Below are 57,243 nucleotides of genomic sequence, written 5' to 3'. Positions count from 1 at the left end.
GCGGATAATCGACACATGTCCAACCTCGACACCTCCCTGCAAGACGCCGCCGCGCCCGATGGCGTGTGCTACGGCTGCGGCAGCAGCAACCCCCACGGGCTGCACATCAAGAGCTACTGGCATGAGGACGGCGTGCATGTCATGGCCGAGCACGTGCCCGATGCCAAATACTGCGGCTGGCCGGACCTGGTCTACGGCGGACTGATCGCCATGTTGGTCGACTGCCACTCCAACTGGGCGGTCATGGCTTATCACTACCGCGCGGAAAACCGCGAAGTGGCCAGCCTGCCGCGCATCAATTGCGTCACCGGCAACCTCGGCATCAAGTTCATCAAGCCGACGCCCATGGGCATCCCGCTCACTCTGCGGGCGCGGGTGGAAGGTGAAGTCGGACGCAAGACGCGGGTCATCTGCGAAGTCTTTGCCGGGGATGTGCTGACCGCGGTGGGCGACTCCATCTTCGTACGGGTCGATACCGCGCAACTGGCAGACACCGCGCACGGGCGGTAGGTGTTTATTGCCGCAGATCCCTGTGGAAGCCGCCAGCACTCGAAAAATGAGCGATACCCGCTAATCTCCATTTGCCGTTTTTCAACACAGGAGTTTGGCCATGAAGCTCAGACATTCACTGGCGGCGCTGTTGATTTGCGCCAGCCTGCTCGGCTGTGCCACCTCATCCAGGCAGAGTGTGTCGGTCACCCTGGATCCTACTCGGCAGAACACCGGTCAGATCGGCAATGTCACGTTGTCCGAGTGGGACCAACAAACTGGGCTGAGTTTCTTCATCAGTGGTGTACCAAGCGGTGCCGCCCTGCCCCTGCGTCTCTACAGCTTCATCAACAAGGGCAGCTGCCAGCAACCCGGCCCCGTCGCGTACGCCATGAATGACAAGGTCAACACCGAACGCCAGCCGATTCGCGGCTGGTCGTTTTCCAGAAGCGTCCCTGTGGCCCTGCCTGTCTTGCTGTCCGGTGACTATCACATCGTCGTGCGAACCGCAGCGACAGACGGCAACGTCGATATTTTCTGTGGGAACATCAAGCAACAAGGTCCGGCGAAGTAGGCGCTCGCACCTGCGGGCCTCACACCGGCGAAATCGTTGCGAGCACGCCGATCAGAATGGTCAACACCAGAAAACCACCGAGGAAAATCGCCATCTTGCCCATAGAGCCTCCAACATTTCGAAAGTGCGGTGCACCGCGGCTACCGCTGCGCAACTTGCCGTCATTGTGGGGCTCGAACTGATTGCATTACAGCGTCAGAAAGCGCTGAAAAATACGGATCAGATGATACAGATGGAACCAATGACCTGTAGGAGCGAGCACGCTCCGGGCGGCGTTCCGACGATGGTCGTCAACGATTACGCGGGAAGCCTGACACCCCGCGGCGATCTCAGGTTCATCGCGAGCATGCTCGCTCCTACAGTTACAGGGATTTATTGCAGGGGTTACAAAAAAGCCCACTGGCCATCCCTGGCTCAGTGGGCTTTTTGATCAAGCGCTCAGTTACAGCGCCATGTCCGCCGCAGCATTCTCTTTCGGTGCCTTGGCTTTTTCAGCCTCGACAGCCGGAGCCACAGCCTGGCCGATCGCAGGTGGTGGAGTCAGTTCCAGCACCTTGGCGGTGTAGGCCCATTCCTCGGCAACCTTTTCAGGGCTGGCGTTGAGCTGGGTGCCGTAGCTCGGCACGATTTGATGCAGTTTTTCCTGCCAGGCCGGGGTCGCGACCTTGTCCTTGAACACTTTCTGCAGCACGGTCAGCATGATCGGTGCGGCGGTCGAAGCGCCTGGGGACGCGCCCAGCAGGCCGGCGATGGTGCCGTCTTGCGAAGCGACGATTTCGGTGCCCAGTTTCAGTACGCCACCGGCAGCTTCATCACGCTTGATGATCTGCACGCGCTGGCCGGCTTGCCACAGGCGCCAGTCCTCGGCCTTGGCATTCGGGAAGTATTCCTTCAGGGCGTTGAGGCGGTCTTCGTCCGACAGCATCAGTTGACCGGCAAGGTACTCGACCAGCGGGTATTCCTTGATGCCGACCTTGGTCATTGGCCACACGTTATGCGTGGTGGTGGTGGTCAGCAGGTCCAGGTACGAACCCTCTTTCAGGAACTTGGTACTGAAGGTCGCGAATGGGCCAAACAGGATCACGCGCTTGCCATCCAGCACGCGGGTATCCAGGTGCGGAACCGACATCGGCGGTGCGCCAACCGAAGCCTTGCCGTAGGCCTTGGCCAGGTGTTGTTCGGCGATGGTCGGGTTCTCGGTCACCAGGAACGAGCCGCCCACCGGGAAGCCTGCGTATTCCTTGGCTTCAGGAATGCCGGACTTCTGCAGCAGGTGCAGGGCACCGCCGCCAGCGCCGATGAACACGAACTTGGCGTCGGTTTCGGATTTGCTGCCGTCTTTCAGGTTTTTGTAGCTGACGCGCCAGCTGCCGTCGGCGTTCTTGCTGATGTCCTGCACTTCACTGGACAGTTTCAGGTCGAATTTCGGCGTGGTCTGCAGGTGTGCAACGAACTGGCGGGTGATTTCGCCAAAGTTCACGTCGGTACCGATCGGAGACCAGGTGGCCGCGATTTTCTGGTTCGGGTCACGCCCTTCCATCATCAGCGGGACCCACTTCTTGATCACGGCCGGGTCTTCGGAGTACTGCATGCCGGCGAAGAGCGGGCTTGCCTGCAGGGCTTCGTAGCGCTTTTTCAGGAACTTGATGTTGTCATCGCCCCACACGAAGCTCATGTGCGGTGTGGAGTTGATGAACGAACGCGGGTTCTTCAGCACGCCTTGCTGGACCTGCCAGGCCCAGAACTGACGGGAGATCTGGAACGCTTCGTTGATTTCAACGGCCTTGGGAATCGAGACGTTGCCTTTCTCGTCTTCCGGGGTGTAGTTCAACTCGGCCAAGGCAGAGTGACCGGTACCGGCGTTGTTCCAGCCGTTGGAGCTTTCCTGGGCGACGCCGTCGAGGCGCTCGATCATTTCCATCGAGGTGCCGGGTTCCAGCTCATTGAGCCACACACCGAGGGTTGCGCTCATGATGCCGCCGCCGATCAACAGCACGTCGACTTTCTTGGCTTCTTCGGCCTGGGCTGTCGTCATCCCCAACGACAAGGCCAGCCCCAGCAGGGCCGTGTTCACTTTCTTAAACATCTGTAGCACCTATGATAAAACGCCATCCGCCCTTCCAACTGCGATCGCAGGCCGCTTGTCTCACGGCATTCAGGCAAGTCTGCCGCGGGTTCTCGTACATAACGGCTGCACATGACGGCTGGAAGGTGGGCACACAAGGCCGATTGACTGCATCGACCCCAGTTATATGTCCCTACTGAACTGACTTTTTATCTTTTTTGGCTTCAGCTACTTGAGCGACAGTGATTCTGCTCGCCCGCCTCAAGGGCAGGAAAACTGAATAGATCAAACCAAGTTGTTGCGAAGAATATCACGACAAGCCCAGCCCGCGCGTGATGGATGTAGGTGGCGACTATACTCACTGGTCATCAGTTGAGCATGTGGGAGCCGCCATGAGCGACAAAGACGATCTGCGCAAATATTCCTCCCAGGTAATCGACGGCGTGGAGGCTGCCCCCGCCCGTGCCATGCTGCGTGCCGTGGGCTTTACCGACGAAGACTTCAAGAAACCACAGATCGGCATCGCCTCCACCTGGGCGATGGTCACGCCGTGCAACATGCACATCGACAAACTCGCGATCGAAGCGGAAAAAGGCGCGAATGCCGCCGGCGCCAAGGGCGTCATTTTCAACACCATCACCATTTCCGACGGCATCGCCAATGGCACCGAAGGCATGAAATATTCACTGGTGTCCCGCGAGGTGATAGCCGACTCCATCGAGGTGGTGGTCGGTTGCGAAGGCTTCGACGGGCTGGTGACCGTGGGGGGTTGCGACAAGAACATGCCAGGCTGCCTGATCGGCATGGCGCGGCTCAACCGCCCTTCGATCTTCGTCTATGGCGGCACCATCCGCCCGGGCGCCGGCCACACCGACATCATTTCCGTGTTCGAAGCCGTGGGCCAGCACGCGCGCGGTGACATCAGCGAGATCCAGGTCAAGCAGATCGAGGAAGTGGCAATTCCCGGCCCCGGCTCCTGTGGCGGCATGTACACCGCCAACACCATGGCCTCGGCCATCGAGGCGCTGGGCATGAGCCTGCCCGGTTCGAGCTCCCAGGACGCCGTTGGCGGCGACAAGGCCTCGGACAGTTTCCGCGCCGGCCAGCAAGTGATGGAATTGCTCAAGCTGGACCTCAAGCCCCGGGACATCATGACCCGCAAGGCCTTCGAAAACGCCATTCGCGTGGTGATCGCCCTCGCCGGCTCGACCAACGCCGTGCTGCATCTGTTGGCCATGGCCAATGCCGTGGATGTCGAACTGACCCTGGATGACTTCGTCGAGCTGGGCAAGATTTCGCCGGTGGTGGCCGACCTGCGCCCCAGTGGCAAATACATGATGAGCGAGCTGGTGGCCATTGGCGGCATCCAGCCCTTGATGAAGCGCATGCTCGCCGCTGGCATGCTGCACGGCGATGTGATGACCGTGACCGGCAAGACCCTGGCGGAAAACCTCGAAAACGTGCCCGACTACCCCGCTGGCCAGGACGTGATCCTGCCTTTCGATCAGCCGATCAAGAAGGACTCGCACCTGGTGATCCTGCACGGCAACCTCGCGCCCACCGGTGCCGTGGCCAAGATCACCGGCAAGGAAGGCCTGCGCTTCGAAGGCACGGCCCGTGTGTACCACGGCGAGGAAGGCGCCCTGGCCGGCATCCTCAACGGCGAAGTGCAGGCGGGCGATGTGATCGTGATTCGCTACGAAGGGCCCAAGGGCGGGCCGGGCATGCGCGAAATGCTCTCGCCGACATCGGCGGTGATGGGCAAGGGTTTGGGCAAGGATGTGGCGCTGATCACCGACGGGCGTTTTTCCGGTGGCTCCCATGGTTTCGTGGTGGGGCATATCACACCCGAAGCGTTTGAAGGCGGCCCGATCGCGTTGATCGAAGATGGCGACCGGATCACCATCGATGCGCAAACCCGGCAGATCACCGTTGATGTGTCCGATACTCAACTGGCCGAGCGCAAGAGCCGTTGGGTACGGCCGGAATCGAAGTACAAGCGCGGGGTGCTGGCCAAGTATGCGAAGACCGTGTCGAGTGCTTCGGAGGGGGCGGTGACTGACAAGTACCTTTGAAACCTGGATTTGTGTTGTCTGATCTACCGCCTTCGCGAGCAGGCTCGCTCCCACATTTTCTAATGCATTCCATTGTGGGAGCGAGCCTGCTCGCGAAGGGGCCCTTAAAGGCAGTGCAAAATGAAAGGATGTATCAAAGGCGGAAGCGATCCACCGACTGCGACAGTTGCCCCGCCAGCGAAGACAACTCATCCGTCGTCAAAGCCGTCTGCCCGATCACCTTGCTGTTGCCTTCGGACATGCCGGCAATCATCTCCACCTGATGGGCGATTTCATTGCTGGCCAGGCTCTGCTCGCCGATGGTGCGGCTGATGTCGTTGACCAGTTGCGTAGTGCTAAGCGTGGCCTCGAGGATTTCGCGGATGGCACGCTCGACGTCGGCGGTCACGGCCATGCCCTTGTCGACCTGGGACACGCCCTCCTCCATGCTGATCACCGCTTCGCGGGTGCTTTGCTGGATGCGCGAGACCATGGCGGCGATTTCCTGGGTCGAAGCGCTGGTGCGGCCCGCCAGGCTGCGCACTTCATCGGCCACCACGGCAAAACCACGGCCCTGCTCCCCAGCGCGGGCGGCTTCGATGGCGGCGTTGAGCGCCAGCAGGTTGGTCTGGTCGGCGATGCCCTTGATCACCTGGATGATGCTGAAAATCCCTTCGGATTCCTTGTCCAGCGTGCGGATCACCTGTGCCGACTGCTGCGCCGAACGGGCGATGCCGTCCATGTCGCTGACCACCTGATGGATCACCCGCCCACCATCCTTGGCCAGCGCCTCGGCCTGGTTGGCCATGTCCAGCGCCCTTCCGGCATGCCGGGTGATTTCCTCGATGCTCGCGGTCATTTCGCTGGCAGCGGCGGCCATGGTGCTGGCGGCGGCGCTTTGTTGCTGGCTGCTGCCGGCCACTTCGTGGCAACCCTCGCTCAGGCGTGTGCTCATGCCGTTGACACCATGGGCGTTGCTGCGTACTGCTTCGATCATGTCGCGCAAATCACGCTGCATGGTCGCCAGGCTGCGAATCAGGGTGCTGGCTTCGTCCTTGCGCTCGGGTACTGCAATCGTTTCGCTCAGGTTGCCATGGGCGATGCGTTCGGCGATGCGACTGGCCGTTTGCAAGGGGTTCATGATGCTCAGGATCACCCAGCGTCCCTGGACGAGCAGCAACAACAGGCTGGCGAAAAGCACGGCGCCGAGGGCCAGGTTGGCGCTGCCGAGCGCTTGACGGGTCCCTGCACCGGTCTGTTGGGTGTTGTTTTCGATCAGCTCGCTGAGGGCCGCCATCTGGTCTTCCAGTTGGCTGAACACGCTGTTGAAGGCGCCCAGTTCTTTCTGCGCGGCCTCGGGGTTTTCCAGGGCGATGCCAACAATGCGCTCAGCCGCAGCGATGTAGGTGTCGAGGCTGGGCTTGATCTTGTTCAACGCGTCTTTGAGGGTGGCATTGACCGCCAGGTTCAGGTTGTCGCCGAGCACTTCGCGAAAGTGTGCCGCGTGCTCTTCGATGGACGTGCGCACTTCGGCCTTGCTGCTGGTACTTTTACCCAGCCCGACCAACATCGCGGACAACACGTCGGCACGTAGCGCGTCGTGCATCATGTCGGCTTCCATGTGGTTGCGCAGCACGGTCATGCCAACCTCGTTTTCCTGCACCGCATCCGCCATCCGGGCAGTCCCCAGGTAACCGACCAGGCCCATGATCAACGCGGTGAGCAACCCCGTCCCTATCAGCAGCAGCAAACGCAGTTTTATGGACACTCTGTGGTTCCTCTTTCTGGCACGTATGTCGATGGGCAAAACGGCCATCGCGAATGGCGTTTCAAGAGGTTATCGACGGGTCGCTGCGCGAATTGAAGGCTATCCCCACTGATTTCTGTTTTTGCGACATGCGGTAGGTAAAGCGGCTTTTTCTGCCGTATGTCGCAGTGAAACCAACAGCAGGCTCACCCATGCGCCAGCGACGGCGAGCGCCATGTCCTTTTGAGAATCCCAGGGGTCGTTTTGCGCGCCGACAAAGGCTTTTGCCGTGTCGTCGCCCAAGTAAGCCCCGCCAATCCATTCCACCAGTTCGTAGACGGCCGAGGTCGACAAAATGATGTTCAAGGCCATGAAGAACAGCCAGCGCCCGCGCAACGGTGTCAGCTGCAGCAGCACTTCGCGGATTGGCCAGGCCATCATTAGCCCGTAGCTCAAATGAACCAGCCGGTCGTAATGGTTACGCTGCAGGCCAAAGCTCTTGTCGAAGCTGACGCCGGTCAAGGCCGAACACCAACGATCGTAAGGCACCAGGGAATAGGTGTAATGGGCGCCTAGTTCATGAATGCACAAGAACACGAATACCAGCGTAAGGGAGGCCGCCGACAGGCGAAACTGGCGATAGAACACCACCAACGTCCCCACCAGCAGCAGCGCCAGCAGGTTTTCCAGCGCCCAATCCACCCGGCTACGTGGGGAATAGCCCAGCGCAATGACGACCAGCATGAACAGAATCAACAGCGTCAATTCGTATCGCGGATGTTCCCTGGGCTGCATCATGTGAGTTCCTCGACACCCGTGAATTCAAGATCCATAGGGACTTTTAACTTCGAGAGGAACCCTCGCCGCAGTTCGCTTTTTTCCTTTGACTCATGCTAGGTTGTACGATGACCGATGAGCAGCATTACCCGGTCGCTCCGATCACTCATAACAACAAGGAACCCTCATGAAAAAAGCAAAGGTGCTGATTGGTTTTCTGTGCCTGTTCTGCGGCTACGTCGCAGCCAGCCCGGCGGCCGCGGACAAGGACGTGGCAAAAGCCGTCGATCACTTGACCCAGGCAATGCTGCATAAGGACATTGCCGAGCTGAATGCGTTGACGGCCGAAAACCTCAGCTACGGCCATTCCAGCGGCAAAATCCAGGACAAGCAACAATTCATCGCCGATATCGAAACCGGCAAAAGCGCCTTCAAGACCCTTGAGATGCAGAACCAGACCATCACCGTCTCCGGCGATGTGGCGTTGGTTCGCCACCACTTTTCGGCCCAGGCTCTCAAGGGCTCCGAGGTGGTCCCGACGGAAATCGAGAACTTCCAGATCTGGCAGAAACAAAGCGGAAAATGGCTACTGGTAGGACGACAGGCGTTCAAGTTCTGATGTGGGGGTGACCCCGGAAAAAGGGGACGAATGGGCGTCTACCCGCCGATCCGTCCCCTTGGGTGTTGCGCTGGTGCCGACCCTGGTTTCAGTGCCCGCGAATGTAATGCTCGAACTGCCGAATCAGGTCGGCCTGCTCGATAATGGCTTGCTTGACCAGATCGCCGATCGACAGCAAACCGATCAGCTCGCCGTTTTCCACCACCGGCAGATGCCGCAAATGGCTGTCAGTCATGACCGCCATGCAATGCTCGATGCTCTGTTGGCTGTCGGCCGTGACCACCGGCGAGCTCATGATCGCCCGGACCGGCGTGCCCACTGACGAACGCCCCAGCAGCACCACCTTGCGCGCATAGTCACGCTCGCTGATCACCCCGACGACCTGGCCCTTTTCGATCACCGGCAACGCGCCCACGTTCTTTTCGGCCATTTTCTGCACGGCCTCCAACACCATGGCGTCGGGTGCGATGCTGTGCACCTGCTGATTTTCCACGACCTTGAGCTTGAGCAACTGTGCGGCTGTCTTCATGTTCGTCTCCTGATGTAAATGGCCTGCAACGTCAGGCCACTCCGACTTCCACCAACCCTTCGTTCAACCGCACTGGCCAGACCCGCAAGCGCTGTTGCGGGTACTCCAGGCAACTGCCATCCTCAAGACGAAAATGCTGCTTGTAGATCGGCGAGGCAACGACCAGGTCGCCCTTGATGCTGCCGACCAGTCCGCGGCCGATGACATTGGCCCCCGATTGCGGGTCGTGGTTGTCGATGGCATAGAGTTGTTTACCTTCCATGCCCGGCAGGTAGAACAGCGCCACCTGGGCACCGTCCAGCCACACCACCACACCGGAGTCATTGACCAGGTCCTGCTGGCTGCACACCGATTGCCAGACGACAGACGCAGGGGCTTCAACGCGTAGGGTATTGGACGGGTTCATCAGACACTCTCCTCGGTAACAGGGATCAGGTTGAGTTCAGCCGCCATGATCGGCCGGCGCTGGCCGCGCTCCTGGACAAAGTGGATGTCCGGATCCGGGCGTTTATCGTTGACGAAGGTCCGGAAGCGCTTGAGCTTTTCCGGGTCCTTGAGGGCATTGGCCCACTCGCATTCGTAGCGATTGACCACCAGTTGCATCTGCGACTCGAGCTCGGCGCCCAGGCCCAGGCTGTCGTGGATGATCACGTCCTTGAGGTAATCCAGGCCGCCTTCCAGGCTTTCGCGCCAGACCGAGGTGCGCTGCAGCTTGTCGGCGGTACGGATGTAGAACATCAGGAAGCGGTCGATGTAGCGGATCAGGGTCGCGTCATCGAGGTCGGTGGCGAACAGCTCGGCATGGCGCGGGCGCATGCCGCCGTTACCGGCGATGTAGAGGTTCCACCCCTTCTCGGTGGCGATCACGCCGACGTCCTTGCTTTGCGCCTCGGCGCACTCACGGGTGCAACCGGACACCGCGAACTTGAGCTTGTGCGGCGAACGCAGGCCCTTGTAGCGATCCTCAATGGTCAGTGCCATTTGCACGCTGTCCTGCACGCCATAGCGGCACCAGGTGCTGCCGACACAGGACTTCACCGTGCGAGTCGACTTGCCGTAGGCGTGACCGGTTTCGAAGCCCGCTTCAATCAGTTCGCCCCAGATGTCCGGCAACTGGTGCAACTGGGCGCCGAACAGGTCGATGCGCTGGCCGCCGGTAATCTTGGTGTAGAGGTCATACTTTTTCGCCACCACGCCGATGGCAATCAGCTTGTCGGCAGTAATCTCGCCACCGGGAATGCGTGGCACGACCGAATAGGTGCCGTTCTTCTGCATGTTGGCCATGAAGGTGTCGTTGGTGTCCTGCAGCGGCACCAGCGACGGGTCCATGATCGGCTGGTTCCAGCACGACGCCAGGATCGAGCCCACCGCCGGCTTGCACACGTCGCAACCGGTGTGGCCACGGCCATGCTTGGCCAGCAATTCTTCGAAGCTGATCACCCCTTCTACCCGTACCAGCGCATACAGCTCCTGGCGAGTGTAGGCGAAGTGTTCGCACAGGCTCTTGTCGACGCTGACCCCACGGGCAATCAGCTCATGTTCGAAGACTTGCTTGAGCAACCCGGCGCAACCGCCGCAGCCGGTGCAGGCCTTGGTCTGCGACTTGAGCAGGCCAAGGTCGGTGCAACCGCCGTCGATGGCCGAGCAGATGGCGCCCTTGGTCACGTTGTGGCACGAGCAAACCGTGGCCGTTTCCGGCAAGGCGCCAGGCCCCAGGGTTGGTGCACCTTCGGACGACGGCAGGATCAACGCGGCGGGTTCGGCCGGCAAGGCGATCGCGTTCTGCATGTATTGCAACAGCGTGTCGTAATAGCTGTTGTCGCCGATCAGCACTGCACCGAGCACGTGTTTGCCGCTGGCATCCACCACCAGGCGGCGATAGCTGGCCGTGGTTTCGTCGATGAACTGATAGCTGCGCGCGCCAGGCGTATTGGCGTGGGCGTCGCCGATGGAGCCAACGTCGACGCCCAGCAGCTTGAGCTTGGTCGACATGTCGGCACCCTGGAACGGCTCGGCGGCATCGTCACACAGGCGCGCGGCGACACTGCGGGCCATCTGGTAACCCGGCGCGACCAGGCCGAACAGGCTGCCGTTCCAGGACGCGCATTCACCGATGGCGTAGATGTTCGGGTCACAGCTCAGGCAGGTGTCATCGATCACCACGCCACCGCGCGGGCCGATCTCCAGCGCGCATTGCCGGGCCAGCGCATCCTGGGCGCGGATACCGGCGGAGAACACGATCAGGTCGGTTTCGAGGAATTCGTCGTTGGCGAAGTTCATCCGGTAGCGGTACTGCTCGCCAGCGCTGATCGATTGCGTGGCGCGGGACAGGTGCACGCCGACGCCAAGGCGCTCGATCTGCGCCTTGAGCGCCAGGCCACCCAGATCATCCAGTTGCACCGGCATCAGGCGCGGGGCAAATTCCACCACGTGCGCTTCGAGCCCCAGGCTTTTCAGGGCGTTGGCGGCTTCAAGGCCCAGCAAGCCACCGCCGACCACCACACCGCGCCGGGCATTGGCCGCCGCGGCACGAATGGCATCGAGGTCTTCCAGGGTGCGATAGACCAGGCGCGAATCGCCTTCGGCGCCTTCGATCGGCGGCACGAACGGATAGGAGCCGGTGGCCAGGACCAGCTTGTCGTAGGCCACGCAACCTTGAGCGGTGATCACCTGGCGCCGGGCGCGGTCGATTTCCAGCACCGGTATCCCCAGGTGCAACGTGACGCCTTGGGTCTCGTACAGCGCCGCGTCACTGAGTGCCAGCGACTCGGCGTCGCGACCGGAAAAGTACTCGGACAGATGCACGCGGTCGTAGGCACGCATTGGTTCTTCGCTGAAGACATGCAGCCGATAGCGGTCAAGGGCGCCACGTTCGATCAACTGCTCGACACAATGATGCCCGACCATGCCATTGCCGATCACGACCAGCGTTTGCTGTTTGTTCAAAGTGGCTACATTGGAATTCATAAACGACACCTGCCCTAAGCCCATCACGGTGAAAAAAAGCAAAAAAAAACGCCTGAAACCTTGCGGTTCCAGGCGTCTTTGCCTGTTCTTTTGCGGTGTTGAAAACCAGACGGCCATGCCTGATCCACCGATGTTGCCCACGACCTGTGCGGCCAGTCGATCGTCGTTGACCGAGAGGGCTGCCCATCTTTTTCAGAGGGGCTTGATGGGGTTTATGCAGGGTTTGTGCCAGCCGAACGCAAGAAGACATCATGGTGGTGCAGACGTGAGTGTTTAGTCCTTGCTGGCCGCCAGATTGGCAGGTTTTTGGCGAAATGAATGGTGCTGCCAGTGGTAAATGTCGCAGAGAAAAATGCATCGGCAACCCGCTTCGCACTGGTGCACGCTTTCGGTCACCGCGCTTTAAAAGTGCGCAAAACCTGTAGGAGCGAGCATGCTCGCGATGAACCTGAGAGCGCCGAGGGGTGTCAGGTGCCCAGCGGCCGCCTCGTCGTTGCGTTGGCTTTTGATTTTCTTACCCCCTCACGCCATGAGCCTGTCCGTCAACCTGTGACGATTGCCATCGGCGCTTCTACCAACGTTGATCCATGATGCGTCGAAGCCTGTGGGCGATGTTGTTGGAGTACATATCCATTGCTGCGGTAACGGCCGCTTATGGTTTCGCCCTTACGGCGACTCCCTTTTTCAAACGCCAAAAAGGAAGCAAAAGGCTTTGCCCCACCACTCGGTGCCTCGCTGGGGCTCGGCATGCCCTCTCTCCGGCATTGCTCCGTGGGTCGCCGCGATGGGCCATCCCTGGCCCAGCGCGGCTAAACCGGCGTCCTGCCGGTTTCCCCACTGCGCAATGCCTGCGTTCGGCCATCGTGGTTAACGGGGCACCCAGATCAAAAGCCAAAGCGAGGCGGCCTGACAGCCGACCTGATTTCAAGTGAGCACGTACCCCTGTAGGAGCGAGCCTGCTCGCGATGGACGTCAACGATAACCCGCCCTGTCTGGATGAACGCGCCGCCTGGAAGTCCATCGCCAGCAGGCTGGCTCCCACAATGGGATCGCGGACAGACCTGCAATCAGGTCGGCTGTCAGGCCGCCTCGCTTTTGCGTTTGATCTTGATCTGGCTTTTGATTTTCTTGCCCCCTCGAGAGGCCGAGTGGAGGTTCTGCGCAGTGGGTAAACCGGCATGGATGCCGGTTTAGCCGCGCTGGGCCAAGGATGGCCCATCGCGGCGACCCACGGAGCAGGACCGGAGCGAGGGTATGCCGAGCCCTAGCGAGGCACCGAACGCCAGGGGCAAGAGCCCTTGGTTACTTGGGGCCGGGCGGCGTTCCGTTCTTCCAAGTGACTCGCTGTAAGAGCGAAACCCTAGGTGGCCGTTACCGCAGGAATGGATATGTACTCCGTCAACAAACAATAGGTCGGCTGTCAGGACGCCTTCGCTGGCAAACCAGCTCCCACAGTGGGTCGGGCCCGTAAGCGGGGTAGTTTTCAGCGTCAGCAACACCGCGTATTACATTTCCCGCGCCCAAAACGGGCGTCCTGACGCTCACGGAAAAACGCCTCGTAGGTCATCACCGGCTCGCCCGGATGGCTGATCGCCCTCTGTGCGACATAGTTGTCGTAATCGGGAACGCCCACCATCAAACGCGCGCTCTGGCTAAGGAAACTGGCGGCTTGCTGCAATTTGCGGATCATGGCAGTGCTCTCGATGAGATTTGGACAGCCCGATATAACCCCACTGATGTATCTGCAATGTGTCCGCTTCCCGGCCAATTGTATTTTCATGTATTCAAGCCCCCGCGACCTTTTGGCGCATGACCGGCTGGCCATCGATTGACCGCCAACGGGCAACAGTTTGTTAACATCCCTGCGCTTTTTTTCGCCTGATCCGTCAGGCACTGTGTTTTCTCTGTTGCACACAGGAAGCTTTTTTCCATGAGTACGTTGTATTCCCGCCGCACAGTCCTGCAAGGCATGAGCCTGTTGAGCCTCGGCCTGCTCGCCGGCTGCGATGACAGCAGCAAGCTGTCGTTCAAATACGGCAAGGACCTGAGCGACAAGATCATGGGCCGCTCCTTCAAGCTCAAGGACACCGAGGGCGAAACCCGGATGCTCGGCAGCTACCAGGGCATGATGCCGATGATCTTCTTCGGCTTCACCCAATGCCCGGCGGTCTGCCCGACCACGCTGGCCCGCGCCGCCCAGGCGAAAAAACTGATGGGCCGCGATGGCGAGCGCCTGCAAGTGATCTTCATCACCCTGGACCCTGAGCGCGATACACCCGAGTTGCTCGACAAATACGTAAAGGCCTTCGACCCGAGTTTCGAGGCGCTGTACGGCACCCTGGAAGAAACCGCCGCCACCGCCAAGGAGTTCGGCGTATTCTTCGAGAAAGTCCCAAGCGGCGATACCTACACCCTGTCCCATACCGCGACCAGCTTCGTGTTCGACTCCCGTGGCAATTTGCGCCTCGGCCTGTCCGCGTCCCTTACCGCTCAAGAGTGCGCAGAAGACCTGCTCACCGTCATGGAGGTTTGCTGATGACTTCGTTTTGCGCACCACGTATCAAGCAGCTTGTACTGGGAATGGCCCTGATCGGCATGGCGTGGCAGGTGTCCGCGCAAACCCGGGTCAGCGATGCCTGGGTCAGGGCGACGGTGGCCGGTCAGCCTTCGAGCGGCGCCTTCATGACCTTGCAGGCCGACAGCGACAGCAAGCTGCTCAGCGTGCAATCGCCCGTGGCGAAGACGGTGCAGGTTCACCAGTCGAGCATGAAGGACGATGTGATGAGCATGCAGCAGGTCGAGTCCGTGGCATTGCCGGCCGGCAAGCCGGTGAGCTTCGATCCCCATGGCTACCACGTCATGCTCATGGACCTGACGGGCCAGATCAAGGAAGGCGATAGCGTGCCACTGACCCTGACCGTGGAAAACGCCAAGGGCGAGAAAGAAACGATCCAGGTGAACGCGCCGGCTAAGGCACTGAATACGATGGATCATGGCAATATGGATCACAGCAAGATGCATTGAGGGTCTGACGGCCTCCGCCATGGAGGCCGCTCTTTGATGGGAGGTGCGTACTGATGACGACGAACACCGAAACCGCCATCCTCGCTGGCGGCTGCTTCTGGGGCATGCAGGATTTGTTTCGACGCTACCCGGGGGTGATCTCCACGCGTGTCGGTTACTCGGGGGGCGATGTACCCAATGCCACCTATCGCAACCATGGCACCCACGCCGAAGCGATCGAAATCGTCTTCGACCCGGAGCAGATCAGCTATCGCCAGATCCTCGAGTTTTTCTTCCAGATCCATGACCCGAGCACCAGAAACCGCCAGGGCAATGACTTGGGGACGAGCTATCGTTCGGCACTATTTTACCTGGATGACGAGCAGAAACGCATCGCCGAAGACACCGTGGCCGACGTTGACGCCTCCGGCCTCTGGCCCGGCAAGGTGGTCACGGAAATAGCCCCCGCCGGGCCGTTCTGGGAAGCGGAGCCCGAGCATCAGGATTACCTCGAGCATTACCCCAACGGTTACACCTGCCACTTCATACGACCGAACTGGACACTGCCCAGACGTAAATAATGAATCAAGACAGATAACTGCGTTGTACGCAGACCCGTCGATCAATGGCCTGGCGCAACCGTTCACTGTGTTCATCCCACACTTGGGGATCGACTTTGGGTGAACGCATCAGCTCGAGCATGGCCGACAGTGCCGCCGTGTATTCGGCCTGGGCATCGTCGGCCATGATTTTCAAGCGCTCGTACTTGCTCATCTCCAGACGACGCAAGGCCAATACCGTTTCGTCAGTGATGACCGTGCTCAAGGTCAATTGTGCTCGATGGGGCGCGATGAACGGCTGGGTCTCCAGGAGAATCGCCCTGGCCCGCTGACCACCCCACTGCAGCGCCAGCGCAAACGGCTCGCGCAGGCTGCGGTCATGAAATTCTTCGCAAATCGATGAACCATTGGCGGCGTAGATCCCGATGAATACCTGGGTCATGCCCTGCAGGGTAATGCGCGCCTGGACCTCGATTTGCCTGCCGTCGCCCAGTACGTCTTCGTAGCTTTTGACGGGCAGGCGTTTATTGAGCCAAAGCCAGAATTGTGCGCCTCTATGTCGCATCCACTGCCCTCCCCGGACCGATTCCCGAGTAAGGCACAGGATGGTGCTGTTCGCCATGCCAGTGGTCGGCTGATGTGGCAAATAGCTATCAAGCCGACGTCGCCCTTGCCCGCCCCCTTTCAGCTGCCTTGTGGGAAGGAACTGAGCGGTGCCCGACAGCAATCGAAGACGCCTTGAAAGATTCCGCCTATCGGCTACAAATACTCCAGCTATTAGCCGTCTGCCCAAGGGCGGTCTAGCCTTATCTAACGCCGGTGCCGTCTGGCCGGTCGAGACCTGATAAGAAGATAAAGCGGGAGTCAGAAACCGACTAGGCATACCGTGGGTCTTCCCGTTGGCAATTCGCTTGCCAGTGCCGGAGATGCCCATTTGGCCACGATGATCAGTTGATCGACTTGCTGGGCCAACAGCCTGAGTCATTGATTTCACTCACCGCCATCGTGCCCGAAACGGAACGATGGCTGAATGAACACGACCAAAGGTAGCTCACAGATGGGAACTGAAACGAAATGCCCGTTCAATCATGCCGCTGGTGGTGGCACCACGAACCGCGATTGGTGGCCGAACCAGCTGAATCTGAAGATCCTGCACCAGCACTCGTCCCTGTCCTCCCCCGCGGACGAGGGCTTCAACTACGCCGAGGCGTTCAAGGCCCTGGATTTTGCCGCGCTCAAGCGTGACCTGACCGCGTTGATGACTGACTCTCAAGACTGGTGGCCTGCGGACTTCGGACATTACGGACCGCTGTTCGTGCGCATGTCCTGGCACGCCGCGGGCACCTACCGTACAGGCGATGGCCGAGGCGGCGCCGGCTCTGGCCAGCAACGCTTTGCGCCGCTCAACAGTTGGCCCGACAACGTCAGCCTGGACAAGGCCCGCCGCCTGCTGTGGCCGATCAAGCAAAAGTACGGCAACAACATTTCCTGGGCCGACCTGATCGTCCTGACCGGTAACGTCGCACTCGAAACCATGGGCTTCAAGACCTTCGGCTTTTCCGGTGGCCGGCCTGACGTCTGGGAACCGGACGAGGATGTCTACTGGGGCTCGGAAAACAAATGGCTGGGGGGCGACGTACGCTACGACAAGGCGCAAAAAGCCATGCAGGAGCCCGGCGAAGGCCCACTTGTCGCTGAGCCCGGGGAAAATGAGGAGAGCCGTACCGAGCAAGGACGCAATCTGGAGAACCCGCTGGCGGCCGTGCAAATGGGCCTGATCTATGTCAACCCGGAAGGTCCGGAAGGCAACCCGGACCCGGTAGCCGCCGGCAAGGATATCCGCGAGACGTTCGGCCGCATGGCCATGAATGACGAGGAAACCGTGGCGCTGATTGCCGGCGGTCACGCATTCGGCAAGACCCACGGCGCTGGCCCTGCCGACAATGTCGGTGCCGAACCCGAAGCCGCTGGCCTCGAAATGCAAGGGCTGGGCTGGAAGAACAGCTTTGGCACCGGCAAAGGCCCCGACACCATCACCAGTGGCCTGGAAGTGACCTGGACCACCACGCCGACAAAATGGAGCAACAACTTCCTGGAGAACGTATTCGGTTTCGAATGGGAACTGACCAAGAGCCCGGCAGGCGCCCATCAGTGGACGCCGAAGAACGGTGCTGGCGCCGGGATCATTCCTGACGCGCACGATCCAACCAAGCGTCGCAACCCGACCATGCTGACCACGGACCTGGCGCTGCGCTTCGACCCGATCTATGAGCCGATTGCACGGCGCTTTCTGCAGAACCCCGATCAACTGGCCGACGCGTTCGCCCGTGCCTGGTACAAGCTGCTGCACCGCGACATGGGCCCGCTCTCGCGCTACCTTGGCCCGGAAATGCCCAATGAAGAACTGCTGTGGCAGGACCCGATACCTGCAGTCGATCATCCGTTGGTAAACGACAGCGACGTCGCGGCCCTGAAAAGCGAACTGCTGGCCTCGGGTCTGTCGGTCTCGCAACTGGTCTCGACGGCCTGGGCCGCGGCGTCCAGCTTCCGCGGTTCGGACAAACGCGGCGGTGCCAATGGCGGGCGCTTGCGCCTGGCTCCACAAAAGTTCTGGCAGGCCAACCAGCCCGAGCAACTGGCGGGGATACTTTCAAAACTGGAGAGTATCCAGCAGGAATTCAACGCCGGTGGCAAGAAGATCTCCCTGGCCGACCTGATCGTGCTCGCCGGTTGTGCAGGCGTTGAACAGGCTGCTAAAAATGCCGGACACACGATCACGGTGCCTTTCTCGCCGGGGCGCACAGACGCTTCCCAGGAGCAGACCGATGTCGAATCCTTCGGTTTTCTCGAACCGATTGCCGATGGCTTCCGCAATTACCTCAAGGGGCGATACCGCGTATCGGCAGAGTCGCTGTTGATCGACAAGGCACAGTTGCTGACCCTCACAGCGCCGGAAATGACCGTGTTGATTGGCGGCATGCGCGTGCTCAACACCAACGTCGGGCAGACTTCCCACGGCGTCTTCACCACTCGGCCCGAGGCACTGACCACCGATTTCTTCACCAACCTGCTGGACATGGGCGTGGAGTGGAAACCGGTGTCGGACGCCCAGGAAGAGTTTGAAGCAAGCGATCGCAAGACCGGCCAGAAAAAGTGGACGGGGACGCGAGTCGACCTGGTCTTCGGCTCCAACTCGCAATTGCGCGCGCTGTCGGAGTTCTATGCCAGCAACGGCGAGGAAAAGTTCGTGAAGGACTTTGTGGCGGCCTGGACCAAGGTGATGAACCTGGACCGCTTCGACTTGAGGTGAGCAGCCCCGTAGGGTGAGTTGACGAGCGCGCAGCCTTGACTGCGCGCTCGACGGGCACTCAGTGGGGTGCGCGATGGATGGTCTTGAGCAGGTCTTCGGGGCTGATGTGCCCGACGACCTGCTGCACACTGCCCGGTTGCGGCAGATCGAGGATATGCCCCTTCATCTTGCCGATCACGTGCATCTCGCACGGCTTGCAGTCGAATTTCAACGTCAGCACTTCGTCGCCGTGGATCAACTGCATCGGGGCGACCTTGGTGCGCACGCCCGTCACGCCCTTGGCCTGCTTGGGGCACAGGTTGAAGGAGAACCGCAGGCAGTGCTTGGTGATCATCACCGGGACTTCGCCGGTTTCTTCATGGGCCTCGTAGGCCGCATCGATCAGCTTGACCCCGTGACGGTGATAGAAGTCGCGGGCCTTCTGGTTGTAGACGTTGGCCAGGAACGACAGGTGCGACTCCGGATACACCGGCGGCGGGCTGGTCTCGGCCTTGCGGCCACCCCGTGGATGGGCCTGGATGCGTGCATCGGTCAACACCTCGATCACTTCGCGACGCAAGGCCTTGAGCTGCGAGTTGGGAATGAAGTACGCCCGCGGTGCATCCAGCTTGATGTCGGTGGCGTGGTATTCGGTGGTGCCCAATTGACCCAGCAGGTCATGCAGTTGCTCAAGGGCCTGCTGCGGCTTGTTGGCCACACCGAATGGCCCGTCCAGGGCAACGCTGGCGCTGACGCCCTCTTCGCTGGTGGCGGTCAGTTCCAGGCGTTCCTCGCGCAAGCGGGCGACCCAGGACAGACCGATCCGGCGCTCGGCCGAGGTTTTTTGCAGCGCTTGGGCCCAGTTGTGATCCAGGTTGCGACTCAGCGGGTGATTCGGGCGCAACTGGTGCAAGCCCTTGGGCATCTCGTTGGGCTCGACGCGGTAGCGATAGCGCTTCTCGCCGTCTTCTTCGAACTCGCCTTTAGCTTCTGCGATGTTGGTCCGCCAACCCACCACTTCACGCTTGACCAGTACGTTGAGGCCGTCACCGTTGGACAGCGGCTCGTGGGTGACCACCAGCAGATCGCGCTTGCCGACTTTTTCCACCACGCCCACGGGCAGGCCGGTGAAGGTCGGCGAGTCGAACGCGCCGATGTCGATCTTGCGTTCGCTGACGAAGTAGTCGGTACTGCCTCGGTGGAAGGTCTTGTCCGGATCGGGCAGGAAGAAATGCGCGGTGCGGCCGCTGGACGCGCGGGCCAGGTCCGGACGGTCTTCGAGCACGGCGTCCAGGCGCTGGCGGTAGTAGGCGGTGATGTTCTTCACGTAGCCCATGTCCTTGTAACGCCCTTCGATCTTGAACGAGCGCACGCCAGCTTCCACCAGTGCACGAATGTTGGCGCTCTGGTTGTTGTCCTTCATGGACAGCAGGTGTTTCTCGTAGGCGATCACCCCGCCCTTCTCGTCCTTGAGGGTGTACGGCAGGCGGCAGGCCTGGGAGCAGTCACCGCGGTTGGCGCTGCGGCCGGTCTGCGCGTGGGAAATATTGCACTGGCCGGAAAACGCCACGCACAACGCACCGTGGATAAAGAACTCGATCGCCGCCTCTGTTTCATCGGCAATGGCGCGGATCTCTTGCAGGTTCAGCTCGCGGGCCAGTACCAGTTGCGAAAAGCCGGCCTGGTCGAGGAACTTCGCCCGCTCCAGGGTACGGATATCGGTCTGGGTGCTGGCGTGCAGCTCGATCGGCGGGATGTCCAGCTCCATCACACCCAGGTCCTGGACGATCAGCGCGTCGACACCGGCGTCGTACAGTTGATGGATCAACTGGCGGGCCGGCTCCAGCTCGTTGTCGTGCAGGATCGTATTGATCGTGGTGAACACCCGGGCGTGGTAGCGATGGGCGAACTCCACCAGCGCGGCGATATCGCTCACCTCGTTGCAGGCGTTGTGGCGCGCGCCGAAACTCGGGCCACCGAGGTAAACGGCGTCGGCGCCATGCAGGATCGCCTCACGGGCGATGGCCACGTCACGGGCGGGGCTGAGCAATTCCAGGTGATGTTTGGGCAGGGACATATATTTTTTAGTCAGGCTGTCACGGTCGAGGCGCGCATTGTAGCGGTGAAATGAGCGCGGGGCACCCGTGTACTGCCAGGTGGCTCTCGGATGTACTTGATCTACTATGCCCTATTCTTCCGGTGTACATATCCATTCCTGCGGTAACGGCCACTTATGGTTTCGCTTTTACAGCGAGTCACTTGGAAAAACGGAACGCCGCCCGGCCTGTAGGAGCGAGCATGCTCGCGATAGTCGTCAACGATGACGCGGGGAGCCTGACTCCCCGTGGTGCCCTCAGGCTTTTCGCGAGCATGCTCGCTCCTACAGGGCCCGCCGCGATGGGCAGAACCGGAACGAAGCCTCTCGACGGGGCAAGAAAATCAAAAGCCAAAGCAACAGCAACAGCAACAGCAACAGCAACAGCAACAGCAACAGCAACAGCAAGGCGGCCTTAAAGCCGACCTGATTCCAGGTCTGTCCGCGATGTGATCGTTCCCACGCTCTGCGTGGGAATGCCGCCAGGGACGCTCCGCGTTCCACTGACGACGCAAGGCTTGAGTCCTGCGCACATGTGACGCGGAGCGTCACGGGATGCATTCCCACGCAGAGCGTGGGAACGATCATTGGGGGTAACCGGAAAAATCAGGTCGGCTTTAAGGCCGCCTCGCTTTGGCTTTTGATCTGGGTACCCCGTTAACCACGATGGCCGAACGCAGGCATTGCGCAGTGGGGAAACCGGCAGGACGCCGGTTTAGCCGCGCTGGGCCAGGGACGGCCCATCGCGGCGACCCACGGAGCAATGCCGGAGTGAGGGCATGCCGAGCCTAAGCGAGGCACCGAGTGGTGGGGCAAGACCTTTTGGTTCCTTTTGGGGCGTTTGCCAAAAGGGACTCGCCGTAAGGGCGAAACCATAGGTGGCCGTTACCGCAGCAATGGATATGTACCCAATTAAACCGCGTCATCGTTCTTCGCCGGCAAGCCTGGCTCCTACAGAGCGCGCGGGGGATCAGATCAGGCCTTCGCAGCCATCGCCGTAACTTCCACCCGCATGCCCTCAACCGCCAACGACGCCACGCCCACAGCCGCGCGCACGGGCCACGGCTTGGCGAAGAAGCGCTTGTAGACCTCGTTGAAGGCGGCGCGGTCGGCCATGTCGGTGAGGTAGATAGTCAAGTGCAATACGCGGTCCATGGAACTGCCGGCGCGCTCCAGGGCCACTTTCAGCGCCTGCAGGGTGCACTCGCTTTGCAGGGTGATATCGCCCAGTTCAAGGCTGCCATCGGCACGGGTCGGAATCTGGGTGGAGACCAGCATGCCGGCGAATCCGGCGACGTCGGAGGAGATGGAGTCCGCATCGGGATCGGGAACGAAGGTCAGGTCTTGGTTAGCCATGGGGGTCTCTTGTTTGAGGTGGTAAGGCGGCGGCGCAAGCATGTCAGCCGCGGCATTCATGCGGCAACGCCTGTTGCGCCGCCAGTTTACGGAACCCTTACGCCACCCGCTCGACTTTATCCGCGCGACGTTTCTTGGCATCAAAGTTGCCACGCATCAATACCCAGCGCACGACCTTGTTCCAGGCATAAGCCACCACGACACCACCGACGACGGCGAAAACCACCCCGAGCAGCGGATAATCGCCGATGCGCCGGGCCACCGACAGGAACTGGAAGTGCGTCAGGTAGATATACAGTGTCGAGGAGGCAATCAATGCCATGCCCCTCGCCATCAGGCCGGGCACGGGAATGGAGCGGACCCAGATCACCAGGAGAGCGGCAGGCACGGCGATATCGATATGGCTCCAGACGTCGGCAGCGAGGGGTCCAAACCCCAGCATTGCCTGCATGTCCTGCCAACCTACCACCACGATGGCAACCAGCGTGACGATCCACTTCTGGGTAGTCGAATTGGCACTGTGAATGGCCATTCCGAGCACCATGATCGCCAGGTAATGCTGTGGCACCCGATTGAACAGCGCGCTTGCATCGAACACATAGCGACTGATCAGCACGTCAGCCACCGCCAACACGCAAGTCGCAATGACGAAACAGCGAAACGGGTCGGCACTGATGATGTTCCTGACGCGCTCGAACGACAGGACGAACCCGATGATCAGCAGCATCTGCACCAATACTTCGATGTACCAATAGACGAAGTTGCCGATCAGGTTCGGCGAATACCAATTGGAAATCAGCAGCAAGGATTGCCAATGCACCTTATCGAACAGCACCTGCACCAACACCGTGTACAGGATCGTGGGCACCGCGATACTGGCAACGGACTTGACCAGCGTGCGCACGCTGCCGGACTCCTTGATGGCCTTGAATTGAAACCTTGCCAGGCTGAGCCCGGAAACCAGGAACAAGGCCATTGTTTCGCCGAACATCGGCCAATGTTCAACGACCTGGAAATGCCCCATCACAATCAACACGATGGAAACCACGCGTAAAAACACCGGCACTTCCATTGCCCGTATCGAAAACCTCGAGGCCTTGGTGTCGCTGGCCAGTTCACACAACTCGAGTACCGGGATCATTTCCCATTGATCGGGCAGATGACCGATAAGCTCTTCCAGCACCATTGACGCCTGAACGAACGAGAGTGAGTCCCCGCCCAGCTCCACGAACGTCAACGCTGGATCGATGCGCGGCACTTCAAGAATTTCCGCCCATGCCTGGCTCAACTTGAGCGCCAGCGGCGACAGGTCTTGGCTGCTATTGACCGGTGCCGCCTGTTTATCGACAAGCGCTTGCAACGCCCGCTTGTCGATTTTGCCGTTCGGCGTCAGTGGAATCGCCTCCACGAACACGAACAAGGCCGGCACCATGTAGTCCGGCAACTGCTGCCCCACCTGTTCACGCAGCTCAGCCGATGCAACAGGCTTGGCGCAAACGCAACAGGCCACCAGTTTCACGTTCGAACGGTCGTTGTTGGCCAGCACCACGCACTGTTTGATCCGCGGATGCCTTGAGATCGACGCTTCGATTTCGGCCAGCTCGATGCGATGGCCGCGAATCTTCACCTGGCTATCGCCGCGCCCGCGGAACATGACACTGCCATCGGCCAGGTAAGTGCCCAGGTCGCCGGTCCGATAGCAGATATCACCCTCGGCATGGGTGAAGGGGTTGACCACGAATTTTTCCCGGGTGAGTGCTGCGTCGCCGTAGTACCCCAGGGACAGATACGGGCTGCGGATCAGGATTTCCCCGACCTGGCCTTCGCCGACCAATTGATTGGCTTCATTGACCAGCAACAGTTGCGCGCCCTCGATTCCTTTGCCCAGAGGGATTTTGGCATTGTCGAGCGCAGGATCGAGTTGATGGTAAGCCATCGCCTGCGGCGTTTCGGTCGTGCCGTAGAAGTTGACGCTGACGGCGTTGGGCGCGATGGCGCGTATTTGCTCGTAAAGGGTGCTGCTCAAGGCATCGCCACCCCAAAACAGATAGCGCAGCGCGTTGAACTGCAAGCCACTGATTTTCGCGCCGGTTTCAATGAGTTTGCCCAAGGGCGGCGTGAGGTGAATGACGGTGATCCCATGCTGGTGTATCCACCTCGCCAAGGCGGCTGGATCGATCACGGTCGACTGGGCCGGGATGATGACTTTTGCGCCAATGGAGAGCGGCGTGAACACATCCCTGTAGACCGGGTCGTGGCCCAGCCCCGACAGCAGGGAAAAACAACTGTCCCTGGTCAATGAGTGACGTTGGCTATGCCATTCGATGAAATGAACCAGGGGCGAGTGATGGGTGACGATGCCTTTCGGCTCACCGGTACTGCCCGAAGTGAAGGTGATATAGGCCGGGTCTCCAGGGTTTACCTCGGGCAAGGCCTTTGGCTCGACGGCGAACGCCTTGAGCGCGTCGGTGGGCATTTCCGGTATGTCGACCACGCGTACGACGGACCCGCGTTGGGGATCTGGCTCATAGGTGGCCTCGCCGCAGACCAGGACAAAGGTCGGCTTGAGCGCCTGGATGATCTGTTCGATGCGCGCACGGGGATAGGCCATATCGGCCACGGTGAACGTCAAGCCGGCCCGTGAGGCACCGAGCATGGCGTAGACCAGGCCGGCACAGCGACTGGAGACGATCACGACCCGATCGGATGCGCTCGCGCCCTGTTCCAGCAGAAAGCAGGCAAGGCGCTGGCTTATCGCTTCGAGTTCGCCGTAACTGAACGTGGTGTCATGCGAAACCACCGCCACGGCATCGGGCGTTCGTCCAGCGTGCTGCAGGAAGTCCGTGAATATCGGACGTTCGACACAATACTCCAGATCCAGCGTCGGGTTTGGGCGCGCATCCTGCATGTTATTGGTTGACTCCCCATGGTCTGTACGACGTAGACACGACGGGACGCTCGCAAACGAGAAATTCCCCTCAAGACGCTAGCACAGCAGCCGTGGCCCGCCAGTGAGTCGACCAACATGCGCCGAGCCCTGTGCCGTTATCCTCGCCATTGCCGGGGACTGACCCCGGTCTTGCGACGAAAAGCCCGGGCCAGTGCCGAAGGGCTTTCATACCCGACCTCTTCGGCGATCAAGGCAATGGGCTTGCCTTCACGCAGGCGCTTTTGCGCCAGGCTAATACGCCAGCTCACCAGATAATCCACTGGGGCCTGCCCGACCACCCGTTTGAAGTGCTCGGCGAAACTGGCCCGGGACATGTTGGCCGCCACCGACAGTTCGGCCACGCTCCAGGCCTTGCCGGGCGTCTCGTGCATGAGGTTCAAGGGCCGCGCCAGGCGAGGATCGGCAAGACCGGCCATCATGCCGGGCTGCTGATTGCGACTGCTCAGGATGTGCCGCAACAACAGGATCACCACCAGCTCGAACAGCCGATCCATCACCGCCTCGCGACCGCAGGTACCGTCGAAGGCTTCGTTGAACAACCATTGCAACGTGTTGGCCAGGGCCGGGATTTCATCCAGTTTCAGCACCAGGTAATCCGGCAGCGCCGTGGCGAGGGCGTTACCCGCGCCGCCGTCGAAGTCCAGGGTCGCGCATACCAGTTGCGTATCGCCGTCCTGTGGGGCAAGCAGGCGGTGGCGATACGGCCGGGGGAAAAACATCAGCGTCGGCTCGGTGATGTGCAGCTCACGGTCATCCGCGAGCCTGAGGGACAACTCGCCCGCCTGGAGCAAATGCAAATGACCGCAGGCCTGACGGCCATCGAACGCTGTCGTGCCGCAAAACGCACCGCTGTGAAAGGTCCCGGCATTGACACCGAAATGCGCAAGCAAGGTGGACAGGCGATCCATGAAGGCCCCCGGCAGCAGTTCTGGACGATCTGTCGCATATCGTCGACGATTTGCACCCAATAGGCCAGCCCGAATCATTAGCATCCACTCCGTACCCAGCGCTTGTCGCGCATCAACCACGGAGAATCACCATGCCACGCATCAACCCTGTCAGCCTCGAACACGCCGCCGAGAACTCCCGCCCATTGCTCGACGGCGTACAGAAGAAAATCGGCTTCCTGCCCAACGTGTTCCGGGTCCTGGCCCACGCCCCCGCGGTACTGGCCTCCTACCTGCAGAACTCGGCGGCATTGACGAAGACGTCCTTGAGCGCCAAACAGAAGGAAGCGATTTTCCTCGCCACCTCCCAGGTCAACGGCTGCGACTACTGCCTCGCGGCGCACACGCTGTTTGCCGGTAAGGCGGGGCTTTCCAGCGAGGAGATACTCAGTGCCCGTGAAGGCCAGTTCGATGCCTACGCGTTGCTCGCCCGGCAAATCACCGAAAGTCGTGGCCACTTGGGCAGCGAGCAAATTGCCGCGGCCCGCGCCGCTGGCATCGATGACGCGAAAATCGTCGAAGTGGTCGCCCATGTCGCTTCGCAGACGCTGACCAACTACCTGAACAACGTCGCCCTGACCGAGATCGACTTTCCGGCTATCGACGCCTGAACCACTCTGCTGCAGAGGAAAAATTTCATGAAGACGGTAACCCTGTACACCACCGACACCTGCCCGTACTGCCGCAGCGCCAAGGCGTTACTGGCCGGCAAAGGCGTGACACCGCAGGAGATCGACGTTCAGCGCACGCCCGGCAAACTCGAAGAAATGCTCAGTCGCAGCGGCCGGCGCAGCGTGCCGCAGATTTTCTTCGGCGACACGCACATCGGCGGCTTCGACGACCTGGCCAAACTGGACCGCCAGGGTGCCCTGATGTCCATGCTGGCCTGATCCCCTGTTTGTAGGGAGCGAGCATGCTCCGGGCGGCGTTCCGACGATGGTCGTCAACGATGACGCGGGAAGCCTGGCACCCCGTGGCGCTCTTGAGTTTTTCGCGAGCATGCTCGCTCCTACAGGGGACCGACATCTCAGTCATCCTCATGCAACTTGATACCACGTGCATGCAACAGCGGTGGCACCACCAGCACCAACAACGTCAGGGCCATGAACGCCGCCGAGATGGGCTGGGTCAGGAAAATCGTCCAGTCGCCCTCACTGATCGACAAGGCGTTGCGCAACTGTTTCTCGGCCATCGGGCCGAGCAGCATGCCGACAATCACCGGCGCCACCGGGAAGTCGAAGCGCCGCATCAGCACCCCAGCCCAACCGATGGCCAGCATCAGCAGCAGGTCGAAGGAAGAATGGCGCATGCCGTAGACGCCGATGGTGGCGAACACCAGGATCCCGGCGTTGAGGTAAGGCCGGGGGATCTGCAGCAGCTTGACCCACAGGCCCACCAACGGCAGGTTCAATATCAGCAAGATGACGTTGCCGATGTAGAGCGAAGCCACCAGGGTCCAGACCAGGTCGGCGGAGGTCTCGAAGAGCATCGGCCCAGGTTGCAGGTTGTAGTTCTGGAACGCCGCCAACAGGATCGCCGCCGTGGCGGACGTCGGGATGCCCAGGGTCAGCAATGGCACCAACGAGCCGGTGGCACTCGCATTGTTGGCGGCTTCCGGGCCGGCCACCCCCTCGATGGCGCCCTCGCCTTTGTTGGCCGAAAACTCTTTCGGGTATTTGCTCAGCTTGCGTTCGGTGGAATAGGACAGAAAGGTCGGGATCTCTGCGCCGCCAGCGGGAATCGAGCCGAACGGGAAACCGATCAGCGTGCCCCGCAGCCATGCAGGCACCGAGCGTTTCCAGTCGGCGCGGGTCATCCACAACGACGTCAGGCGATGCCGTCCCTCCGCCTGCTCGGTTTGATAAAGCAGGCTGTACAGGGCTTCGCCGACCGCGAACAAACCGACCGCCACCAGCACCACCTCGATGCCATCCACCAGTTCGGGTACGCCAAGGGTGTAGCGGGCAATGCCCGACGTCGAATCGAGGCCGATCAGGCCGATGGTCAATCCGATCCCCAGTGACGCAAAGCCACGCAGCATGGAGGCGCCGAGGACCGCCGACACCGTGGTGAAGGACAGCACCAGGATCGCGAAATATTCCGCCGGCCCGAAATTCAGCGCCAACCTGGCCACCACCGGTGCGAACAGGGTCAGCAGGACGGTGGCAATGGTGCCGGCCACGAACGAACCGATCGCCGCCGTGGCCAGCGCCGGCCCTGCCCGGCCATTGCGCGCCATGAGGTTGCCTTCCAGCGCCGTGACCATGGACGAGGACTCACCGGGCGTATTGAGCAGGATCGAGGTGGTGGAACCGCCGAACTGCGCGCCGTAGTAGATCCCGGCGAACATGATCAGGGCGCCCGTGGGGTCGACCTTGGCGGTGATCGGCAACAATAAGGCCACCGTCAGCGCCGGCCCGATGCCCGGCAATACGCCAATGGCGGTGCCCAGCAGGCAGCCGATAAAGCCCCACAGCAAATTGATCGGCGTCAGCGCTGCGGAAAAACCCATCGCCAGGTTGGCGAGAATGTCCATGCTGTCGATCTCCTTGGATCAGATCCAGGCGTTGACCAGCGGCGGCAGGGAGACGCCCAGCCCGGCATTGAACAACCAATAGATCGGCAGGGTCAGGGCCATGCCGATGGCCAGGTCGCGCAGCGGATGACGACTGCCAAAGCCCCGCGCCGAACAGGCAAACAGCAAGCCCGCCGCCAGCACGAAGCCGATGAGGTTGATGAGCACGGCCACACCGATCAAGCCTGCGGTGACCCAGGCCGCGCCGGCCTTGCCGCCCGCCACGGTGTGGGTCTGTTCGTTATCCAGTTCGCGAAAACCGCCACTCACCGCCTGATAACTCAACAACACGCCCACCGCCCCCAGAAAACCCGCGACCACCCAGGGGTAGACATAGGCCGGCAGTATCACGAAGCCCATCTCCGGCGGAAAGCGCCAGGCGCCCACCGCCAACACGACGCTGAGCACAATCAAGCCAACGCCAATGGCCAACTGGGTCGGTACGACAGCGCGCGCACCGGCCATTTCAAAGCAACCCGACCTTGACCAACATGGCGCGCAACCGCACGTGTTCTTCCTCGACGAATTTGCCGAAATCGTCACCGGTTAGCACGCTCGGCGTCCAGGCATTGGTCTTGATGTTGTCCTGCCAGACTTTGCTCCGGGAAGCGGCCACCACCGCGTCAGTCACTTCCTTGCGCTGCTCGGGCGTGAGGCCCGCGGCGCCATAGACACCACGCCAGTTGCCGATAACCACGTCGTAGCCACTTTCCTTGAGGGTGGGGGCATCGATCCCGGGCACGCGCTCAGGGGCACCGATGGCGAGCACGCGGAACTGGCCATTCTTGATGTATTGACCCAGTTCGGCGTAACCGCCGGTGATCACCTTGATCTGGCCGCCCAGGGCCTGGGCAACGATTTCACCGCCACCACCGGTAGCGATGTAATTCACCTTGTTGACCGGCACATCCAGCTTGCCGGCCAGTTCAGCAATGCCGATATGGTCGATCGAGCCTTTAGAGCCACCGCCAAAGGTAACGCTGGTGGACTTGGCCTTGAAGTCCTTGATCAGGTCATCGAGGGTCTTGTACGGCGAGTCCTTGCGCACCGCGATCACGTTGTATTCGGTAAACAGGCGGGCAATCGGCGTCACGTCTTTCAAGCTGATTTGCGGTTTGTTCTGTTCAATGCCCGCAACCATGATCGCCCCGACCACCAGCAACGCATTCGGGTCGCCCTTGGTGCTGTTGGCAAACTGCGCCAGCCCTAGCGTACCGCCCGCGCCACCCTTGTTCTCAAAGGTGACGGATTTGGCCGCATTGGCCTCAATCAGGGCTTTGCCGAGCACCCGAGCCGTCTGGTCATAGCCGCCACCCACCGAACCGGGGGCCATGAACTTGACGGTATCCAGCGCGAAGGCCGGGGAGCAAAGCGTGGCAGCGGTAATGCCGACCAACAGACTACGGCTGAAGCTACGGATCAAAGCGGACATGCGCACCTCCTGAGTACCTTGTTTTTATGGGTGCCATTTGCACATGTGCAGTAAACGCCTGCGCGACGACATCCGGCCTGCCAACAAGCGTAGGCCATGACGCCGTTGATCGGGCAGTTTTAACTCGTTGACCTTATTCATGGTCGCCTCGCGCCTACATATGAAGGCGCCAGGCACATCCGTCCAAAAAAAGCTCGATTGCCCCCATCATGACCTAACCTCATAGGCGCAATGACTATCAACCAGTCGAGCACGCCCATGCGTTATGCATTGAAGCTAGTGATCCTCATCGCTTTCGCGCTGCTGGGGCCGAGCGTCGGATGGCTGTCGGCGGCGCCCATGTCCGATGCCCCCGTCACCGCCCAGCCCCTCCCGTCCGCCAGCGTTTCCGACAGCGAGCTGGAGGCGTTGCTGGGCCAACTCAGCAGTTTCAAACAGCAGGTTTCACAGGCCAGCAATTACAGCCAGCTTGAAGGCCCGCAGGACCTGGTTCAGGCACTCATCAAGGAGGTCGATCGCCTGACGACGCTGCTGCTGCCCGAGCAGGCTCAGCTGCAGGCGCAATTGGGCGTGCTGGGACCCGCGCCACCGGATGCCACGCCCGAGAAATCCGACATCGCCCTGCAAAGAGCCACCCTGACGGGTCAAAAAGCCCTGGTCGACGCCAAACTGAAATCCCTGGCAACGCTTAAAAGCAGCGCGGCGGAATTGCTGATCCAGATTGCCGCCATTCGCCGCAGCCTGCTGGAATCCGAAGTGACCCAGCGGACCCGAAGCGTGCTCAATCCCTGGTTCTGGGCAACATTGTTCAATCCGCCAGAGGATGACCGGCAAAAATTCAACGCATTCCTCCAACAGATCGGCGCCACGCTTGGCGCCACCTGGCGACCGGGCGAACGCCTGTTGACCAGCTTTTTAATCGTCATGGCCCTGGTTTTCTGGATCTTCGGTCGGAGGGTGGCCGAGCGCGGGCTGACCTGGCTGTGCATTCACCGGATGCCGGAAGGACGCCTGCGACGCAGCACCCTTGCGCTTTCATCGGTGGTGGCCACGATCCTGTCTGCCTGGATCGCCCTGCAGTTGCTGTTTTTTACCGTCACCCGCGAGCTGCCCCTGACGCCGCAACTCACAGGGTTTTCCCAGGATTTTGAAAAGATCGTCTATACCTGCGTGCTGATTACCGGCCTGAGTCGCGCACTGCTATCCACGCAGCACCCTTCATGGCGCCTGCCGGCCTTTGCCGATCCGCTCGCCCTGGCGATCAAACCCTACCCCACACGCCTGGCCCTGGCATTGCTTGTGCTGGTGTCGCTGGCGCAGATAACCAATGTCACTGGCATGACCCCGGGGCTGGTGATCTCGGTCCGTGGCCTGGTCGCATTGATCGTCTCGGCCATGATCGCCATGCTGCTGTTGCGCGTTAACAAAACCCGCCGGGACATGGTCGCGGCGGGCATTGCCCCCGAAGCGGGGCGGACGTTGGCCGGGATGATCTATGCCTTCGCCAGCATCGCGATCGCGATTTCCCTCCTCGCCCTGCTCACCGGCTACATATCGCTCTCGCGGTTCATCACCTACGAACTGGTGTGGTTTTTCATCATATTCGCCGGCTTCTATTTGCTGACCCAGCTGTTCAAGGACGGCTGTGAACACCTGTTTTCCCCCCGCCACTCCACCGGCAAGACCCTCAAGCAGCTGCTGGGCATTGGCGATACGCGGCTGGAACAGATTTCGGTCATCCTGTCCGGTGCCGGTCGCGCCGCACTGTTGCTGATAGCGCTGATCACCTTGATGGTGGGCGGGATCGGCTCGACGCTCGAACAACTGGCCACCAACATCCTCGCCATGCTCGGCGGCGACGGCCTGCGCAAACTGAACATCGTCCCGGCCAACCTGTTGCATGCCGTGCTCGCCGTGGTCATCGGCCTCTACCTGATTCGTTCGCTGCGGCGCTGGCTGGACGACGAGTTCCTGCCGAAAACCGAAATGGACCCCGGCATGTGTGCCTCGCTCAGCACGCTGTTCTCCAACATCGGCTATGCCTTGGTGCTCCTGCTGACCCTGTCATCGCTGGGGGTCCAATGGACCAACCTGGCCTGGATCGTCAGCGCCCTGTCAGTGGGCATCGGCTTCGGCCTGCAGGAGATCGTCAAGAATTTCGTTTCCGGCATCATCCTCTTGACCGAACGCCCGGTGAAAGTCGGCGACCTGATCAGCATCAGCGGGGTCGAAGGCGACATCCGCCGGATCAACGTGCGGGCCACGGAAATACAGCTGGCCGACCGCTCGATCGTGATCGTGCCCAACTCGCAGTTGATCTCGCAGAACCTGCGCAACGTCACCCTGGGTGGCAGCGCCCAGGGGGTGGCGACACTTGAACTGATGTTCCCGCTGGACATCGACCCCGAGCAAGTGCGCAACCTGCTGTACGAGACCTTCAGCGAGCACGAGACCATTCTGGAAAAACCGGCGCCGGTGGTGCGCTTCAGCCAACTCAAACCGGAGGGCATTACCCTGACCGTCACCGGTTACGTCAACAGCCCGCGCATGGTCACTGCAATCAAGAGCGAGCTGTTGTTCGAGATTCTCAAGCGGCTGGGTGCCGCCGGGATAGAACTGGCGAAACCGCCAACAGCATAACGCGAATGCCTTTGTAGGAGCTGCCGAGTGAAACGAGGCTGCGATCTTTTGATTTTGCATTTAACAATCAAAAGATCGCAGCCTCGTTTCACTCGTCAGCTCCTACGGGTTGATCAGTGAGCGATGCACACCGATTTCAGCTCGGTATAGGCCTCGATCACCGCACGACCAAACTCACGGCCCATGCCCGACTGCTTGACGCCACCGAACGGCATCGCCGGGTCGAGCAATACGTGGGCATTGACCCATACCGTACCGGCTTCGATACGCGGCACCAGGTTCATGGCCTTGCCCAGGTCGTTGGTCCACAGGCTGGCGGCCAGCCCGTAGCGGTTGTCGTTGGCCAGTGCGATGACGGCGTCTTCATCGTCGAACGGCATCACTCCCAGCACCGGACCGAACACCTCCTCGCGCGCCACGGCCATGCTGTGGTCAATGTCGGCGAGGATGGTCGGCTGGACAAAGAACCCCTCGCCTTCCAGCAACTCGCCGCCCGCCACCACCCGCGCACCTTCCTGGCGGGCCAGCTCAATGTGCTTGAGCACGCTCTGCTGTTGCTTGCGCGACACCAGTGGGTTGATCGCCGCCTCGCAGTTCATGCCCGCGCCAATCGGCATCGCCGAGACCGCCGCCGCCAGGGCTTCGACGAATTTGTCGTGGATTGAGCGATGCACGTAGAAACGCGAAGCCGCCGCACACACCTGGCCATTGTTCAGCAAGCCACCGAGGATCGCGCCCTGCACGGCTTTTTCGATGTCGGCATCGGCGAGCACGATCATCGGGTTCTTGCCGCCCAGCTCCAGGGAGAAACGTGTCATGTTTTCCATGCACGCCACGCCGACGCTCTTGCCCACGGCGGTGGATCCGGTGAACGACACCTTGCTCACCAGTGGGTGCGCGGTCAGCACGCCGCCGACCGAGGCACCGCCGCCGGTCACCACGTTGAACACGCCCGCCGGAATGCCCGCTTCAAGGGCCAGCTCGGCCAGGCGCATGGCGGTCAATGGGGTTTCCATCGCCGGCTTGATGATCACCGTGCAACCGGTGGCCAGCGCCGGCATCAGTTTCCAGGCGGCGATCAGCAGCGGGAAGTTCCACGGCACAATGCCGACCACGACCCCCACTGGCTCACGCTTGGTGAACGCCGTGAATTTGGCACCCGGCGGCAGCGGGATCGACACATCGAAGGTCTGCCCTTCGATCTTGGTCGCCCAGCCGGACATGTAGCGCATGAACTCCACCGTGGCGTTCAGGTCCAGCGCGCGGGCCATGTTGATCGACTTGCCCTGGCTCAGGGTTTCCAGCTGCGCCAGCTCTTCGGCATGCTCCTCCACCAGGCGGGTGAAGTTCAGCAGGATGCGCTCGCGGTCCGCTGGACGCAGGCCCGACCACACGCCCGACTTGAAAGCCTGGTGCGACGATTGCACGGCGCGCTCGACGATCTCCAGGGGCGCGTCGAGGGTTTCGCACAGGGTTTGCCCGGTGGCCGGGTTGACCACTGCAATGGTCTGACCTTCGGCAAACACCCACTGGCCATCGATAAAGCAGCCGTGTTGGCGATCGAGGAATGCAGCAACCTGCGGCAGAATTTCAACGTTGCTCATAAATCACCTTTGAATTCAGATGGACGAGCCGGCTTGCCGGCGAAAGCGTCAATTAGTGTTGTTCTTTGAGGAAGCACACCACCGCCTGGCGATCATCCGCCGAGGCCATGCCCATGTAGGGCATGTAGGTGCCAGGCACATAGGCCTGGGGTTGCGTGATCAGTTGCGCGATGTTCTCGGCTTGCCAGTCGATGTTCTTGTTGCGCATGGCTTGCGAGTAGTTGAAGCCTTCCAGCGAGCCGGACTTGCGCCCCACCACGCCTGCAAGGTTCGGCCCCATCATGCCCATCGTGCCTTTGCTCACCGCATGGCACACCCCGCATTCATTGGCGAACACTTCGGCGCCACGCTGCTGCAGCGGTGCGCAATCGGCGGCAACAGCAGCCTGCGCCAGAGTGACGGACAACACAGCAACGAGGGACAAACGCAGGGTGGTGAACATAAGAAACGACCTTGAAAATCCACGCATTCGCTGGCAAAGCGAACGCCAACACTGAAAGTGCCGAGGCTTTGGTGCTTCGGCAGGTTGAGAGCGATTGTCGGTGGTCGCCGGCTAGCAGGTTTTGCCCTGCCTGCCAGTTGTGTTGGCGGTTCTGCCAAAGTGCTGCACGGGCGCGATCAGCGATAGCCAGGCTTGATCCAAAGTTCTGCCTATACTGCAATCCAGCCGCCCCGATCACCTGCGCTGAGGAACTGCTGGATGAATGTGACCGACTATTTCGATCGAGCCAGAATCATCAACATCGCGTCAAGAAAGGATCGCCGCGTAGAAACGGTACAAGAATTCGCGCGCAACGGCTTTCCCTTTGATCACGAAAAAGTCAGCTTTTTCCAGGCGGTGACGCCCAGTGAAGACAACGGTTTTCCAAGCATCGGCGCCAGGGGCTGCTTCATGAGTCACCTGGGGATCCTGGAAGAGGCGATACGCCTGAATGTGAAAAACATTTTGATCCTGGAGGATGACATACAGTTTTCCAGACGCATTTCCCACTATGGAAAACAGGCCATCGAATCCCTGCAAGGCATGGAGTGGGACATCGCCTACTTTGGCCATCCGTTCGAAGGCGATTCAAGCTCGCCCACCTGGAAAGCGGTCGACCAGCCCATACACTTGTCGCATTTCTATGCGGTAAACGGCAAATGCATTACCCGGTTGCGCGATTTCCTGCTGCAGATCCTGGAGCGCCCGCCAGGGCATCCTGACGGCGGGCCGATGCACTATGACGCCGCCCTCAATACGCTCATTCATTCGAACAAAGACGTCCAGGCCTACTACTTCACCTGGAACCTGGGCTATCAAAGACCCTCGCGCACGGACTTGCATGCGCTGTCCCTGTTCGACAGGACGCCTGTCCTGCGCGATGTCATGGGCATGCTCAGGAAGTTGAAGGCCATGAACCTGAGAAGAATTCGATAGTGTCCCGCTCCGCCTCTCTTTAACCGGAAACAATCCCACACTCCCCTCTCAATCAGTGCACCCACGTGTGCACTGTCACCTCGCCATGCAATCTGGCAAGCACAACCAACTCTTTGGCACCGAGGCAACAAGGCGCAAAAAATCCCGGCATTAGTATCTGGAAGGACCGCAACCCTGCGCTCAAGAACAAGAACGGATGCCACACCATGCTCAAGTCCCCCTTGCTTCGCCTTTCAACCCTGGCGCTGATGATCAGTGCCGGCCAGGCGAGCGCCTACGAACTCTACGCCAGTGACGACAGTCATCTGAACGCCACCCTGGAAGCGGTTTTCGGCGTTTTCCACAGCCAGGAAAACTACGCCCTGTCGGGTCGCCTCGACGAAGGTTCGTCTTCTTGGCGCGAGGGCTACATCAAGTACGGCCTGAGCTTCGACCAGGGCCTGGCTGGGGTCGGCACTGCTTACGGCGCGGCGAACATGCTCAGCTCCGGCACTTGGGGCGACGGTGACGCCGCTGGCTTCACCGACGGTTCGGAGCGCACCACCAAGTTCGAAGATGCGTACCTCGGCTGGCGCTCGAGCGATCTGTTTCCCGCGCTGGGTGCTGACGGCATCGACCTGTCTTTCGGCCGCCAGAACATCGTGGTCGGCGACGGTTTCCTGATCAACGGCGATGCACTGAATCTGGGCAAGGGCCTGGCCGACGGCGAATTCAATCGCGGTGGCGCCTACTGGCTGGCCGCGCGCAAGGCCTTCGACGAAACCGCGGTGTTGCGTATCGGCGGCAAGGAAGGCTGGCGCAGTGACCTGATGTGGTTGAAATCCAACAACCGCGCGCAAGCCAAGACCGAAATGTACGTCGGCACCCTGGAGCACGTGTCCGAGGCCGGTACCGTCGGCGTGACCTACATCGACACCACGGACGTCGATAAGCAGTTCGCCTCCCCCGCGCAACTCGAGCGCGATGGCATGAAGACCTACAGCCTGCGCGCCACTGGCAACGCCGGGGTCAAGGACCTGTTCCTCTCCGGTGAATATGCCAAGCAGGACAAACCCCACACGGCCACCGAAGACGCCTGGTACCTGGAAGCCGGCTGGACCTTTTCCGAGGCGCCATGGACGCCGTATGCCGGCTACCGCTACAGCCGTTTCTCGGAAGGCTACGACACGCTGTTCTACGGTTTCAGCCGTGGCTTCGGCACCTGGTTCCAAGGTGAAGTGGCGGGCAACTACGCCGGCCCGTTCAACACCAACTCGCGCATCCAGCAACTCAAGTTCACCGTCTCGCCACTGGAGAACCTGACCGTCGGCGCGATGTACTTCAACTTCGACACCATCGACCGCGACCTGGGCAACACCGATGGCCACGAAGTCGACCTGTACGCCGAATGGCACCTGAACGACCACATCTCGGTGATGCCGCTGGTCGGTCTGTTCCAGCCGGACAAGAGCGCCGACCAAGGCGGCACGCAGCTAGGCAACAACGACAAGAACCTCTACAGCCAGCTGATTTTCGCCACCAATTTCTAATCTCGAACCGATCTAGGAGCTGCCGCAGGCTGCGATCTTTTGATCTTGAAAGTCAAAAGATCGCAGCCTGCGGCAGCTCCTACAGGTTCGTAATCGCAGCGCTATTATTTCCCATGGAAAAGGCCTTTCCGATGCACAGAAGATTCCTCACGATCCAGAGCAAGATCACCCTGCTCGCCGGCCTCTGCCTGGTGTTGGTGGTGGGTTTGCTGATGGGCCTGTCGCTCTACCAGACACACAAGAGCAGCCAGCAAGTGGCCCGGGCCAGCAGCGACATGCTCGCCGACGCGGCCCGGGAACACATGCAGGCCCTGGGTAAAGTGCAGGCCATGCAAGTGCAACGCACCTTCATGCAGACCCACGAATTCGGCCAGGGATTGTCGCGGTATCTGTTGTACCTCAGGCAACTCCAGCATCAGGGCAATCTGACCCGCCAACAACTGCGCCAGGAGCTGAGCACCCAGCTTCAACAGGCCCTGATCGACAAGCCCGACCTGCTCGGGCTTTACGTCATTTTTGAACCCGATGCGCTGGACGGTGCCGACGCGGGCTTCGCCGGCAAGCCGGACCTGGGCAGCAACGAAACCGGACGCTTCTCCCTGTACTGGGTGCAAAGCAAACCCGGCGAACTGCAAGCGGTGATCGGCGATGAAGGCCTGCTGGCCAACACCGAGCCAGGCCCCAGCGGCGCACCCTACAACGCCTTCTACACCTGCGCCCGCGACACTCGCCAGGCCTGTGTGCTGGAACCCTACTTCGACGAGGCATCGGGCAGTCGCAAACTGGTGACCAGCGTCGCCTTCCCGCTGTTGGAGAACGGCAAAGTCATCGCCGTGGTCGGCCTCGACATCAACCTCGCCGCCTTGCAAAAGAACAGCGAGAACAGTGCGCTGCAATTATTCGATGGCCGCGGCCAGATCAGCATCGTCAGCCCCCGTGGCGTGATCTCCGCCAACAGCCAGGATGTCAGCCGCCTCGGACAACCGATGGACAATGCCCAGGTGATGGACGCCTTGCGCCAGGGTCAGCCGAAGGTGTTTGAAGACCCGCAGCAGATCAACGTCCTTGAACCGCTGCCACCGATTGCCGGTGCTGCGCCCTGGGGTGTGCTGGTCGGCGTGCCCCAAGACGTATTGCTGGCACCGGTCGCCAGCCTGCAAAAACAACTCGACGCCCAGGGCGTGCAAAGCACGGCGTTGGAACTGCTGCTCGGTGGCGGCTCGGCCTTGCTTGGCCTCCTGCTGATCGGGTACACGGCACGGCGCATCACCCGGCCGCTGCAAGTGCTGACCCGGGTCATGGAGGATATCTCCCTTGGCGAGGGTGATTTGACCCGGCGCCTGCAAGTACAGTCACAGGATGAAATCGGCCAGTTGGCCACGGCGTTCAACCGCTTTGTCGAGCGCATTCACCAGTCGATTCGCGAAGTATCGTCGGCAGCCCTGGGCGTCAACGAAGGTGCCCGCCGGGTGCTGGAGGCCTCCCATTCGTCGCTGAGCAATTTCGACGATCAATCGAGCCGCACCAACAGTGTCGCCGCCGCCATCAATCAGTTGGGCGCCGCTGCGCAAGAGATCGCGCATAACGCCTCCGATGCCTCGCACCAGGCCTCCAGTGCGCGACAACAGGCCGAGGACGGTCGCCAGGTGGTGCAACGCACCATTGAAGTGATGCACGAACTGTCGGCAAAAATCAGCACGTCGTGCGCCAACATCGAAGTGCTCAACGACAAGACCGTGAACATCGGGCAAATCCTCGAAGTGATCAAGGGCATCTCCCAGCAGACCAACCTGCTGGCGCTGAACGCCGCCATCGAAGCAGCCCGGGCCGGTGAAGCCGGCCGCGGCTTTGCCGTGGTCGCCGACGAGGTGCGCAGCCTGGCCGGTCGCACCCAGTCCTCGGCGCTGGAGATCCAGCAGATGATCGAGGAGCTGCAAGTGGGTGCCCGCGATTCGGTCGCCACCATGACCGAAAGCCAACAGCACAGCGAAGAAAGCGTCACCATCGCCAACCTCGCCGGCAGCCGCTTGAGCAGCGTGACCCAACGCATCGGCGAGATCGACAACGTCAACCAGTCCGTCGCCGCCGCCACCGAAGAACAGACTTCCGTGGTCGAGGCCTTGAACGTCGACATCACCCGGATCAACACGCTGAACCAGCAAGGCGTGGAGAACTTGCAGGCGACGTTGCGGGCTTGTACTGAGCTGGAGCAGCAGGCGGCGCGGTTGAATCAGTTGGTGGGGAGTTTCAGGATCTGAGCCTTTGACCGATCGTTCCCACGCTCTGCGTGGGAATGCATCCCGTGACGCTCTGCGTCACATCCACAAGCGGAACGCGGAGCGTCCCTGGCGGCATTCCCACGCAGAGCGTGGGAACGATCAGTGGGCGCCCAATCTGGCACCCACAACCAACCACCTGGCATGCACGCAAACATGCCGCGCCGGCCCCCGCGCGTAGTATCGAAGCGCAAAGCAACGCTGAACCCCTCCATTTCTAACCAAAAAACAATAAATCGACCTTCGGGTCGCGGGAGATTTCTGTGCTCAAGAAAAGTGCGTTGGGCTGGCCAAAGATCGCCGGCCTTGGAATTGCGTTGGTGGTGGCCGGGCAGTTTTCCGGCTGGAACTTTGGTTTGGCGGCCGGTGGCTGGCTGAACATGCTGATCGCCACCTTGTTGATGGCGCTGCTGTGCGGTGGGCTGGCGTTATGCGTGGCGGAGCTGTCCACCGCGTTGCCCAGCGCCGGCGGTGTGTTCGTGTATGCGCAAAGTGCGTTTGGGCCGTTCGTGGGTTACCTGGTCGGGGTGGCGTGCGCGCTGGCCTTGACCATCGGCACCGGGGTGGCGGCAACGTTCATTTGTGCCTATACCGAGTCGATATTCGGTCTTGGCGGCTGGCCGGTGAAGGTCGCCCTGTTTGCGGTGATCATTGGCATTCACCTGCGCGGGGTGGGTGAGGCCATGGGCCTGACGTTCATTGCCGGCGTGATTGCGGTCGTGGCCCTGTTGACCTTCGGTGTGGCCATGGCGCCGCATGTCGAGTTGAACAACCTGCTGGCATTGCCGGCTAACGTCTCGGCACCGCTCAGCCTCGGCGGCATCTTCGCCTGCGTGCCATTCGCGATCTGGTTGTTCATCACCGTCGAGCAAACCGGCTCGGCGGCGGAAGAAGCTGCAAACCCCGGCCGCAGCATGCCTCGCGGCATTCTGGCGGCCATCGGCACATTGTTGGTCACAGCCCTGGTGGTACTGGTCTGCGCACCGGGCGCCGGTGGTGTGGAACTGGTGGGCTCGGCGGGCGACCCGTTGTACGCCGCGATGTCCAGCAACAGCGCATTCGGTGAAGGCTCGTGGCTGGCCAAGGTGATTGGCTGCGGCGGCGTGTTCGGCTTGATCGCCACCTTCTTCTCCCTGGTGTACGCAGCCTCCCGGCAATTGTTCGCGATGGCTCGCGACGGCCTGTTCCCGCAGTGGCTGGGCAAGACCGGCAAACGCGGCACGCCGTATCCGGCACTGCTGCTGATCGGCGCGATCGGCTTGCCCTTGTCCGAAGTCGATCCAGCCACGGTGATGCTCGCGGTCGTGCTGCTGCTCAACGTTTGCTACCTGTGCATTTTCGGCGCGTACCTGCGCATCAAGAGCAGCCAGCCCGACCTGGCACGTCCCTTCCGCCTGATCGGCGGCAAGCTGGTCGCCTGGCTGGGTCTGGCCCTGACGCTGGTGGTCGTCGCCGCCTGCTTCCAGCTTGACCTGAGCATGCTGATCGCCCTCGGCGTGACCTTCGCACTGTGTATTTTCAACTTCCTGCTGCGCACTCGCCGCGCCGCCCAAATCGAGGTTCCAGACCATGCCTGACACTCTCCTGCAACGTCGTCATCGCGTACTCGGCAGCGCCTCGCCGCTGTTCTACGACAAGCCCTTGCACCTGGTGCGCGGCGAAGGCGTGTGGCTGTTCGACGTCGACGGTCGCCGCTACCTCGACGTCTACAACAACGTGCCTTGCGTCGGCCACTGCAACCCTCACGTGACCGACGCCATGCACCGCCAGGCCACCACGCTGAACATCCACACCCGCTACCTCGATGAACAAGTGGTGCGCTATGCCGAACGCTTGACCGCGACCTTCGGCCAACCGCTGGATACCGCGATGTTCACCTGCACCGGCACCGAGGCCAACGAACTGGCGCTGCGCCTGGCACGCTACGCCAGCGGCGGAACCGGCATTATCGTCAGCGATTACAACTACCACGGTAACTCCGCGTCGCTGGCGCAGGTCACCACCGCCCTGCCCTCGCCGGAACCCTTCGCGGCCCATGCCCGCGCCGTGCCGATTCCATGCCTGTACCGGGCACCGGTGGGCACCAGCGAGGCGCATCTGGCCGAGCAGTACGCGGCCAACATCGCGGCCGCCATCGCCTCGATGCAGGCCCAGGGCATTCGCCCCGCCGCGCTACTGATCGACACCTTGTTCGCCAACGAAGGCTTGCCCCGGGTGCCGGCCAGTTTCGTTGCCAAGGCCGCCGAGTTGATCCGCGCCGCCGGTGGCCTGTTCATCGCCGATGAAGTGCAATCGGGTTTCGGCCGCACCGGCGATCACCTCTGGGGCCACCAGGCCCACGGCGTCGTGCCGGACATCGTCACCCTCGGCAAACCCATGGGTAACGGCTATCCGCTGGCCGGGTTGATCACCCACAAGGCGCTGGTCGAGTCGTTCGGGCGCAACGCCATGTACTTCAACACCTTCGGCGGCTCGCCCGTAGCAGCGGCGGTCGGCATGGCGGTGCTGGACGAGATTGAACAAAAGCAGCTGCTGCAAAACGCACAAAACGTCGGCGCTTATGTGCAGCAGCGTTTGCAGGTACTGGCAGGCAAACATTCGATCATCGGCGACGTGCGCGGCAAGGGCCTGTTCTTCGCCATGGAGTTGGTGCGCGATCACGCCAGCAAGGAGCCGGCCGGACTGGAGGCGCGCAAGGTGGTCAACGACATGCGCGAGAACGGCGTGCTGATCAGCAAGATCGGCGCCGGTGACAACATACTCAAGTTGCGCCCGCCGCTGGTGTTCAGCCGCGATCATGCCGACTTGTTCGTCGACACCCTGGACCACGCCCTGAGCGCGATTTGAGGCCCCTGCCATGACTGACTTCCACACGTTGAACCACGATCAGCAAGTCGCCCGATTGCACGACCTGGCGCGCCACGCCCTGCAACACTGGGACGGCGACTTCGGCGACATCGAACTGGTGAAATTCCGCGAGAACGCGGTGTTCTCTGCCCGCCGCCACGACGGTCAGCGGGTGGCCCTGCGCATCCATCGCAATGGCTATCATTGCGCAGCGGCGTTGCGTTCCGAATTGCAATGGATGGAAGCCTTGGAAAGCGCCGGGATTACCGTGCCGCAGATCATCCGCGCCCGGGACCTGCGCCATCTGATTGAAGTGAGCCATGCCGACATCGGCGAACGCCATGTCGATATGCTCGCCTGGTTGCCGGGCACCACGGCCGGCACCTCAGAGGCCGGGGTGCAGGCCGATACCGAAATCGACTTCCTGTTTGCCGAAGCTGGGGCGCTTGCGGCGCGCATTCATGTACATTCGACAGAATGGCAGCAGCCGGACGAGTTTGTCCGGCACGCCTGGGATGAGGAAGGCTTGATCGGTGCCAATCCGTTCTGGGGGCGTTTCTGGGAGCTGCAACAGCTGAGCGATGAGCAACGCGAGCTGTTGCTGCAAGCCCGGCGTGCAGCGCGCAAGGACCTGCGCCAATACGGCCGCCATCTGGGTAACTTCGGCATGATCCACGCCGACCTCGTCCCGGAAAACTTGCTGATCGAAGGCCCGCGCCTGCGCTTGATCGACTTCGATGACGCGGGGTTTGGCTGGCACATGTTCGAGCTGGCGACCGCGCTGTATTTTTGCGTGGAGGATCCGCGTTATGAGCAGATCAAAGCGGCGCTGCTGGAGGGTTATCACAGGGTCAAACCCTTGACCGAAGCGGATCGCAAGACGCTGGCGATGTTTTTGATGCTGCGTGGCACCACGTACCTGGGCTGGATTCATACCCGCCAGGGCACGCCGACGGCGATTGAAATGGCGCCGATGTTGATAGAGCGGGCGTGCCGGTTGGCCCGGGAATATCTCCACCAGTAACAGCCCCCCGCTGATCGTTCCCACGCTCTGCGTGGGAATGCCTCAACGGACGCTCTGCGTTCGGCTCTAGAAGGGACGCAAAGCGTCCCGGGCTGCATTCCCACGCGGAGCGTGGGAACGATCAATTGTCAGCAATGCGCACCAGCGTGTTCCAGGCGATGGAACAACCGGTTGAAGTACACCAGGCTATCGCGTGGTTCGCGCACGCCCACCTTGTCCAGCTGCACGAACATCACTGAGTGCGAGCCCACTTCCTTGCACTCGGTGATACGCCCTTCCAGCTGCACCAGGGCATCGCGCAGCACCGGCACGTCCGCCGCGCCGTCGTCCCACAGGTCCCAGGCAAAACGTTCGGCCATCGGCACTTGGGTCATGCCGGCGAAGTGGCGGGCCAGCTCTTCCTGTTCGCCACACAGCACGTTGACGCACAGGCGGCCATTGCTGCGGAAAACGTCGTGGGTGGCGCTGTTGCGGTTGACGCATACCAGCACCGTGGGCGGCGAGTCGGTCACCGAGCACACAGCGCTGGCAGTGATGCCGCAGCGCCCACCGGGGCCGTTGGTGGTGATGATGTTCACCGCAGCAGGCAGCTGCGCCATGGCGTTGCGAAAGTCGATTTGCTGCTGGCTCAGGTCGGCCATGTCGATGCCCCTTCCTTCAGGAGGACCGCTCTGAAGCGGCCCGTAGGTGATGGAACAAGACTAAGGCTGAGGGCACGGCGCAACCATTCCTGCGATCCCCATGGCGAGGTTAGGTTTCCGCTAGTCGACTAGGTGGTTTCTTTATCGCAAGGGCCCGCGACAGTGGGTATCCTGCTAACAGGCTGGAAAAAACACAGCCGATGCGTGCCGTGCGTTCGCGTGCGAAAACAATAATTAGAAATTTTCGTGGCAGCCCCTGATGGAAACCCGCAAACCGATTGTTTACATCGTTGACGACGACAAAGACCTGCGCACCTCGCTGGCCTGGCTGCTGGAGTCGGTCAGCGTGCAGGCGCAGTGCTTCGCTGGCGCCGAAGAATTCCTCAGCCAGTACGACCCCAGGCAGCCCGCCTGCCTGGTGCTGGATGTGCGCATGCCGGAAACCAGCGGTTTCCAGCTGCAGGAGATCCTCAACCAGCGCGGCAGCACCTTGCCGACCATTTTCGTCTCGGCCCATGGCGACATCCCGATGTCGGTCACGGCGATGAAGAATGGCGCGCTGGACTTCGTCGAGAAGCCCTACAACCCGCAGCAGATGATCGACCGCATCCAGGCCGCGCTCAAGACCGCCGTGCACGCCCAGGCCGATCAGCAGCAGCGCCAGAACCTGCAGGGCAAGCTGGCGCTGCTGACCAGCCGCGAGCGTGAAGTGTTGATGCTGGTGATCGATGGCAAGGCCAGCAAGGTGATCGCCCGGGAGCTGAACATCAGCGTGAAGACCGTTGACGTGCACCGCACCAAGATCAAGGAAAAGATGGGTGTGAGCAGCATTGCCATGCTGGTGCGCGAGGTGTTGCACCTGCCGGTGGATGAGCCGGCGCGGCATTGATCAATCTGCGGCAATCCTGAGGCCGCCTTCGCGAGCAGGCTCGCTCCCACAGTAGATCTGCGGTGAACACCGAGATCTGCTGTGGGAGCGAGCCTGCTCGCGAAGAACGACAACGCGGTCAGTGCTGGCTATAGCGCTTGCGATAGGCACCCGGTGACACGCCAAAACGCGATTTGAACGCCGACGAGAAGTAGCTGGAATCGGAAAAACCCCAGGCGTAACACAGTGCCGACAGCTTCTGCTCGACATCGGCACGGCGCAGGTTTTCCGCGCAGAAGTCCAGGCGCCGGTGCTTGATGTATTGCGCCACCACCAGGCCGCGCTTGGAGAACATCCGGTACAGGCCGCGCACGGAAATCCCCACTTCTCGGGCGATCAGTTCAGGGCACAGCTCTTCGTCGCTGAGGTGCGCGTCGATGAAGGCGATGATCTTGCGGAACTGCCGCTCATGGGGATCGGCATTGCTGTCACGGGCGCTGATCCCCGGCAGCAGCAGGCTGACCAGGGCGTCGAGCACGGCCTCGCTTTCCTGCATGTCCAGCCCTTCTTGCTGGCGGGTCTCCAGTACGAGCTTGTTGGCCATCGCCGCCAGAGGGCTGTTGGCGCCGATGCGCGTGGCGCAGTTCACCGCATTGAAGTGCGTACCACGCTCCACCACCTGGCGCGGCAGGATCAGCGACAACTGGCGCGAGTCATCGTTGTAGGTCATGTCGCTGGGGCGGCTGGCATCGATCAACGCGATGTCGCCACAGCCCAGTTGCGTGCGATTGTCGCCCTGTTCCAGGTGCGAGCTGCCGTGCAGCTGGAACACCGCGTAATAGTGGCCGTCGCTGCTGGTGCTGACGTCCTTGCTGGTGCGATACAGATGCACATGCGCCATGTCGACCACACTGAGGTTGATCGCGCCGCTGCGAAACTCCGTGAGTTGGCCGTAGAAGTCGGTGTCCAGCGCCCTGGCGTCAAAACGCCCGCAGGCCTGGTTCACCTGGCTCAACCAACTTTCGAACGCCTCATTGCGCACCGTCGATGCTGTAATCATGTCCGCAAAGCCTCACAGTTCTTGTTGTTATTCTCGACCGCTTCGCCGAGCGGTTCGGTAAATAGTGTTTCGTACTCCAGCCAACCCCTCCCTTGGCGGCCGCCGGGCCTCATTCAACAGACTCCGGCGTCGGCTTTCCAGCGCGCAAAGCGATTAAATGTCCAATACCAGACGAGCGGAAAGTGCCCGTGAAACGCAGGCGCAAATCTGCTGGTTGGAGGCCTTTTCCTTGTTGGAAAGGCAGTTGTCGCGGTGCTCCGGCACGCCTTCCAGCACTTCGACGATGCAGGTGCCGCAGATGCCTTCGCGGCACTCGGTGTCGATGTCGCAACCGTGGGCCTGTAATACGTCCACCAGGCTGGTGTTGGCCGGCACTTGCAGCACTACACCGGAACTGGCCAGCTGCACTTCGAAACTGCCGGCCGGAGCGCTGTTGGCCGCCGGATCCGCAGCGAAGTGTTCAAGGTGAATGGCCTCATCGGCGCGACTGCGCGCAGCCACTTCCACCACTTTTTTCATGAACGGTGCCGGGCCGCAGGTGTAGACGTGGGCCGCCGGGTTGGCGCGATCCAGGCATGCGCTCAATGCAGCGTCCAGATCGCCCGGTTCGACGCCGTAGTGGAACTCTACGTGATCGGCGAAATTCGTTGCCAGCAGTTCGGTAAACGCGGCGTACTGCGCCGAGCGGGCGAAGTAATGCAGGCGATACGGCTGGCCGCTTTCCGCCAGTCGATAGGCCATGCTCAACAGGGGCGTCACGCCAATGCCAGCGGCGAACAGCACATGTTCGCGGGCATCGGGATCGAGGCGGAACAGGTTGCGCGGCGCGCCCATTTCCAGCTCCATCCCCTCTTCCACTTGCTCATGCAGGGCCTGCGAGCCCCCGCGTGAATTTGCCTCTTTTTTCACCGCCACCAGATAGGCGCGGCGATCCTGTGGCGGACTGCACAGGGAATACTGGCGGGTCACGCCGGTCGGCCCGGTCAGGTCGACGTGGGCACCCGGTTCATAGGTGTCGAGCGGCTGGCCGTCACTGCGCACGAGGCGAAAGGAACGGATATCCTGCGCTTCTTCGACGATCCTTTCGATTTTCACCTTCATCATGGCATCACCTGAATACTGTTGTCTTGGGTACTGCATCCTGTAGGAGCGAGCATGCTCGCGATGAACCTGAGGTCGCCACGGGGTGTCAGGTTTCCCGTGTCATCGTTGACGACCATCGCGAGCGCGCTCGCTCCTACAGGGGGGCATTTTTCTGTGGCTTAGCGCATGAACAGGCCGCCGTTGACGTCCAGGCACGCGCCGGTGACGGACGTGGCGTTGTCGGCGATCAACAACAGCACGCTGTCGGCGATGAACGCCGGATCACCGAGGGTGCCGGCCGGGATCATTTTCAGGATCTGTTCCAGACGCTCCGGGGCCACGGTTTCACGCACGACCGGCAAGTCCAGCGGACCTGGCGAGATGCTGTTGACCGTCACCCCTTGCGGCGCCAGTTCACGGGCAAAGACTTTGGTCAGCGTCGCCACGCCGCCCTTGGCCGCCGCGTAATGCGCGCCGGTGGCGGTGCCGCCGTTTTGCCCGGCCAGGGAAGCGATGTTGACGATGCGGCCAAAGCCACGCTCGGCGAAGTGTGCGCCGAACACCTGGCAGGCGACGAAGGTGCCGCGCAGGTTGATCGCCATCGACTCGTCGAACTCTTCCGGCGTGATGTCCATCAGCGCCGCGACTTTCGATACACCGGCATTGTTCACCAGGATGTCGCAACCACCCCAGTGCTCGACCAGCACGTCGCGGGCATGCTGGAAGTCGGACTTGCTGCGCACGTCCAGCTCAATGGCGATAGCACTGGCACCGCTGGCATCCAGCTCGGCAGCCAGTTGACGCACGCCATCGAGGCGCACATCGGCCAGGGCGACGCGATACCCCGCCCCGTGCAGACGACGGGCGATGCACTCGCCCAGTCCGCGCGAGGCACCTGTTACAAGGGCTACTCGACTCATGATGTTGCCCTCACAGGAGGAAGCCGAGCGCGCTCAGGCTGTCGGTGGAGTTGATCAGCCGTACCACTTTGCGCTCCAGGGTCGGCACGCCATCGGTGAAACGGATGCGGTGGTTCAGGTCGGCCACGAACGGTGTGTGCACGCCGCGTTTGTAGGCGTACAGCAGCTGCGCCGAGTTGACTTCGACGATGTCACCGGCGGCTTCGACCAGGCGGAAACGCGAGATCGTGCGAATGGTTTTCGCCGCATCCACCGCCGACGGCGAATAGCCGGCGGTCAGGCGTTCGATGCGCAGGTCACGCATGCGTGCGTCGTCGTAGGCGTAGTTCAGCGTCGCCTCGAAGTCTTCGGTGTCCGGGTCGATCGGCACGATGTACTTGCCGCTTTCACTCCACAAGGTCGCCCACTCGGCGTAGTGCTTGTGGTCGAGCAGTTCGGCCTCGCGCCAGATGAATTCGATGGCCTGGGCCAGCGGGCCGGAAAAACCGTTCAGGGTGTCGTGATTGCTCATTGGCTCATCATCCTTTTCCACATGTCGTAGGCTCCGCGCATGCCGCCCTCGTCGGTGGCGTGGCTGACCTTGTCGCCGTTTTCAGCGGTGATTTCGCGGTTCAGGCCGCGGTTGACCAGGATTGGCGCATCGACGCCGGCGTACGAGCCACGCTGCACGCGGTCCCAGGCTTCGGCATCGTCAGGGCTGCCGAAACCGAACGGGCCCTGGAAGTGTTCGTGAATGCGCATGCGTTCGCGGTTGGCGATTTCCGGGCCGCCGTCCATGCCCAGGGCAACGTGACGGATCTCGGTTTCAGTGACCGACACCGGACGCAGCACGCGGAAGAACGACATCGACATGGCCACGTTGGGGAACAGGTTCAGGTTGAAACCGGCGCCGTGCAGCGAGCGCACGATGCGCCGTACCTGGTCGGCCGGCAGGGTCTTCGACAGTTCTTCAGTGACGTGGGCGAAGCGCTCTTGCAATTGTTCAGTGCCGTCGTCGTGATCAAGATCAACGTGCTCCGGCACCATCACCATCACACTGTGGCCGTTGCCCAGGGAGTGAGTGACCGCTTGCTCGTCGGTCATGAACGAAAGCATTTCCGAGGTTTCTTCATCCACCGACGACATGAACGACTTGTGCACGATCGGGAAGTGGTAACCGTCGGTGGTGTTTTCCAGCTGGATCTTCCAGTTGCCCTTGAAGCTGAACTTGTGTTCGCCCTGGGTCTTGATCGGGTAACCGGCGCCCTGCTTCATGAACAGGTCCATCCAGTGTTTGGCGCCGCCGAGGAAGTCTTCCAGCGGTTCGATCTCATCGTTGTAGCTGGCGAACACCATGCCGGCGTAACTCTCGACGCGCAGGCTGGTCAGCGGCAATTCGGACTTTTCCAGGATGCCTTCGTAGCCATCCGGATACGGCAGCGCACGCAGCTTGCCGTCCAGGCCATAGGACCAGCTGTGGTACGGGCAAGTGAAACCGGTGGCGTTGCCCTTGTGCTTCTCGCACACGGTGGCACCGCGGTGGCGGCAACGGTTTTCCAGCACGTTGATGTTGTTCTTCTTGTCGCGAACGACGATCACCGGGCGACGGCCAATGGTGGCGGTCTTGAAGTCGCCGCTGTTGCGCACTTCGCTTTCGTGGGCGACCCACACCCAGGTGCGGTAGAAAATCTTTTCCAGCTCGGCTTCGAACAGCGCCGGGTCGTTGTACAGCGAGACATCGACGCGGTCGTGCTGGACCAGCTCTTCGGGGCTTTTCGACGTTGCGATCAGCCGGTATTCATGAGTGCTCATGCGGTTCTCCTCATGGCTTCTTGTTAGATTTAAAGGATTGAGGCTTGCAGCTGCGCACCGAAGGCGCAGACCAGTTCGTCCTGACCTTTGCGACCGACAATCTGCAGGCCGACTTTCAGCCCGCCGCAATCGAGTTCCACCGGCACCGTCAGCGCCGGATGGCCACTGAGGTTGAAAGGACGCGCCAGCGGGGTCATGCCGGCCACGGCCTTGCTGCCGCTACGCGCTTCGCTCAGCGTGGGTGGAAGGCTCGGCAGCGTCGGCAACAGCAGCACCGCGAAGTCTTCCAGCGCGGCATCCACCTGTTGGGTAAAGCGAGTACGCACGATTTCTGCCTTTGCGAGCTCTTCACGAGTAGTGCGGCTGGCTGCGAGCAGACGGGTTTCCACATCGGCGCCGATCAGGCCCTTGCCGGTCAGGTGGCCGAACGCTGCCCAGTTTTCGAAATTGATCACGGTCAGGCCGGCGGCGAACGCCGCTTCGAACTCGCTCAATTGCAGGTGGCTGCGGCGCCAGCCCGCGCGGTCGGCGGCAGCACCGAGGCTGGCTTGCAGGTGCGCGTCGCAGGCCACTTCGAGGAAGCCGACCTTGGCGCCGTCACCTGGCAAACCTTGCACATTGAAGCCCGGGCAGATCACCTGCATGGCGGCGATCAGGTCGTCCATGGTCCTGGCGAACGGCCCCACGCAATCGAGGCTGGAGGCCAGCGGATGCGCGCCAACGCGGCTGACACGGCCAAAAGTCGGTTTTAGTCCGGTGATACCGCAGCAGGCCGCCGGCACCCGCACCGACCCCCCGGTGTCGGTGCCGATAGCGATGTCCGCCAGGCCCGCCGCGACCGCCGAGGCCGAACCGCTGGAGGAGCCGCCCGGCACGCGGTCAGGGGCTTGCGGGTTGATCGGCGTGCCGGTCCAGTCGTTGATGCCGGTGACGCCAAACGCCAGTTCGTGCAGGTTGGTCTTGCCGACGATCTGCCAATTGGCTTTGAGAATCGCGTCCACCACTTCGGCGTTTTTCGTCGCCGCTGGTACGTCGGCAAACGCACGGCTGCCCGAGCGGGTCGGATGGCCGGCAATGTCGATGGAGTCCTTGATGGCCACGCGTTTTCCGCTGCCGCCGAGGAGGAATTCGCTGACGAAAGTACTCATGCATTCAGCTCCGTATTAAACAGCCGTTGCGTGCGAAAATGCGCGATCAGCCAGACGCCGTCGACACAGCGGAAATCGATGTTCAAGCGCGTGCCGAACAGTTCGCTGCGCTGATCGGCATAGGTGGAAATCTGCTGCATGATCCACTGCCCCTGCGCCGCGTTGCCGTCGACCAAGATCGACTCGCTGGTGAGGTAATGCAGGTTCAACTGGAAGTGATCCGACGGCGGCAGGTAACCACCGACAAACGCCGCCACGGCCTCGCGTCCACGATGCTGGCCGAAGGTCTGCGCGGTCTCGCGCCCCACGCCTTCCCAGATCGCATCGACGCAGAACAGCTCGGCCAGTTCGCTGACCTGGGTCGGCACCCGCGGCACGTCGCAGAGGTCCATGTAGCGCGCCATCAAGCGACGCACTGCGCTTTCCCCTTCGAGCGTCGCCAGACGCTGCAGCAAGGCCTCGTCCATGGCTTACACCTTGGCCGCGTCAGGGATGGTCAGCGGGCGACCGATGCGCGCTTCGACCTTGGCGTAGCGCCACAGGCTGTATTCGTTCACCGGCGTGGTGCGGAACAGGTTGCAGGCGTCGATGACCGACTGGTGGCAGTCGACGTCGGCCATGATGTACACGGTCCAGGGCGAGGTGGTCGAAGGGCCGACCATCAGGCGGTCGTCATCCATGGCGCCGAGCACGTTGATGCCGGGCATCGCGCCGAGATCCGCCATCATCCGGCTGAAGCCCTTCCATACGCTGAGGCCTTCGCCGGTAGGCAGGTCAAAAAAGTTCTGGGTGATGCCGATGCAGAAGACGACGCGCAACGGTTCTTGAGTGGTTTGAGTCATGTGTATTGATCCTTGAAAATGAAGCTCTGGAATAAAGTGTTCAGATGTAGCCCGGGAACGGCTGCACGCCGAGGAACACCGAGCCGGCGCCGTCATACAGCCCTTCGCTGAGGAAGGCGTGCTGGGTCACCACCATCGAGTCGCGCAGGTAACGCTGCAGTGGATGGCGCAGGTAAATGGCGGTGGTACCGGCCAGGCTGTAGGCGCTTTGCACCACCTCGGCGCCGGCCTGGGACACGTGAATGGCGGACAAGCGCAACAAGCTGGTCTGCTCCGGGGTGACCGGATTGCCGGCGAGGATCGAGTTCCATACCTGTTCGGTGGCGCTGTAGAAGAAGCCGCGTGCGGCGCTGAGCTTGGCTTCGGCCTTGGCGATTTCGATGCGCACATAAGCGCGGTCGGACAGTTTCGGCGCACCGGTGATACCGCTGCCGCCAGCCATGCGGCTGATTTCATCGAGGGCAGCGCGGGCAAGGCCCAGGTTGACCACCGCCAGCACTTGCGCGGCGTAGGCAATCGAGGGATAGCGGAACAGCGGTTCGTCGATGGTCGAGGCGCCACCGCGAATGAACGTCCAGCGTTCGTCGACGCGCTTGTCGGACACGCGCAGGTCGTGGCTGCCGGTGCCCTTGAGGCCGACCACGTCCCAGTTCTCGATGATCTCTACCTGCTGCGGACGGAACACCGCGGTGCGTGGCTTGCCGCCCGCAGCACCGATGCCCACGCCCAGCAAGTCCGCGCCCATGCAGCCGCTGGCGAATTTCCAGGTGCCGTTGACCTGATAGCCGCCTTCTACCGCCTCGGCCGGTTGCAAGGGAAACAGGCCGCCGGCGAACACCAGGTCCGGGCTATCGGCGTAGAGTTCAGCCAGGGTTTCGCGTGGCAAAGCCGCCAGATAGACGCCGGCACTGCCGAAACTGGCCACCCAGCCAGCGGAGCCGTCGGCCTCGGAGATGCGTTCGATCATTTGCAGGAACTTCGCCGGCGCCAGGGCGTCGCCGCCGTAGCATTTCGGCGTGGCGGCGCGGTAGATGCCCACCTGCTTGAAGCGTTCGATCATGTCCCGTGGCACATGGGAAACGCTGTCGAATTCGTTGCGACGTTGGCGCACTTCTTCCAGCACCTGCGCAAAGGCCGGGCTGTCGACGACATTCTCGTCAACACCGATCGGTGCGTCTTGTTGCACGACCGCTGAACGCAGCATGGGCTTTCTCCGTTTTGCTTATTGTTAGTGGGGGCCACACCGCACCGCTGTCTGTAGGAGCTGCCGAAGGCTGCGATCTTTTGATTTTGTTTTTGGATCAAGATCAAAAGATCGCAGCCTTCGGCAGCTCCTACAGATAAAGGCGTGGTCACCCTTGCATTGCGGTCCAGTGTAAAAACCGGATGCCGGCGCAACTATTGGTGCGTGCAGCCCCCCGCCTAAAGAAATCCCCTAGATCCACACCGGTTACCTCTGAGCGCATGCCGCTGTGCGAGCAGGTATAAAACGCCATACTGCAAATCTCTGCCGCCAGGGGCCGTGTGATGTACCAGCCAAAACCGAACGACTTCCATGCGCTGATCGAAGCCATGCCGCTGTGCATCATTCTTCACGATGCGCAGACCAAGGAAATTCTCTGGGCCAACGCCGCCGCCCTGGCGGCGCTGGGTTTTACCCTGGAGGAATTGACGCCGCTCAAGGCCCCGGACATGACCCGCGACGCACCCAAGTACCGGCGCTCGGTGGGCCTGCGCTGGCTGGAAGGTGCTGCGCGCACCGGCCAGCGCGCCATCGAGTGGTGCTATCGCTCCAAGCAAGGGGTGGAGATTCTTTCCGAGGCCGTGGCGACCCTGGTGCATCTGGACGGTCGGGATGTGTTGATGGTGCAGTTCCGCGACATCTCCAAGGAGGACAAGGTCAAGCGCGACCTCAAGCGTTTCGAAAGCCGGCTCAAGGCCTTCATGCAGGATCTGGCCGAGGGTGTGGCGGTGCTCGGTCCCGAGGGCGATATCGGTTTTATCAGCGACTCCGGCGCGCACTTGCTCGGCAGTGAAGTCCATCCGTTGATGGGCCAGAACTTCCTGGCCTGGTGCGACGAGGCTTCGCGCCAGCGCCTGCTGCAAAAATTCGCCCATGAGACGCCGGAACACACGCCCTTCAACGTGCATTACCAAGTGCAGCGCCAGGACGGCGAATGGCGCTGGCATGACGCAACGTGCCGTTATATAGAGATTGAAGACGACCTGGTCGGCCATCTGCTGCTGTTCCGCGACGTCACCGAGCAGGTGCAGGCCGAAGACGCGCGGCGGGTCAGCGAGCAGAAACTCGAATACCTGGCGCGCTACAACGCCATGGGTGAAATGGCCGTGGCCATCGCCCATGAACTGAGCCAACCGCTGGCCGCCACGCGCAACTTCATCGAGGGCGCGGTGATTCGCCTGGGCACCGCAGCCGACGCCGATCAAGGCGTCACCTGGGGTTTGCAGAGCGCCGTGCGGCAGATCGAGCACGCCTCGGTGATCATCAAGAGCGTGCGCGACTACGTCGTTAAACTGGAGCAAAGCGAAGAGCTGATCGACCTCAACGAACTGCTGCGCGAAACCCGCTACTTCATCAGCCTGCGAGCCGATCCGAGCCTGGTGCGCGTGGAAGTCGTGACCTCACCCGAGCCGCTAAGGGTGAGTTGCGAGAAGGTGTTGATCGGCCAGGTGATCCTCAACCTGGCGTTCAACGCGATCGAAGAAATGGCCGACCTGCCGCTCGAACGTCGGATTTTGCGCATTCATGCCAGCGCCGCCGACGGTGTGGCGCTGGTGCGCATCGAGGACAACGGCCGCGGCATCCAGGCCCAGGCGCAAGAGAAGCTGTTCGACGGCTTCTTCTCGTCCAAGGTCAGCGGCAACGGCATTGGCCTGGCGCTGTGCAAGAACATCATCGGCCGTCACCGGGGCGATATCTGGGCGCAAAACCTGGAGCCTTGTGGTGCGGTATTCAGCTTTTCCCTCCCCCTGATCCCCCCCGCGATCTGATCGTTCCCACGCTCTGCGTGGGAACGATCCCCCCCGACACTGGCACAGATACACAAACACTTGGCAGGCAGGGCAATTCCCGCGATTGCCGGGCGAGGCACTATTCGATGGTCAGAATCTGCCCACTCACCCGCGATCCGCGTTACCAATAATTCAGGAAGTTCCCCTTATGCGAACAAACAGGATCTCCGTACAGTCAGCGCTAGGCCTGAGCCTGCTTGTACTCGGCTTGAACAGTGCCCGCGCGGATTTGCCCGCCGACACCGGCATCGGCCAGACCACCCTGGCCTTCCCCGCTGAACCGCACCGGGCATTCGTCGTCGATGTCGAGTTCGAAAGCTTCGTCGCCGGCCGTGTCACCGTGGTCGACCCCGACCAGAAACGCGTGCTCGGCATGGTCCCGACCGGCTTTGCCGCGCCTTCGGCCCTGAGCCATGACGGCAAGCTGATCTACAGCGCCGACATCTGGTATTCGCGCGGCACCCGCGGCACCCGTACCGACGTGCTGACCGCGTGGGACAGCTCGACCCTGTCGCCGGCCTGGGAAGTACTGATCCCGAACAAGCGCGCCGAATCGCTGACCCAGCGCTACGGCCTGAAGACCAGCGGCGATGACCGTTTCGTCTACGTCTACAACTTCACCCCATCGACCTCGGTCACTGTGGTCGATACCCAGACCAAAGCGGTTGCCTCGGAAATCGCGATTCCCGGTTGCGTGCTCAACTACCCGGTGGGCAAGCGTCGCTTCGCCTCGCTGTGCGGCGACGGCAGCCTGCAGGTGGTGACCCTCAACGATCAAGGCCAGGAAAACGCGCGCAACCGCACGCCGTTCTTTGACCCGAACGCGGAAAAACTGGTGGAGCGCGCGGTCAACGTCGGCGACACCTACTACTTCACCACCACTACCGGCACCGTGCGCGCCGTGGATTTCTCCGCTGACACGCCGAAAATCCTGCCGAGCTGGTCGCTGGTCACCGACGAAGAGAAGAAAGCCGGTTGGGCCCCGGGCGGCTGGCAGCTGATGGCGGTCGCGCCGAAGCTGAACCGCTTGTACGTGCTGATGCACGACGCCCACGAACCGATGAAGTGGGAAGACCCGAGTCCCCTGATCTGGGCCTTCGATCTGAAGACTGGCAAGAAAATCGCCACCCTGGAAGCACCGGTACCGGTGTGGAGCATGCAGGCTACCGGCGACGACAAGCCACTGCTGCTGGGCACCGACGTTGAAGGCGGCTTGCAGATCTTCGACCTCAAGACCAACCAGCACACCGGCAGCATGGCCAAGGTCGCAAAAACCGCGACCCAGGTCATGAGCTACTAACAGGGATCAGGCCATGCAATCAGATCCGATCTTCATCATTGCCAGCGCCATCGCCATTGCGGTGCTGCTGGCCAGTGCCGCGACCCACAAGGTGCGAGCGCCAGCGCGCTTTCGCAAACAACTTGCCGATTATCAACTGCTGCCCGACGCGCTGGTGCGCCCGATCGCGCGGTTGATCCCGCTGCTGGAACTGGCCATTGCGTTCGCGTTGCTGGTGCCGGTCAGCCGCCCCTGGGCAGCGTTGAGCGCGGCCAGCCTGCTGGCGCTGTACGCCGCCGCCATCGGCATCAACCTGTGGCGTGGGCGTCGCGACATCGACTGCGGCTGTGCAGGTCCCGACCAGGCGCAACCGCTGCGCCCGGTCCTGCTGCTGCGCAACAGCGTGCTGGTGGCGCTGGCATTGCTGGCAAGCGTAGCGCCGGTAGTGCGCGACATGACTGTGTTCGATGGCTGCGTGACCCTGGCTTCGGCCGCCGTCGCGCTGCTCATCTACGCCGCGGCCGATGGCCTGGCGGCGAACTCCCCTCTTCTGCTCAAATTGATTGGTAGGTAATCACAATGGAAGGCTTGATAGTTTCCAACGTTCTGCTCTGGGTATTGCTGGTGGCCGTGGCGTTCGTCGTCATGGGCCTGGTCCGTCAGATTGGCGTGTTGCACGGCCGTCTGGCCCCGGCCGGCGCGCTGATGATGGACAAAGGCGTGGCCGTCAACGAAGCCGCACCGCAAGTGACCGCTGCTGACCGTAATGGCCGCCCGGTGAACTTCGGTTATGCCGGCGAGAAATCGCAACTGCTGTTCTTCCTCTCGCCGACTTGCCCGATCTGCAAATCCCTGCTGCCGGCGATCAAATCCATCGCCAGGGAACAAGCCAGCACGCTGGACGTGGTGTTCGTCAGCGATGGCGACATGGACGCCCAGCAAGCGCTGATCCGCGAGCACAAACTCGAAGACGCCACTTATGTAGTCGGCCCGGAAGTGGGCATGACCTACCAGATCGGCAAGCTGCCGTACGCAGCCCTGATCGACAAGTCCGGCACCCTGCGCGCCAAAGGCCTGGTCAACTCCCGCGAGCACCTGGACAGCCTGTTCGAAGTCGAGCACCTCAAGCACGCGACGCTGCAGCAATACCTCAATGCGCAACCCCACGACCACGCTCATGACCACAGCCACGGCCATAGCCACTGATAAGGCA

At 61.5% G+C, this 57,243-nt stretch carries 49 protein-coding genes and 1 pseudogene; 23 read left to right on the top strand and 27 right to left on the bottom strand.

Translation table 11 applies throughout. From position 1 onward, the window contains the following. The first annotated feature begins 15 nt into the window (after positions 1 to 15). Positions 16 to 510 carry a PaaI family thioesterase gene (locus tag AC3WWR_RS09330; protein ID WP_020796353.1) on the top strand — a complete coding sequence of 165 codons (495 nt, stop codon included), beginning with the start codon at positions 16 to 18 and terminating at the stop codon, positions 508 to 510. 100 nt (positions 511 to 610) lie between these two features. Further along, positions 611 to 1,063 carry a hypothetical protein gene (locus tag AC3WWR_RS09325; protein WP_083349295.1) on the top strand — a complete coding sequence of 151 codons (453 nt, stop codon included), beginning with the start codon at positions 611 to 613 and terminating at the stop codon, positions 1,061 to 1,063. Between the two features lie 442 nt (positions 1,064 to 1,505). Here the strand turns inward: AC3WWR_RS09325 and mqo are convergent, their stop codons facing one another. After that, positions 1,506 to 3,149 (bottom strand): malate dehydrogenase (quinone), encoded by a 1,644-nt coding sequence (gene mqo, locus AC3WWR_RS09320; RefSeq protein ID WP_020796356.1) that lies wholly within the window; start codon positions 3,147 to 3,149, stop codon positions 1,506 to 1,508. 371 nt (positions 3,150 to 3,520) lie between these two features. On the opposite strand from mqo, the gene ilvD reads away from it, so the two are divergent. Next, on the top strand, positions 3,521 to 5,203 hold the full coding sequence (ilvD, locus tag AC3WWR_RS09315) for a dihydroxy-acid dehydratase (RefSeq protein ID WP_083349297.1): 1,683 nt from the start codon (positions 3,521 to 3,523) through the stop codon (positions 5,201 to 5,203). Positions 5,204 to 5,336: 133 nt separating this feature from the next. On the opposite strand, the gene AC3WWR_RS09310 is transcribed toward ilvD, so the two are convergent. Together AC3WWR_RS09310 and AC3WWR_RS09305 are read right to left on the bottom strand one after the other, a co-directional pair. After that, on the bottom strand, positions 5,337 to 6,950 hold the full coding sequence (locus AC3WWR_RS09310) for a methyl-accepting chemotaxis protein (RefSeq protein WP_492598654.1): 1,614 nt from the start codon (positions 6,948 to 6,950) through the stop codon (positions 5,337 to 5,339). 99 nt (positions 6,951 to 7,049) lie between these two features. After that, entirely contained in the window at positions 7,050 to 7,724 is a 675-nt protein-coding gene (locus AC3WWR_RS09305; RefSeq protein ID WP_033043295.1) for a DUF2238 domain-containing protein, read from the bottom strand. Positions 7,725 to 7,893: 169 nt separating this feature from the next. Here AC3WWR_RS09305 and AC3WWR_RS09300 point away from each other — a divergent pair, with 169 nt between their 5' ends. Next, positions 7,894 to 8,325 (top strand): nuclear transport factor 2 family protein, encoded by a 432-nt coding sequence (locus AC3WWR_RS09300; RefSeq protein WP_020796360.1) that lies wholly within the window; start codon positions 7,894 to 7,896, stop codon positions 8,323 to 8,325. A gap of 88 nt (positions 8,326 to 8,413) precedes the next feature. Here the strand turns inward: AC3WWR_RS09300 and AC3WWR_RS09295 are convergent, their stop codons facing one another. The 4 genes from AC3WWR_RS09295 to AC3WWR_RS09280 form a co-directional block, all read right to left on the bottom strand. Further along, complete coding sequence (locus AC3WWR_RS09295) at positions 8,414 to 8,854, bottom strand: CBS domain-containing protein (RefSeq protein ID WP_020796361.1); 441 nt, start codon at positions 8,852 to 8,854, stop codon at positions 8,414 to 8,416. A 31-nt stretch (positions 8,855 to 8,885) separates the two neighbouring features. After that, on the bottom strand, positions 8,886 to 9,260 hold the full coding sequence (nirD, locus tag AC3WWR_RS09290) for a nitrite reductase small subunit NirD (protein ID WP_020796362.1): 375 nt from the start codon (positions 9,258 to 9,260) through the stop codon (positions 8,886 to 8,888). After that, the gene (gene nirB, locus AC3WWR_RS09285; RefSeq protein WP_033043294.1) at positions 9,260 to 11,821 is read right to left on the bottom strand and encodes a nitrite reductase large subunit NirB; all 2,562 of its coding nucleotides are present in this window, start codon (positions 11,819 to 11,821) and stop codon (positions 9,260 to 9,262) included. Before nirB ends, nirD begins: the two co-directional genes overlap by 1 nt. A 1,489-nt stretch (positions 11,822 to 13,310) precedes the next feature. Next, positions 13,311 to 13,511: a YbdD/YjiX family protein gene (locus tag AC3WWR_RS09280; protein WP_033044098.1), complete on the bottom strand. Its 201-nt coding sequence runs from the start codon at positions 13,509 to 13,511 to the stop codon at positions 13,311 to 13,313. A 240-nt stretch (positions 13,512 to 13,751) separates the two neighbouring features. Between AC3WWR_RS09280 and AC3WWR_RS09275 the strand changes: the two genes are divergently transcribed. Genes AC3WWR_RS09275 through msrA form a run of 3 tightly spaced genes read left to right on the top strand, consistent with a single transcriptional unit; the run spans position 13,752 to position 15,405 of the window. Further along, the gene (locus AC3WWR_RS09275; RefSeq protein WP_020800942.1) at positions 13,752 to 14,357 is read left to right on the top strand and encodes an SCO family protein; all 606 of its coding nucleotides are present in this window, start codon (positions 13,752 to 13,754) and stop codon (positions 14,355 to 14,357) included. Then, complete coding sequence (locus tag AC3WWR_RS09270) at positions 14,357 to 14,845, top strand: copper chaperone PCu(A)C (protein WP_033044097.1); 489 nt, start codon at positions 14,357 to 14,359, stop codon at positions 14,843 to 14,845. The genes AC3WWR_RS09275 and AC3WWR_RS09270 overlap by 1 nt, the downstream gene beginning before the upstream one ends. A gap of 53 nt (positions 14,846 to 14,898) precedes the next feature. Beyond that, positions 14,899 to 15,405 carry a peptide-methionine (S)-S-oxide reductase MsrA gene (gene msrA, locus AC3WWR_RS09265; protein ID WP_033044096.1) on the top strand — a complete coding sequence of 169 codons (507 nt, stop codon included), beginning with the start codon at positions 14,899 to 14,901 and terminating at the stop codon, positions 15,403 to 15,405. Between the two features lie 4 nt (positions 15,406 to 15,409). On the opposite strand, the gene AC3WWR_RS09260 is transcribed toward msrA, so the two are convergent. Further along, entirely contained in the window at positions 15,410 to 15,949 is a 540-nt protein-coding gene (locus AC3WWR_RS09260) for a hypothetical protein (protein ID WP_151142648.1), read from the bottom strand. Between the two features lie 492 nt (positions 15,950 to 16,441). Between AC3WWR_RS09260 and katG the strand changes: the two genes are divergently transcribed. After that, positions 16,442 to 18,694 (top strand): catalase/peroxidase HPI, encoded by a 2,253-nt coding sequence (gene katG, locus AC3WWR_RS09255; RefSeq protein WP_020800947.1) that lies wholly within the window; start codon positions 16,442 to 16,444, stop codon positions 18,692 to 18,694. 58 nt (positions 18,695 to 18,752) lie between these two features. Here the strand turns inward: katG and AC3WWR_RS09250 are convergent, their stop codons facing one another. From AC3WWR_RS09250 to AC3WWR_RS09235, 4 genes are all read right to left on the bottom strand, one after another. Next, complete coding sequence (locus tag AC3WWR_RS09250; RefSeq protein WP_033044092.1) at positions 18,753 to 20,750, bottom strand: peptidase U32 family protein; 1,998 nt, start codon at positions 20,748 to 20,750, stop codon at positions 18,753 to 18,755. Positions 20,751 to 21,743: 993 nt separating this feature from the next. Then, the gene (locus tag AC3WWR_RS09245; RefSeq protein WP_033044524.1) at positions 21,744 to 22,124 is read right to left on the bottom strand and encodes a RidA family protein; all 381 of its coding nucleotides are present in this window, start codon (positions 22,122 to 22,124) and stop codon (positions 21,744 to 21,746) included. A 97-nt stretch (positions 22,125 to 22,221) separates the two neighbouring features. Beyond that, entirely contained in the window at positions 22,222 to 25,032 is a 2,811-nt protein-coding gene (locus tag AC3WWR_RS09240; RefSeq protein WP_454866090.1) for an amino acid adenylation domain-containing protein, read from the bottom strand. Positions 25,033 to 25,169: 137 nt separating this feature from the next. Next, complete coding sequence (locus AC3WWR_RS09235) at positions 25,170 to 25,982, bottom strand: AraC family transcriptional regulator (protein WP_033044523.1); 813 nt, start codon at positions 25,980 to 25,982, stop codon at positions 25,170 to 25,172. Between the two features lie 131 nt (positions 25,983 to 26,113). Here AC3WWR_RS09235 and AC3WWR_RS09230 point away from each other — a divergent pair, with 131 nt between their 5' ends. Both AC3WWR_RS09230 and grxC read left to right on the top strand, forming a co-directional pair. Further along, complete coding sequence (locus AC3WWR_RS09230) at positions 26,114 to 26,632, top strand: carboxymuconolactone decarboxylase family protein (RefSeq protein ID WP_492598653.1); 519 nt, start codon at positions 26,114 to 26,116, stop codon at positions 26,630 to 26,632. A gap of 27 nt (positions 26,633 to 26,659) precedes the next feature. Further along, the gene (grxC, locus tag AC3WWR_RS09225) at positions 26,660 to 26,911 is read left to right on the top strand and encodes a glutaredoxin 3 (RefSeq protein WP_020797723.1); all 252 of its coding nucleotides are present in this window, start codon (positions 26,660 to 26,662) and stop codon (positions 26,909 to 26,911) included. A 137-nt stretch (positions 26,912 to 27,048) separates the two neighbouring features. Here grxC and AC3WWR_RS09220 read toward each other — a convergent pair whose 3' ends face one another. The 3 genes from AC3WWR_RS09220 to AC3WWR_RS09210 are packed head-to-tail and all read right to left on the bottom strand — an operon-like array spanning position 27,049 to position 30,028. After that, positions 27,049 to 28,557, bottom strand: a complete 1,509-nt coding sequence (locus tag AC3WWR_RS09220; protein ID WP_033042505.1) for a tripartite tricarboxylate transporter permease — start codon at positions 28,555 to 28,557, stop codon at positions 27,049 to 27,051. An 18-nt stretch (positions 28,558 to 28,575) separates the two neighbouring features. Continuing rightward, entirely contained in the window at positions 28,576 to 29,061 is a 486-nt protein-coding gene (locus tag AC3WWR_RS09215) for a tripartite tricarboxylate transporter TctB family protein (protein ID WP_033042504.1), read from the bottom strand. A gap of 1 nt (position 29,062) precedes the next feature. Next, positions 29,063 to 30,028 carry a Bug family tripartite tricarboxylate transporter substrate binding protein gene (locus tag AC3WWR_RS09210; protein WP_083349306.1) on the bottom strand — a complete coding sequence of 322 codons (966 nt, stop codon included), beginning with the start codon at positions 30,026 to 30,028 and terminating at the stop codon, positions 29,063 to 29,065. A 258-nt stretch (positions 30,029 to 30,286) separates the two neighbouring features. On the opposite strand from AC3WWR_RS09210, the gene AC3WWR_RS09205 reads away from it, so the two are divergent. Then, entirely contained in the window at positions 30,287 to 32,668 is a 2,382-nt protein-coding gene (locus AC3WWR_RS09205; RefSeq protein ID WP_033042502.1) for a DUF3772 domain-containing protein, read from the top strand. 113 nt (positions 32,669 to 32,781) lie between these two features. Here the strand turns inward: AC3WWR_RS09205 and AC3WWR_RS09200 are convergent, their stop codons facing one another. Continuing rightward, a complete protein-coding gene (locus AC3WWR_RS09200) occupies positions 32,782 to 34,272 on the bottom strand; it encodes an aldehyde dehydrogenase family protein (RefSeq protein WP_020797718.1) in 1,491 nt (496 codons plus the stop codon). A 52-nt stretch (positions 34,273 to 34,324) separates the two neighbouring features. Then, positions 34,325 to 34,714: a c-type cytochrome gene (locus tag AC3WWR_RS09195; RefSeq protein WP_020797717.1), complete on the bottom strand. Its 390-nt coding sequence runs from the start codon at positions 34,712 to 34,714 to the stop codon at positions 34,325 to 34,327. A 258-nt stretch (positions 34,715 to 34,972) separates the two neighbouring features. Between AC3WWR_RS09195 and AC3WWR_RS09190 the strand changes: the two genes are divergently transcribed. From AC3WWR_RS09190 to AC3WWR_RS09160, 7 genes and pseudogenes are all read left to right on the top strand, one after another. After that, positions 34,973 to 35,689, top strand: a complete 717-nt coding sequence (locus tag AC3WWR_RS09190; RefSeq protein ID WP_020797716.1) for a glycosyltransferase family 25 protein — start codon at positions 34,973 to 34,975, stop codon at positions 35,687 to 35,689. Positions 35,690 to 35,895: 206 nt separating this feature from the next. Next, a complete protein-coding gene (locus tag AC3WWR_RS09185; protein WP_033042077.1) occupies positions 35,896 to 37,218 on the top strand; it encodes an alginate export family protein in 1,323 nt (440 codons plus the stop codon). 113 nt (positions 37,219 to 37,331) lie between these two features. Further along, a pseudogene (locus AC3WWR_RS09180) lies at positions 37,332 to 38,621 on the top strand (methyl-accepting chemotaxis protein); the annotation flags it as partial. A gap of 66 nt (positions 38,622 to 38,687) precedes the next feature. Continuing rightward, positions 38,688 to 39,476, top strand: coding sequence for a methyl-accepting chemotaxis protein (locus AC3WWR_RS09175; RefSeq protein WP_492598657.1), 789 nt, complete (start codon positions 38,688 to 38,690; stop codon positions 39,474 to 39,476). A gap of 281 nt (positions 39,477 to 39,757) precedes the next feature. Further along, complete coding sequence (locus AC3WWR_RS09170) at positions 39,758 to 41,071, top strand: amino acid permease (protein ID WP_020801259.1); 1,314 nt, start codon at positions 39,758 to 39,760, stop codon at positions 41,069 to 41,071. Beyond that, complete coding sequence (locus tag AC3WWR_RS09165) at positions 41,064 to 42,341, top strand: aspartate aminotransferase family protein (protein ID WP_020801260.1); 1,278 nt, start codon at positions 41,064 to 41,066, stop codon at positions 42,339 to 42,341. The genes AC3WWR_RS09170 and AC3WWR_RS09165 overlap by 8 nt, the downstream gene beginning before the upstream one ends. Positions 42,342 to 42,351: 10 nt before the next feature. After that, positions 42,352 to 43,365, top strand: a complete 1,014-nt coding sequence (locus AC3WWR_RS09160) for a phosphotransferase enzyme family protein (RefSeq protein WP_151142654.1) — start codon at positions 42,352 to 42,354, stop codon at positions 43,363 to 43,365. Positions 43,366 to 43,493: 128 nt separating this feature from the next. Here the strand turns inward: AC3WWR_RS09160 and hpaC are convergent, their stop codons facing one another. Beyond that, positions 43,494 to 44,006 carry a 4-hydroxyphenylacetate 3-monooxygenase, reductase component gene (gene hpaC, locus AC3WWR_RS09155; RefSeq protein WP_020801262.1) on the bottom strand — a complete coding sequence of 171 codons (513 nt, stop codon included), beginning with the start codon at positions 44,004 to 44,006 and terminating at the stop codon, positions 43,494 to 43,496. 259 nt (positions 44,007 to 44,265) lie between these two features. On the opposite strand from hpaC, the gene AC3WWR_RS09150 reads away from it, so the two are divergent. Continuing rightward, positions 44,266 to 44,895 (top strand): response regulator transcription factor, encoded by a 630-nt coding sequence (locus AC3WWR_RS09150; protein WP_008062087.1) that lies wholly within the window; start codon positions 44,266 to 44,268, stop codon positions 44,893 to 44,895. A 118-nt stretch (positions 44,896 to 45,013) separates the two neighbouring features. Here AC3WWR_RS09150 and feaR read toward each other — a convergent pair whose 3' ends face one another. From feaR to AC3WWR_RS09105, 9 genes are all read right to left on the bottom strand, one after another. After that, positions 45,014 to 45,934: a transcriptional regulator FeaR gene (gene feaR, locus AC3WWR_RS09145; protein ID WP_020799599.1), complete on the bottom strand. Its 921-nt coding sequence runs from the start codon at positions 45,932 to 45,934 to the stop codon at positions 45,014 to 45,016. Positions 45,935 to 46,087: 153 nt separating this feature from the next. Beyond that, positions 46,088 to 47,038: a PDR/VanB family oxidoreductase gene (locus tag AC3WWR_RS09140; RefSeq protein ID WP_033044313.1), complete on the bottom strand. Its 951-nt coding sequence runs from the start codon at positions 47,036 to 47,038 to the stop codon at positions 46,088 to 46,090. A gap of 158 nt (positions 47,039 to 47,196) precedes the next feature. Continuing rightward, entirely contained in the window at positions 47,197 to 47,937 is a 741-nt protein-coding gene (locus AC3WWR_RS09135) for an SDR family NAD(P)-dependent oxidoreductase (protein ID WP_020799603.1), read from the bottom strand. 10 nt (positions 47,938 to 47,947) lie between these two features. Next, positions 47,948 to 48,448, bottom strand: a complete 501-nt coding sequence (locus AC3WWR_RS09130; protein WP_033044314.1) for an aromatic-ring-hydroxylating dioxygenase subunit beta — start codon at positions 48,446 to 48,448, stop codon at positions 47,948 to 47,950. Next, positions 48,445 to 49,728 carry an aromatic ring-hydroxylating oxygenase subunit alpha gene (locus AC3WWR_RS09125; RefSeq protein WP_020799605.1) on the bottom strand — a complete coding sequence of 428 codons (1,284 nt, stop codon included), beginning with the start codon at positions 49,726 to 49,728 and terminating at the stop codon, positions 48,445 to 48,447. Before AC3WWR_RS09125 ends, AC3WWR_RS09130 begins: the two co-directional genes overlap by 4 nt. Before the next feature lie 29 nt (positions 49,729 to 49,757). Next, positions 49,758 to 50,876, bottom strand: a complete 1,119-nt coding sequence (locus tag AC3WWR_RS09120; protein WP_151142656.1) for an amidase — start codon at positions 50,874 to 50,876, stop codon at positions 49,758 to 49,760. After that, complete coding sequence (locus AC3WWR_RS09115; protein WP_083349310.1) at positions 50,873 to 51,343, bottom strand: nuclear transport factor 2 family protein; 471 nt, start codon at positions 51,341 to 51,343, stop codon at positions 50,873 to 50,875. Before AC3WWR_RS09115 ends, AC3WWR_RS09120 begins: the two co-directional genes overlap by 4 nt. A 3-nt stretch (positions 51,344 to 51,346) precedes the next feature. Next, on the bottom strand, positions 51,347 to 51,718 hold the full coding sequence (locus AC3WWR_RS09110) for a hypothetical protein (protein WP_020799608.1): 372 nt from the start codon (positions 51,716 to 51,718) through the stop codon (positions 51,347 to 51,349). Positions 51,719 to 51,758: 40 nt separating this feature from the next. Continuing rightward, a complete protein-coding gene (locus AC3WWR_RS09105; RefSeq protein ID WP_083349311.1) occupies positions 51,759 to 52,922 on the bottom strand; it encodes an acyl-CoA dehydrogenase family protein in 1,164 nt (387 codons plus the stop codon). 323 nt (positions 52,923 to 53,245) lie between these two features. Here AC3WWR_RS09105 and AC3WWR_RS09100 point away from each other — a divergent pair, with 323 nt between their 5' ends. The 4 genes from AC3WWR_RS09100 to mauD all read left to right on the top strand — a co-directional run bounded on the left by AC3WWR_RS09100 (position 53,246) and on the right by mauD (position 57,236). Further along, entirely contained in the window at positions 53,246 to 54,730 is a 1,485-nt protein-coding gene (locus tag AC3WWR_RS09100) for a sensor histidine kinase (protein ID WP_020799610.1), read from the top strand. Positions 54,731 to 54,899: 169 nt separating this feature from the next. Beyond that, complete coding sequence (locus AC3WWR_RS09095) at positions 54,900 to 56,051, top strand: amine dehydrogenase large subunit (protein WP_020799612.1); 1,152 nt, start codon at positions 54,900 to 54,902, stop codon at positions 56,049 to 56,051. A gap of 13 nt (positions 56,052 to 56,064) precedes the next feature. Beyond that, the gene (locus AC3WWR_RS09090; RefSeq protein WP_492598652.1) at positions 56,065 to 56,604 is read left to right on the top strand and encodes a MauE/DoxX family redox-associated membrane protein; all 540 of its coding nucleotides are present in this window, start codon (positions 56,065 to 56,067) and stop codon (positions 56,602 to 56,604) included. Between the two features lie 5 nt (positions 56,605 to 56,609). Further along, positions 56,610 to 57,236 (top strand): methylamine dehydrogenase accessory protein MauD, encoded by a 627-nt coding sequence (mauD, locus tag AC3WWR_RS09085; protein ID WP_020799614.1) that lies wholly within the window; start codon positions 56,610 to 56,612, stop codon positions 57,234 to 57,236. Positions 57,237 to 57,243: the final 7 nt, after the last annotated feature.

This window comes from Pseudomonas sp. EB271-G4-1 (assembly GCF_058791355.1).
Note: the sequence above shows the minus strand (reverse complement) of the source record. Positions and strands in the feature narration are given on the sequence as shown.

Excerpts from the sequence above, each read along its gene's own strand:
- AC3WWR_RS09330 (WP_020796353.1), top strand. The coding sequence starts at position 16 with ATGTCCAACCTCGACACCTCCCTGCAAGACGCCGCCGCGCCCGATGGC.
- AC3WWR_RS09325 (WP_083349295.1), top strand. The coding sequence starts at position 611 with ATGAAGCTCAGACATTCACTGGCGGCGCTGTTGATTTGCGCCAGCCTG.
- mqo (WP_020796356.1), bottom strand. The coding sequence starts at position 3,149 with ATGTTTAAGAAAGTGAACACGGCCCTGCTGGGGCTGGCCTTGTCGTTG.
- ilvD (WP_083349297.1), top strand. The coding sequence starts at position 3,521 with ATGAGCGACAAAGACGATCTGCGCAAATATTCCTCCCAGGTAATCGAC.
- AC3WWR_RS09305 (WP_033043295.1), bottom strand. The coding sequence starts at position 7,724 with ATGCAGCCCAGGGAACATCCGCGATACGAATTGACGCTGTTGATTCTG.
- AC3WWR_RS09300 (WP_020796360.1), top strand. The coding sequence starts at position 7,894 with ATGAAAAAAGCAAAGGTGCTGATTGGTTTTCTGTGCCTGTTCTGCGGC.
- AC3WWR_RS09295 (WP_020796361.1), bottom strand. The coding sequence starts at position 8,854 with ATGAAGACAGCCGCACAGTTGCTCAAGCTCAAGGTCGTGGAAAATCAG.
- nirD (WP_020796362.1), bottom strand. The coding sequence starts at position 9,260 with ATGAACCCGTCCAATACCCTACGCGTTGAAGCCCCTGCGTCTGTCGTC.
- nirB (WP_033043294.1), bottom strand. The coding sequence starts at position 11,821 with ATGAATTCCAATGTAGCCACTTTGAACAAACAGCAAACGCTGGTCGTG.
- AC3WWR_RS09280 (WP_033044098.1), bottom strand. The coding sequence starts at position 13,511 with ATGATCCGCAAATTGCAGCAAGCCGCCAGTTTCCTTAGCCAGAGCGCG.
- AC3WWR_RS09275 (WP_020800942.1), top strand. The coding sequence starts at position 13,752 with ATGAGTACGTTGTATTCCCGCCGCACAGTCCTGCAAGGCATGAGCCTG.
- AC3WWR_RS09270 (WP_033044097.1), top strand. The coding sequence starts at position 14,357 with ATGACTTCGTTTTGCGCACCACGTATCAAGCAGCTTGTACTGGGAATG.
- msrA (WP_033044096.1), top strand. The coding sequence starts at position 14,899 with ATGACGACGAACACCGAAACCGCCATCCTCGCTGGCGGCTGCTTCTGG.
- AC3WWR_RS09260 (WP_151142648.1), bottom strand. The coding sequence starts at position 15,949 with ATGCGACATAGAGGCGCACAATTCTGGCTTTGGCTCAATAAACGCCTG.
- katG (WP_020800947.1), top strand. The coding sequence starts at position 16,442 with ATGGGAACTGAAACGAAATGCCCGTTCAATCATGCCGCTGGTGGTGGC.
- AC3WWR_RS09250 (WP_033044092.1), bottom strand. The coding sequence starts at position 20,750 with ATGTCCCTGCCCAAACATCACCTGGAATTGCTCAGCCCCGCCCGTGAC.
- AC3WWR_RS09245 (WP_033044524.1), bottom strand. The coding sequence starts at position 22,124 with ATGGCTAACCAAGACCTGACCTTCGTTCCCGATCCCGATGCGGACTCC.
- AC3WWR_RS09240 (WP_454866090.1), bottom strand. The coding sequence starts at position 25,032 with ATGCAGGATGCGCGCCCAAACCCGACGCTGGATCTGGAGTATTGTGTC.
- AC3WWR_RS09235 (WP_033044523.1), bottom strand. The coding sequence starts at position 25,982 with ATGGATCGCCTGTCCACCTTGCTTGCGCATTTCGGTGTCAATGCCGGG.
- AC3WWR_RS09230 (WP_492598653.1), top strand. The coding sequence starts at position 26,114 with ATGCCACGCATCAACCCTGTCAGCCTCGAACACGCCGCCGAGAACTCC.
- grxC (WP_020797723.1), top strand. The coding sequence starts at position 26,660 with ATGAAGACGGTAACCCTGTACACCACCGACACCTGCCCGTACTGCCGC.
- AC3WWR_RS09220 (WP_033042505.1), bottom strand. The coding sequence starts at position 28,557 with ATGGACATTCTCGCCAACCTGGCGATGGGTTTTTCCGCAGCGCTGACG.
- AC3WWR_RS09215 (WP_033042504.1), bottom strand. The coding sequence starts at position 29,061 with ATGGCCGGTGCGCGCGCTGTCGTACCGACCCAGTTGGCCATTGGCGTT.
- AC3WWR_RS09210 (WP_083349306.1), bottom strand. The coding sequence starts at position 30,028 with ATGTCCGCTTTGATCCGTAGCTTCAGCCGTAGTCTGTTGGTCGGCATT.
- AC3WWR_RS09205 (WP_033042502.1), top strand. The coding sequence starts at position 30,287 with ATGCGTTATGCATTGAAGCTAGTGATCCTCATCGCTTTCGCGCTGCTG.
- AC3WWR_RS09200 (WP_020797718.1), bottom strand. The coding sequence starts at position 34,272 with ATGAGCAACGTTGAAATTCTGCCGCAGGTTGCTGCATTCCTCGATCGC.
- AC3WWR_RS09195 (WP_020797717.1), bottom strand. The coding sequence starts at position 34,714 with ATGTTCACCACCCTGCGTTTGTCCCTCGTTGCTGTGTTGTCCGTCACT.
- AC3WWR_RS09190 (WP_020797716.1), top strand. The coding sequence starts at position 34,973 with ATGAATGTGACCGACTATTTCGATCGAGCCAGAATCATCAACATCGCG.
- AC3WWR_RS09185 (WP_033042077.1), top strand. The coding sequence starts at position 35,896 with ATGCTCAAGTCCCCCTTGCTTCGCCTTTCAACCCTGGCGCTGATGATC.
- AC3WWR_RS09165 (WP_020801260.1), top strand. The coding sequence starts at position 41,064 with ATGCCTGACACTCTCCTGCAACGTCGTCATCGCGTACTCGGCAGCGCC.
- AC3WWR_RS09160 (WP_151142654.1), top strand. The coding sequence starts at position 42,352 with ATGACTGACTTCCACACGTTGAACCACGATCAGCAAGTCGCCCGATTG.
- hpaC (WP_020801262.1), bottom strand. The coding sequence starts at position 44,006 with ATGGCCGACCTGAGCCAGCAGCAAATCGACTTTCGCAACGCCATGGCG.
- AC3WWR_RS09150 (WP_008062087.1), top strand. The coding sequence starts at position 44,266 with ATGGAAACCCGCAAACCGATTGTTTACATCGTTGACGACGACAAAGAC.
- feaR (WP_020799599.1), bottom strand. The coding sequence starts at position 45,934 with ATGATTACAGCATCGACGGTGCGCAATGAGGCGTTCGAAAGTTGGTTG.
- AC3WWR_RS09140 (WP_033044313.1), bottom strand. The coding sequence starts at position 47,038 with ATGATGAAGGTGAAAATCGAAAGGATCGTCGAAGAAGCGCAGGATATC.
- AC3WWR_RS09135 (WP_020799603.1), bottom strand. The coding sequence starts at position 47,937 with ATGAGTCGAGTAGCCCTTGTAACAGGTGCCTCGCGCGGACTGGGCGAG.
- AC3WWR_RS09130 (WP_033044314.1), bottom strand. The coding sequence starts at position 48,448 with ATGAGCAATCACGACACCCTGAACGGTTTTTCCGGCCCGCTGGCCCAG.
- AC3WWR_RS09125 (WP_020799605.1), bottom strand. The coding sequence starts at position 49,728 with ATGAGCACTCATGAATACCGGCTGATCGCAACGTCGAAAAGCCCCGAA.
- AC3WWR_RS09120 (WP_151142656.1), bottom strand. The coding sequence starts at position 50,876 with ATGAGTACTTTCGTCAGCGAATTCCTCCTCGGCGGCAGCGGAAAACGC.
- AC3WWR_RS09115 (WP_083349310.1), bottom strand. The coding sequence starts at position 51,343 with ATGGACGAGGCCTTGCTGCAGCGTCTGGCGACGCTCGAAGGGGAAAGC.
- AC3WWR_RS09110 (WP_020799608.1), bottom strand. The coding sequence starts at position 51,718 with ATGACTCAAACCACTCAAGAACCGTTGCGCGTCGTCTTCTGCATCGGC.
- AC3WWR_RS09105 (WP_083349311.1), bottom strand. The coding sequence starts at position 52,922 with ATGCTGCGTTCAGCGGTCGTGCAACAAGACGCACCGATCGGTGTTGAC.
- AC3WWR_RS09100 (WP_020799610.1), top strand. The coding sequence starts at position 53,246 with ATGTACCAGCCAAAACCGAACGACTTCCATGCGCTGATCGAAGCCATG.
- AC3WWR_RS09095 (WP_020799612.1), top strand. The coding sequence starts at position 54,900 with ATGCGAACAAACAGGATCTCCGTACAGTCAGCGCTAGGCCTGAGCCTG.
- AC3WWR_RS09090 (WP_492598652.1), top strand. The coding sequence starts at position 56,065 with ATGCAATCAGATCCGATCTTCATCATTGCCAGCGCCATCGCCATTGCG.
- mauD (WP_020799614.1), top strand. The coding sequence starts at position 56,610 with ATGGAAGGCTTGATAGTTTCCAACGTTCTGCTCTGGGTATTGCTGGTG.